The 48,033-nt window shown below is 61.9% G+C and carries 44 protein-coding genes and 1 pseudogene; 22 read left to right on the top strand and 23 right to left on the bottom strand.

The annotated features are described in order from the left end of the window. Positions 1 to 104: 104 nt before the first annotated feature. The 3 genes from HNO86_RS01880 to rpmE form a co-directional block, all read right to left on the bottom strand. Positions 105 to 1,373: a malic enzyme-like NAD(P)-binding protein gene (locus tag HNO86_RS01880; RefSeq protein WP_175375338.1), complete on the bottom strand. Its 1,269-nt coding sequence runs from the start codon at positions 1,371 to 1,373 to the stop codon at positions 105 to 107. A gap of 179 nt (positions 1,374 to 1,552) precedes the next feature. Next, positions 1,553 to 2,344: a thermonuclease family protein gene (locus tag HNO86_RS01875; protein ID WP_175375337.1), complete on the bottom strand. Its 792-nt coding sequence runs from the start codon at positions 2,342 to 2,344 to the stop codon at positions 1,553 to 1,555. 35 nt (positions 2,345 to 2,379) lie between these two features. Next, positions 2,380 to 2,598: a 50S ribosomal protein L31 gene (gene rpmE, locus HNO86_RS01870; RefSeq protein ID WP_007975586.1), complete on the bottom strand. Its 219-nt coding sequence runs from the start codon at positions 2,596 to 2,598 to the stop codon at positions 2,380 to 2,382. A 202-nt stretch (positions 2,599 to 2,800) separates the two neighbouring features. On the opposite strand from rpmE, the gene HNO86_RS01865 reads away from it, so the two are divergent. The 10 genes from HNO86_RS01865 to HNO86_RS01820 all read left to right on the top strand — a co-directional run bounded on the left by HNO86_RS01865 (position 2,801) and on the right by HNO86_RS01820 (position 15,722). Continuing rightward, positions 2,801 to 5,020, top strand: a complete 2,220-nt coding sequence (locus tag HNO86_RS01865) for a primosomal protein N' (RefSeq protein ID WP_175375336.1) — start codon at positions 2,801 to 2,803, stop codon at positions 5,018 to 5,020. A gap of 195 nt (positions 5,021 to 5,215) precedes the next feature. Next, entirely contained in the window at positions 5,216 to 6,952 is a 1,737-nt protein-coding gene (gene argS, locus HNO86_RS01860) for an arginine--tRNA ligase (RefSeq protein ID WP_175375335.1), read from the top strand. A gap of 1 nt (position 6,953) precedes the next feature. Further along, positions 6,954 to 7,664, top strand: coding sequence for an SPOR domain-containing protein (locus tag HNO86_RS01855; RefSeq protein ID WP_175375334.1), 711 nt, complete (start codon positions 6,954 to 6,956; stop codon positions 7,662 to 7,664). 218 nt (positions 7,665 to 7,882) lie between these two features. Beyond that, entirely contained in the window at positions 7,883 to 8,422 is a 540-nt protein-coding gene (gene hslV / locus HNO86_RS01850) for an ATP-dependent protease subunit HslV (RefSeq protein WP_175375333.1), read from the top strand. 52 nt (positions 8,423 to 8,474) lie between these two features. Beyond that, the gene (gene hslU / locus HNO86_RS01845; protein ID WP_175375332.1) at positions 8,475 to 9,812 is read left to right on the top strand and encodes an HslU--HslV peptidase ATPase subunit; all 1,338 of its coding nucleotides are present in this window, start codon (positions 8,475 to 8,477) and stop codon (positions 9,810 to 9,812) included. 125 nt (positions 9,813 to 9,937) lie between these two features. Then, positions 9,938 to 10,309 carry a gamma-butyrobetaine hydroxylase-like domain-containing protein gene (locus HNO86_RS01840; RefSeq protein ID WP_175375331.1) on the top strand — a complete coding sequence of 124 codons (372 nt, stop codon included), beginning with the start codon at positions 9,938 to 9,940 and terminating at the stop codon, positions 10,307 to 10,309. A gap of 257 nt (positions 10,310 to 10,566) precedes the next feature. Next, entirely contained in the window at positions 10,567 to 12,246 is a 1,680-nt protein-coding gene (phaC, locus tag HNO86_RS01835) for a class II poly(R)-hydroxyalkanoic acid synthase (RefSeq protein WP_175375330.1), read from the top strand. A 149-nt stretch (positions 12,247 to 12,395) separates the two neighbouring features. Further along, positions 12,396 to 13,250, top strand: a complete 855-nt coding sequence (phaZ, locus tag HNO86_RS01830) for a poly(3-hydroxyalkanoate) depolymerase (RefSeq protein ID WP_175375329.1) — start codon at positions 12,396 to 12,398, stop codon at positions 13,248 to 13,250. A 113-nt stretch (positions 13,251 to 13,363) separates the two neighbouring features. Beyond that, positions 13,364 to 15,046 carry a class II poly(R)-hydroxyalkanoic acid synthase gene (gene phaC / locus HNO86_RS01825; protein ID WP_175375328.1) on the top strand — a complete coding sequence of 561 codons (1,683 nt, stop codon included), beginning with the start codon at positions 13,364 to 13,366 and terminating at the stop codon, positions 15,044 to 15,046. A gap of 61 nt (positions 15,047 to 15,107) precedes the next feature. Next, the gene (locus HNO86_RS01820; RefSeq protein ID WP_175375327.1) at positions 15,108 to 15,722 is read left to right on the top strand and encodes a TetR/AcrR family transcriptional regulator; all 615 of its coding nucleotides are present in this window, start codon (positions 15,108 to 15,110) and stop codon (positions 15,720 to 15,722) included. A gap of 77 nt (positions 15,723 to 15,799) precedes the next feature. Here HNO86_RS01820 and HNO86_RS01815 read toward each other — a convergent pair whose 3' ends face one another. The 3 genes from HNO86_RS01815 to HNO86_RS01805 form a co-directional block, all read right to left on the bottom strand. Next, positions 15,800 to 16,741 carry a phasin family protein gene (locus HNO86_RS01815; RefSeq protein ID WP_175375326.1) on the bottom strand — a complete coding sequence of 314 codons (942 nt, stop codon included), beginning with the start codon at positions 16,739 to 16,741 and terminating at the stop codon, positions 15,800 to 15,802. A 10-nt stretch (positions 16,742 to 16,751) separates the two neighbouring features. Beyond that, positions 16,752 to 17,174: a phasin family protein gene (locus tag HNO86_RS01810; protein WP_175375325.1), complete on the bottom strand. Its 423-nt coding sequence runs from the start codon at positions 17,172 to 17,174 to the stop codon at positions 16,752 to 16,754. Positions 17,175 to 17,409: 235 nt separating this feature from the next. Further along, positions 17,410 to 17,685 carry a polyhydroxyalkanoic acid system family protein gene (locus HNO86_RS01805; RefSeq protein WP_175375324.1) on the bottom strand — a complete coding sequence of 92 codons (276 nt, stop codon included), beginning with the start codon at positions 17,683 to 17,685 and terminating at the stop codon, positions 17,410 to 17,412. Between the two features lie 154 nt (positions 17,686 to 17,839). Between HNO86_RS01805 and ubiE the strand changes: the two genes are divergently transcribed. The 11 genes and pseudogenes from ubiE to HNO86_RS30510 all read left to right on the top strand — a co-directional run bounded on the left by ubiE (position 17,840) and on the right by HNO86_RS30510 (position 26,141). Next, positions 17,840 to 18,610, top strand: coding sequence for a bifunctional demethylmenaquinone methyltransferase/2-methoxy-6-polyprenyl-1,4-benzoquinol methylase UbiE (gene ubiE / locus HNO86_RS01800; RefSeq protein ID WP_007975568.1), 771 nt, complete (start codon positions 17,840 to 17,842; stop codon positions 18,608 to 18,610). Beyond that, positions 18,610 to 19,233: an SCP2 domain-containing protein gene (locus HNO86_RS01795; RefSeq protein WP_175375323.1), complete on the top strand. Its 624-nt coding sequence runs from the start codon at positions 18,610 to 18,612 to the stop codon at positions 19,231 to 19,233. Before ubiE ends, HNO86_RS01795 begins: the two co-directional genes overlap by 1 nt. After that, on the top strand, positions 19,230 to 20,834 hold the full coding sequence (gene ubiB / locus HNO86_RS01790; RefSeq protein ID WP_175375322.1) for a ubiquinone biosynthesis regulatory protein kinase UbiB: 1,605 nt from the start codon (positions 19,230 to 19,232) through the stop codon (positions 20,832 to 20,834). The genes HNO86_RS01795 and ubiB overlap by 4 nt, the downstream gene beginning before the upstream one ends. 164 nt (positions 20,835 to 20,998) lie before the next feature. Further along, entirely contained in the window at positions 20,999 to 21,400 is a 402-nt protein-coding gene (hisI, locus tag HNO86_RS01785; protein ID WP_175375321.1) for a phosphoribosyl-AMP cyclohydrolase, read from the top strand. Beyond that, entirely contained in the window at positions 21,393 to 21,725 is a 333-nt protein-coding gene (locus HNO86_RS01780) for a phosphoribosyl-ATP diphosphatase (RefSeq protein ID WP_175375320.1), read from the top strand. Before hisI ends, HNO86_RS01780 begins: the two co-directional genes overlap by 8 nt. A 25-nt stretch (positions 21,726 to 21,750) precedes the next feature. Further along, a complete protein-coding gene (locus HNO86_RS01775) occupies positions 21,751 to 22,029 on the top strand; it encodes a twin-arginine translocase TatA/TatE family subunit (protein ID WP_175375319.1) in 279 nt (92 codons plus the stop codon). 10 nt (positions 22,030 to 22,039) lie between these two features. Further along, on the top strand, positions 22,040 to 22,486 hold the full coding sequence (tatB, locus tag HNO86_RS01770) for a Sec-independent protein translocase protein TatB (RefSeq protein WP_175375318.1): 447 nt from the start codon (positions 22,040 to 22,042) through the stop codon (positions 22,484 to 22,486). After that, positions 22,483 to 23,277, top strand: coding sequence for a twin-arginine translocase subunit TatC (tatC, locus tag HNO86_RS01765; RefSeq protein ID WP_175375317.1), 795 nt, complete (start codon positions 22,483 to 22,485; stop codon positions 23,275 to 23,277). The genes tatB and tatC overlap by 4 nt, the downstream gene beginning before the upstream one ends. Next, complete coding sequence (locus HNO86_RS01760) at positions 23,274 to 23,981, top strand: 16S rRNA (uracil(1498)-N(3))-methyltransferase (protein ID WP_175375316.1); 708 nt, start codon at positions 23,274 to 23,276, stop codon at positions 23,979 to 23,981. The genes tatC and HNO86_RS01760 overlap by 4 nt, the downstream gene beginning before the upstream one ends. A 243-nt stretch (positions 23,982 to 24,224) precedes the next feature. Further along, positions 24,225 to 25,283 (top strand): annotated as a pseudogene (locus tag HNO86_RS30515) (methyl-accepting chemotaxis protein); the annotation flags it as partial. Next, entirely contained in the window at positions 25,278 to 26,141 is an 864-nt protein-coding gene (locus HNO86_RS30510; protein WP_372242504.1) for a methyl-accepting chemotaxis protein, read from the top strand. The pseudogene HNO86_RS30515 and the gene HNO86_RS30510, both read left to right, overlap by 6 nt. 156 nt (positions 26,142 to 26,297) lie before the next feature. On the opposite strand, the gene HNO86_RS01750 is transcribed toward HNO86_RS30510, so the two are convergent. The 9 genes from HNO86_RS01750 to choX form a co-directional block, all read right to left on the bottom strand. Then, positions 26,298 to 27,032: an ATP-binding cassette domain-containing protein gene (locus tag HNO86_RS01750; RefSeq protein ID WP_175375314.1), complete on the bottom strand. Its 735-nt coding sequence runs from the start codon at positions 27,030 to 27,032 to the stop codon at positions 26,298 to 26,300. Further along, positions 27,025 to 27,984, bottom strand: coding sequence for an amino acid ABC transporter permease (locus HNO86_RS01745; protein ID WP_175375313.1), 960 nt, complete (start codon positions 27,982 to 27,984; stop codon positions 27,025 to 27,027). The genes HNO86_RS01750 and HNO86_RS01745 overlap by 8 nt, the downstream gene beginning before the upstream one ends. A 153-nt stretch (positions 27,985 to 28,137) precedes the next feature. Then, entirely contained in the window at positions 28,138 to 28,935 is a 798-nt protein-coding gene (locus HNO86_RS01740) for a transporter substrate-binding domain-containing protein (protein ID WP_175375312.1), read from the bottom strand. 252 nt (positions 28,936 to 29,187) lie between these two features. Next, positions 29,188 to 31,758, bottom strand: coding sequence for a glucans biosynthesis glucosyltransferase MdoH (gene mdoH, locus HNO86_RS01735; RefSeq protein ID WP_175375311.1), 2,571 nt, complete (start codon positions 31,756 to 31,758; stop codon positions 29,188 to 29,190). Then, positions 31,751 to 33,592, bottom strand: coding sequence for a glucan biosynthesis protein (locus tag HNO86_RS01730; RefSeq protein WP_175375310.1), 1,842 nt, complete (start codon positions 33,590 to 33,592; stop codon positions 31,751 to 31,753). The genes mdoH and HNO86_RS01730 overlap by 8 nt, the downstream gene beginning before the upstream one ends. 322 nt (positions 33,593 to 33,914) lie before the next feature. Beyond that, positions 33,915 to 34,352: a D-aminoacyl-tRNA deacylase gene (gene dtd, locus HNO86_RS01725; RefSeq protein ID WP_175375309.1), complete on the bottom strand. Its 438-nt coding sequence runs from the start codon at positions 34,350 to 34,352 to the stop codon at positions 33,915 to 33,917. Next, positions 34,349 to 35,320: a prolyl aminopeptidase gene (pip, locus tag HNO86_RS01720; protein WP_175375308.1), complete on the bottom strand. Its 972-nt coding sequence runs from the start codon at positions 35,318 to 35,320 to the stop codon at positions 34,349 to 34,351. The genes dtd and pip overlap by 4 nt, the downstream gene beginning before the upstream one ends. Positions 35,321 to 35,400: 80 nt before the next feature. Next, positions 35,401 to 36,339, bottom strand: coding sequence for an alpha/beta hydrolase (locus HNO86_RS01715; RefSeq protein WP_175375307.1), 939 nt, complete (start codon positions 36,337 to 36,339; stop codon positions 35,401 to 35,403). Positions 36,340 to 36,363: 24 nt separating this feature from the next. Continuing rightward, positions 36,364 to 37,311 (bottom strand): choline ABC transporter substrate-binding protein, encoded by a 948-nt coding sequence (gene choX, locus HNO86_RS01710; protein ID WP_175375306.1) that lies wholly within the window; start codon positions 37,309 to 37,311, stop codon positions 36,364 to 36,366. Positions 37,312 to 37,908: 597 nt separating this feature from the next. On the opposite strand from choX, the gene HNO86_RS01705 reads away from it, so the two are divergent. Next, complete coding sequence (locus HNO86_RS01705) at positions 37,909 to 38,139, top strand: DUF6124 family protein (protein ID WP_175375305.1); 231 nt, start codon at positions 37,909 to 37,911, stop codon at positions 38,137 to 38,139. A gap of 81 nt (positions 38,140 to 38,220) precedes the next feature. Here the strand turns inward: HNO86_RS01705 and hutG are convergent, their stop codons facing one another. The 8 genes from hutG to HNO86_RS01665 form a co-directional block, all read right to left on the bottom strand. Then, on the bottom strand, positions 38,221 to 39,024 hold the full coding sequence (gene hutG, locus HNO86_RS01700; protein ID WP_175375304.1) for an N-formylglutamate deformylase: 804 nt from the start codon (positions 39,022 to 39,024) through the stop codon (positions 38,221 to 38,223). Positions 39,025 to 39,034: 10 nt separating this feature from the next. Further along, positions 39,035 to 40,240 (bottom strand): imidazolonepropionase, encoded by a 1,206-nt coding sequence (gene hutI, locus HNO86_RS01695; RefSeq protein WP_175375303.1) that lies wholly within the window; start codon positions 40,238 to 40,240, stop codon positions 39,035 to 39,037. A gap of 101 nt (positions 40,241 to 40,341) precedes the next feature. Continuing rightward, positions 40,342 to 41,874, bottom strand: a complete 1,533-nt coding sequence (gene hutH / locus HNO86_RS01690) for a histidine ammonia-lyase (RefSeq protein ID WP_175375302.1) — start codon at positions 41,872 to 41,874, stop codon at positions 40,342 to 40,344. Positions 41,875 to 41,977: 103 nt separating this feature from the next. Beyond that, positions 41,978 to 43,501: a histidine ammonia-lyase gene (gene hutH, locus HNO86_RS01685; RefSeq protein WP_175375301.1), complete on the bottom strand. Its 1,524-nt coding sequence runs from the start codon at positions 43,499 to 43,501 to the stop codon at positions 41,978 to 41,980. A gap of 171 nt (positions 43,502 to 43,672) precedes the next feature. After that, positions 43,673 to 44,503: a glycine betaine/L-proline ABC transporter ATP-binding protein gene (locus HNO86_RS01680; RefSeq protein ID WP_175375300.1), complete on the bottom strand. Its 831-nt coding sequence runs from the start codon at positions 44,501 to 44,503 to the stop codon at positions 43,673 to 43,675. Beyond that, the gene (locus HNO86_RS01675; RefSeq protein WP_110965926.1) at positions 44,500 to 45,351 is read right to left on the bottom strand and encodes a proline/glycine betaine ABC transporter permease; all 852 of its coding nucleotides are present in this window, start codon (positions 45,349 to 45,351) and stop codon (positions 44,500 to 44,502) included. The genes HNO86_RS01680 and HNO86_RS01675 overlap by 4 nt, the downstream gene beginning before the upstream one ends. Before the next feature lie 71 nt (positions 45,352 to 45,422). Continuing rightward, the gene (locus HNO86_RS01670) at positions 45,423 to 46,391 is read right to left on the bottom strand and encodes an ABC transporter substrate-binding protein (RefSeq protein WP_175375299.1); all 969 of its coding nucleotides are present in this window, start codon (positions 46,389 to 46,391) and stop codon (positions 45,423 to 45,425) included. Between the two features lie 69 nt (positions 46,392 to 46,460). Continuing rightward, positions 46,461 to 47,933, bottom strand: coding sequence for a cytosine permease (locus tag HNO86_RS01665; RefSeq protein WP_175375298.1), 1,473 nt, complete (start codon positions 47,931 to 47,933; stop codon positions 46,461 to 46,463). Between the last annotated feature and the right edge of the window lie 100 nt (positions 47,934 to 48,033).

Raw genomic sequence — 48,033 nt, 5'->3', positions numbered from 1 at the left:
TTGCGGCTTGCGGCTTGCGGCTTGCGGCTTGCGGCTTGCGGCTTGCGGCTTGCGGCCCATAAAAAAACCCAGCACATGGCTGGGTTTTTTATGGGCGGCTGCTCTTAACCGTTGAACACGTCATCCACGCTTTTCAGCGGGTAGTGCTTCGGATAAGGCAGGGTCGCTACACCGGTCTCGATCGCGGCCTTGGCCACGGCGTCGGAGATCACGGTGATCAGGCGGGCGTCCATTGGTTTCGGAATGATGTACTCACGACCGAATTCCAGCTTGATGCCGCCGTAGGCGTCGCACACTTCCTGAGGTACCGGCAGCTTGGCCAGTTCGCGCAGGGCGTTAGCAGCAGCCACTTTCATTTCTTCGTTGATGCGCTTGGCGCGAACGTCCAGGGCACCACGGAAGATGAACGGGAAGCCCAGTACGTTGTTGACCTGGTTCGGGTAGTCCGAACGGCCGGTGGCCATGATCACGTCGCTACGGGTAGCGTGCGCCAGCTCCGGGGAGATTTCCGGATCAGGGTTCGAGCACGCGAACACGATCGGGTTGGCCGCCATGGAGTTCAGGCCTTCAGGGCTCAGCAGGTTCGGGCCGGACAGACCCACGAACACGTCAGCGCCTTGCAGGGCATCGGCCAGGGTGCGCTTGTCGGTCGCGTGAGCGAAGACAGCCTTGTACTGGTTCAGATCGTCACGGCCGGAGTGGATCACGCCGGTACGGTCGATCATGTAGATGTTTTCGATGTTGGCGCCCATGCTCACCAGCAACTTCATGCAGGAGATGGCGGCAGCACCGGCACCCAGGCAGACGATCTTGGCTTCAGGCAGGGTTTTGCCAGCGATTTCCAGAGCGTTGATCATGCCGGCGGCGGTTACGATCGCGGTGCCGTGCTGGTCATCGTGGAATACCGGAATGTCGCACTGCTCGATCAGAGCGCGTTCGATCTCAAAGCACTCTGGCGCCTTGATGTCTTCCAGGTTGATGCCACCGAAGGTGATGGAGATGCGCTTGACGGTGTCGATGAAGGCTTGCGGGCTTTCGGAGTCGACTTCGATGTCGAAAACGTCGATGCCGGCGAAGCGCTTGAACAGCACGCCCTTGCCTTCCATCACTGGCTTGGAAGCCAATGGGCCGAGGTTACCCAGGCCGAGAATCGCGGTGCCATCGGAAATGACTGCAACCAGGTTGCCCTTGCCGGTGTACTTGTAAGCCAGCTCAGGGTCGCGACCGATTTCGCGCACTGGTTCGGCTACGCCGGGGCTGTAGGCCAGCGACAGGTCGCGGGCGGTAGCGGTAGGCTTGGTGAGCTCGACGCTCAGCTTTCCTGGACGAGGATTGGCGTGATACTCGAGAGCGGCAGTTTTCAAATCAGACATATGGGCATTCCGCTTTTACTGTTGGACAGACTGGTCAGCGAGGATACGCGCCTCGCAAAATCCCCACAAGACTGACCGGTCACCCCTGTCAACCGCCCTGTCCTACTACTTTTGGCCAAGAGCCGCGAAACACAAGGGATAGACTGTTCACAATCGACGGAAAAAATGTCTACAATTTTTTATCGCTGCGTCACTTCAAACATCGCCGGATCAGTCAGCGGCAACATCCACCGTGCCTGACCTTCCTTGAGTCCGCCACGGCGCGAACGATCCAGAACCCAGCCCCGCGCCTCGATTTGCCTGCCTTCGAGTTTTTGCAGCGCGTTCGCATCGAAGCGGTTGAGCACATTGGGTGCAACGCGCAACACAACCGAGCCCTGCAATTCGAGCCAAATCCCGCCACGATTGCGCTGAACCTTGCTCACACGCCCGCTGAGCACGGCAAAACCGGCGCGGTCGATCTGATCCGCTTTCAGTACAGGTGACTGGCGCCACACGCCAAGCCCGGCCTGACGCGCACTGCGCTCGGCGGCTTGCTGACAGGCGACCAAATCGACGTTCGGCGGGACGGCCACGAGAAAACCGAGGCCTTCGGCGAGCATTTGCGCTTCGAGATTGGCGCCATCGGCACCGTAGGCATGGGCCAGGGTCCGGCCGTAGTGGTCTTTGCTTTCCTTGCCGGGCAACAGACCGACCCGTCCGTCGCTTGCCGCCACCAGGGCTTCGAGACGTTTGCGCGCAGCCATGGCGAACGGCTCGTCGGAGCGGCCTTTCTTGCCCAGTTCAGGCGTGTTCAGGCCGATCATGCGTACGCTGCGACCGTCCTGAAGGCGCAGGGTGTCGCCATCGACGACGCGCTGCACCTCGACCGATGTCAGGCCGCTCGGTGCCGGGCAGAAGGCCTGGGCAGCGGAGAGCCAAATCGCGGACACAAAAAAGGCGCCCGCAAGGGACGCCTTCTTCATCAGCATGGAAAAACCGTAGCGGCTTCCCAAGTTGATTGGCCTTAGGCCTTTTTCGCGCCGAAAGCACCGAAACGGTCGGCGAACTTCTGAACGCGGCCACCGGTGTCCAGAGTCTTCTGCTTACCGGTGTAGAACGGGTGGCATTCGTTGCAAACGTCGATCGCCAGGGCTTTGCCGAAGGTCGAACGAGTTTCGAACTTGTTGCCGCAGCTGCAGGTAACAGCAACTGCTGGGTATTCTGGATGGATATCAGCTTTCATGGTGTTTTCCTCAGTCTAGCGTGCCGCCACCCAACACTATTGTTGAATACCGCACGTAATCAGGTCGCGGATTCTACCAGACAATGCCGATCACGCAAGCTGTCGCTTCTACCGACCGTCTGCTAGGCTCCCGGCCCAAAGTGCTCCCACAAAGTCACGTCCAGCTCCTCTCTTAATTGTCTGCTGATCGAGAATCCCCCGCGTGCCCGACGCCATTCTGCGCCTTGCCCTGCCCTCGCCACTGCGCCGCCTGTTCGACTATCGCGCACCGGCCGGGGTCTTGCGTGCCCGGTTGCATCCCGGCATGCGCCTGCGGGTGCCGTTCGGTCGGCGCGAGATGATCGGGATTCTGGTGGAGGTGGCCGAGACCAGCGAAGTCCCGGCGCAAAAGCTCAAGCGCGCCATCGCGCTGCTCGATGCCACGCCACCGCTGCCGCCCGCGCTGTTCAAGCTGTGCCTGTGGACTGCCCAGTATTATCAGCACAGCCTCGGCGACACCCTGAGCTGGGCGTTGCCGGTGTTGCTGCGTCAGGGCGAGCCGGCCGAAGCGCGACAGGAGCGCTTCTGGTCCGTTGCCCCCGGCGCCAGCCTCGATGATCCGCGCATCGCCCGCGCCCCGCGTCAGCGCCAGGCCCTGGCCACATTGGCCCAACATCCCCATGGCGTCGCCCATCAACTGCTGAGCAAGCTGATGCTGAGCAAGGACAGCCTCGATCTGCTGCTGGCCAAGGATCTGGTGCAGGTCGAAGTCCGTCGCCACGCGCCCGGCGCCCGCCACGACCACTGGCTGGCTCAGCCGGAGCTGCCGCTCAACGCCGAACAGAGCGCCGCCTGCGAAGCGATTCGCGCCGGGTTCGACAGTTATCACGCATTCCTGCTGGCCGGCGTCACCGGCAGCGGCAAGACCGAAGTCTATTTGCAGCTGATCCGCCAGACCCTCGAGGCCGGCAAGCAGGCGCTGGTGCTGATCCCCGAGATCAATCTCGGCCCGCAGACCCTGGCGCGCTTCGAGCAACGTTTCAATGCGCGCATTGCGCTGCTTCACTCGGCGGTCAACGATCGTGAACGACTCGACGCCTGGCTCGCGGCCCGGGACGGCGAGGCCGACATCATTATCGGCACCCGTTCGGCGCTGTTCACGCCGATGAACAATCCCGGGCTGATCATTATCGACGAAGAGCACGACGGCTCTTATAAACAGCAGGAAGGCTTGCGCTATCACGCCCGAGATCTGGCGCTGGTGCGTGCCCGGCAGGAAAACATTCCGATCGTCCTGGGCTCGGCCACGCCTTCACTGGAAAGCCTGCACAACGCCTACACCGGCCGTTACGGCCTGCTCAGGCTGAACGAACGTGCCGGCGGCGCCAAACAGCCGCGCTTCCTGCGCCTGGATGTGAAAAGCCGTCCGCTGGACAGCGGCATTTGCGGGCCGATGCAACAAGCCATCGGCCAGACCCTGGCGGCGGGCCAGCAAGTGCTGGTGTTCCTCAACCGCCGAGGCTTCGCCCCCACCCTGCTGTGCCACGACTGCGGCTGGATGTCCGAATGCCAACGCTGCGATGCGCGCATGACGGTGCACCAGCGTTATGGCGAGCTGCGCTGCCACCACTGCGGCTATGTCGAACGCGTGCCGCGCCAGTGCCCGAAGTGCAACAAGGTCGATTTGCGTCCGGTGGGCGCTGGCACCGAACGGGCCGAGGAACGCCTGGCGATCCTCTTTCCCGATTACCCGGTGTTGCGGGTCGATCGCGACAGCACATCGCGCAAGGACGCGATGAACCAGCTGTTCGCCACCATCCAGAAAGGTCAGCCGTGCATTCTGGTGGGCACGCAGATGCTCGCCAAAGGGCACCATTTTCCGCGGGTCACCCTGGTGTCGATTCTCGATGCCGACGGCGGCCTGTTTTCCGGCGACTTCCGCGCCAGCGAGCGCATGGCGCAACTTATCGTCCAGGTCGCCGGGCGTGCCGGCCGGGCGGAGGAGCCGGGCCGGGTGATCATCCAGACTCACCTGGCCGACCATCCCCTGCTGGTGCAATTGACCGAGCAGGGTTACTTCGCCTTTGCCGAGCAGGCCTTGAGCGAGCGCCGCGCAGCGGGGCTACCGCCGTTTGCGCATTTGGCCTTGTTGCGGGCCGAAGCGCACAAGCCGGGTCAGGCCGAAGGCTTTCTCGATGAGGCGTGCAGCGAGGCCGAGCGATTGCTGGTTGAGCAGAATCTGAGCGGCATCGAGCTTTTGGGGCCGGTGCCGGCGCCGATGGAGCGTCGGGCCGGGCGGTTCCGCGCGCAGTTGCTGTTGCAGGCCACGGCCCGGGCGCCGTTGCACCGGTTGCTGGCCAATTGGTTGCTGGTGCTGGAGCAGATGCCGAGCGGGCGGGCGGTGCGCTGGTCGCTGGATGTCGATCCCGTAGATTTGTATTGAAGATCAAAAGATCGCAGCCTTCGGCAGCTCCTACAGGTATCCGCGCTCCCTGCAGGACTGCCGCAAGCTGCTTTTTTCACCACACATCCACAACCTGCCTGCTAAGGTTGGCAAGCCTGCCTTCGCAACGGATAATGCCCAGTTTTTCCACCAGCGCACGATGCGCCGCCGCGCCTGCGGTCGAAAGAGAAGACCATGAAAGACACCATTCGCCAGCTGATCCAACAAGCCATCACCCAACTCGTCAACGAAGGTGTGTTGCCTGAAGGGCTGTCGCCGGCGATCCAGGTGGAAAACTCGCGCGACAAGAAGAACGGCGACTTCGCCAGCAACATCGCCATGATGCTGGCCAAACCGGCCGGCATGAAGCCGCGCGACCTGGCGGAAAAGATCATCGCCGCCCTGCCGGCAGACGAAAACGTCTCCAAGGCCGAGATCGCCGGCCCAGGCTTCCTCAATTTCTTCCAGAACACCCAGGCCCTGGCTTCGCGCCTGGACGCCGCCTTGGCCGACGCCAATGTCGGCGTGCGCAAGGCCGGCCCGGCGCAACGCACCGTGGTCGACCTGTCCGCGCCGAACCTGGCCAAGGAGATGCACGTCGGTCACCTGCGCTCGACCATCATCGGCGACGGCGTGGCCCGCGTACTCGAATTCCTCGGCGACGAAGTGATCCGCCAGAACCACGTCGGCGACTGGGGCACCCAGTTCGGCATGCTGATGGCCTATCTGCAGGAAAACCCGATCACCAGCGACGAGCTGTCGGACCTGGAGAACTTCTACCGCGCCGCCAAGCAGCGCTTCGACGAATCCGAAGAGTTCGCCGACCGCGCCCGTGGCCTGGTGGTCAAGCTGCAGGCCGGCGACGCCGATTGCCTGGCGCTGTGGACCAAGTTCAAGGACATCTCGCTGTCCCACTGCCAGAAAATCTACGAACTGCTGAACGTCAAACTGACCATGGCCGACGTGATGGGCGAAAGTGCCTACAACGACGACCTGATCAACGTGGTCAACGACCTCAAGGCCGCCGGCATGCTGGTGGAAAGTAACGGCGCGCAGTGCGTGTTCCTTGACGAGTTCAAGAACGCCGACGGCGACCCGCTGCCGGTGATCATCGTCAAGGCCGACGGCGGCTATCTCTACGCCACCACCGACCTCGCCGCCGTGCGCTACCGCAGCGGCAAGCTCAAGGCCGATCGCGCCCTGTACTTCGTCGACCAGCGCCAGGCCCTGCACTTCCAGCAAGTGTTCGCCGTGGCCCGCAAGGCCGGCTTCGTGACGCATCCGATGGAAATGGAACACATGGGCTTCGGCACCATGAACGGCGCCGATGGCCGTCCGTTCAAGACCCGTGACGGCGGCACCGTGAAGCTGATCGACCTGCTGACCGAAGCCCAGGAACGCGCTTACACCCTGGTCAAAGAGAAAAACCCGGAGCTGGCCGAAGCCGACCTGCGCAACATCGCCAAGGTGGTAGGCATCGGCGCGGTGAAATACGCCGACCTGTCCAAGCACCGTACCAGCGACTACAGCTTCAACTTCGACCTGATGCTGAACTTCGAAGGCAACACCGCGCCGTACCTGCTGTACGCCTACACCCGTGTGGCCGGCGTGTTCCGCAAGCTGGGCAAGGATTTCAGCGAAGTCGACGGCCAGATCGTTCTCGAAGCGCCGCACGAACTGGAACTGGCGGCGAAACTGGCGCAATTCGGCGAAGTGCTGAACAACGTGTCCGAGAAAGGCACGCCGCATATTCTCTGCACTTACCTGTATGACGTCGCCGGCCTGTTCTCCAGCTTCTACGAGAACTGCCCGATCCTCGCTGCCCAGACCCCGGAACAAATGCAGAGCCGCCTGCGCCTCGCCGCGCTGACCGGCCGTACTCTCAAGCAAGGCCTGGAGCTGCTGGGCCTGGAAACTCTGGAGCGTATGTAAGTTGGCTGCCAAGAAAAAACCCGCACCCAAACGTGGCGCCAGCCGTTACCAAGCTCCAGCGAAGCAACCGATTCCGGGCTGGTTGTGGATGGCCATCGGCCTGACGGTCGGTGCCTTCATCGTTTTCCTGATGAAACTGGAGCCAGGCAAGGGCAGCGACACGGTCAAGCGCGAGAAGGTCGAGCAGCAACAGAAAGCCACCAAGATCGCCGAGGCCAACAAGACCCCGCCGAGCCCGGCGCAACCGGTGAAGCCGAAGTACGACTTCTACACGCTGCTGCCGGAATCGGAGGTGATCGTGCCGCCGGATGCGGTGCCGGAAAAAACCTTGCCGACGCCACAGGTACCGGCCGTTCCGACCACGCCTGTGACCCCGGCCGAAGCGGCGAAGATCGACACCGCCCGCGCCCAGGCTGCCCTGGCTGGCATCACCCCGCCGCCAGCACCGCCTGTCGCCAAGGCCGCTCCCGTGACCAAGTTCTTCCTGCAGGCCGGCTCGTTCCGCAAGGAAACCGACGCCGACAAGGTCCGCGCGCAGATCATCCTGCTCGGTCAGGCGGTGGCGGTGGAGTCCGGCACGGTCAAGGACGAGACCTGGTATCGGGTCTTGGTCGGGCCGTTCAGCAATCGTGAGCAGCTGACCACGGCGCAGAAGCAACTGGCGGGTGCAGGCTTTAGCAACTTGCTGTTACAACAACGCCAGAGCCGCTGATCCCCGATCCAACAGGCAACACAAAGCCCCTGCAGGAGCTGCCGAAGGCTGCGATCTTTTGATCTTCAAAGCAAAATCAAAAGATCGCAGCCTTCGGCAGCTCCTACAGACATTCACACCGCTCGTCCCCTCTCCCGCCCCGCAGTTGAAATCTTTTCCACCACCCCCATATGGGTTGGCATAAGGCACTTTCGCCCAGCTGCGTGGAGACTCTTCCCTTGACCACCATCGTTTCAGTTCGCCGCCAAGGCAAAGTCGTCATGGGCGGCGACGGCCAGGTTTCTCTCGGCAATACCGTGATGAAAGGCAACGCCAAGAAAGTCCGTCGCCTGTACCACGGTGAAGTCCTTGCCGGTTTTGCCGGCGCCACCGCTGACGCCTTTACCCTTTTCGAACGCTTCGAAGGCCAGCTGGAAAAACACCAGGGCCATCTGGTTCGCGCCGCCGTCGAGCTCGCCAAAGAATGGCGTACCGACCGCTCCCTGAGCCGCCTGGAAGCCATGCTCGCCGTCGCCAACAAGGACGCTTCCCTGATCATCACCGGCAACGGTGACGTGGTCGAGCCGGAAAACGGCCTGATCGCCATGGGTTCCGGTGGCGCCTACGCCCAGGCAGCCGCCAGCGCGCTGCTGAAGAAAACCGATCTTTGCGCCCGGGAAATCGTCGAGACCGCTCTCGGCATCGCCGGCGACATCTGCGTATTCACCAACCACACTCAGACCATTGAGGAGCAGGACTGCGCCAAAGGCGACGAGTAAGTCTGTTTCGGCCGTACGCCACGACTCACTTGATTAAGGTCCGTCAAATATTATGTCCATGACTCCCCGTGAAATCGTCCACGAACTCAATCGCCATATCATCGGCCAGGACGATGCCAAGCGCGCCGTCGCCATTGCCCTGCGCAACCGCTGGCGCCGGATGCAGCTGCCCGAAGAGCTGCGCGTAGAAGTCACTCCGAAGAACATCCTGATGATCGGCCCGACCGGTGTCGGTAAAACCGAGATCGCCCGTCGCCTGGCCAAGCTGGCCAACGCGCCGTTCATCAAGGTCGAAGCTACCAAGTTCACCGAAGTCGGTTACGTCGGTCGCGACGTCGAGTCGATCATCCGTGACCTGGCCGACGCGGCGATCAAGCTGCTGCGCGAACAGGAAATCACCAAGGTTCGCCACCGCGCCGAAGACGCCGCCGAAGAGCGCATCCTCGACGCGCTGCTGCCACCGGCGCGCATGGGCTTCAGCAACGACGACGCCCCGACCTCCGATTCCAACACCCGCCAGCTGTTCCGCAAGCGCCTGCGCGAGGGTCAGCTGGATGACAAGGAAATCGAAATCGAAGTCGCCGAGATGGCCGGCGTCGATATTTCCGCGCCGCCGGGCATGGAAGAGATGACCAACCAGCTGCAGAACCTGTTCGCCAACATGGGCAAGGGCAAGCGCAAGAGCCGCAAGCTCAAGGTCAAGGAAGCGCTGAAGCTGGTTCGCGACGAAGAAGCCAGCCGCCTGGTCAACGACGAAGAGTTGAAGGCCAAGGCCCTGGAAGCGGTCGAGCAGCACGGCATCGTGTTCATCGACGAAATCGACAAGGTGGCCAAGCGCGGCAATGTCGGCGGCGCCGACGTGTCCCGTGAAGGCGTACAGCGCGACCTGCTGCCGCTGATCGAAGGCTGCACCGTCAACACCAAACTGGGCATGGTCAAGACCGACCACATCCTGTTCATTGCCTCCGGTGCGTTCCACCTGAGCAAGCCGAGCGACCTGGTGCCCGAGCTGCAAGGCCGTCTGCCGATTCGTGTCGAACTCAAGGCCCTGTCGCCGCAGGACTTCGAGCGCATTCTCAGCGAGCCGCACGCGTCGCTCACCGAGCAATACTGCGCGCTGCTGAAAACCGAAGGCCTGTCCATCGAGTTCCAGCCCGACGGCATCAAGCGCATCGCCGAGATCGCCTGGCAGGTCAACGAGAAGACCGAGAACATCGGTGCCCGTCGCCTGCACACCCTGCTCGAGCGCCTGCTCGAAGAGGTGTCCTTCAGCGCCGGCGACCTGGCCAGCGCCCATGACGACAAGGCAATCCAGATCGACGCCGACTACGTCAACAATCACCTGGGTGAATTGGCGCAGAACGAAGACCTGTCGCGCTATATTCTGTAGAGCTTCAAGCTTCAAGCTTCAAGCTTCAAGCTTCAAGCTTCAAGCTTCAAGCTACAAGCTACAAGCTACAAGCGGCGAGCTGAGTTAAGCTTGCCGCTTGTAGCTTGCAGCTAAGAGCTTTCCTCATGATCCCCACCGACATCAAACTGCACAAAGCCTCGAAAACCCTGACGCTCAAATACGCGTCCGGCGAGGAATACACCCTGCCCGCCGAGTTCTTGCGGGTGCACTCTCCCTCCGCCGAGGTCCAGGGCCACGGCAAACCCATCCTGCAATTCGGCAAGATCAACGTCGGCCTGAGCAAGCTGGAACCGGCCGGTCAGTACGCACTGAAACTGACCTTCGACGACGGCCACGACAGCGGCCTGTTCACCTGGGAATACCTCTATGAGCTGGGGCGACGTTATGACGCACTCTGGGAGGATTACCTGGCCGAGCTCAAAGCTGCCGGAAAATCCCGCGACCCGAACGAGTCTGTCGTCAAGCTGATGCTCTAGCCCAAGCCTCTTGTTCATTAGAAGGCATTTTCTAATTTCATCTGTTTGAATGCTCCGCTCCAAAGCAAGCAATGGGCCTGCTTGCGAAAAAAATTAAACTCGGGTAACCAATGGAACTGGCAAGTTCCCTGCAGTGCTCTCTGCGATCAAAGCAGCGGTGCAGTATCAACGGTCACCCGAGTAGTAGTACCTGGCATTCGCTGTGTGGACTACACAGCAGGACCCGGTACTCGTCTCGGGACAATGGAGCGTCGTAGATGAGTAAAGAGAATAACGATGACTTGAAGTATCAGGCCTCGGAAAACACCCTGGGTCTGAATCCTGTCGTTGGGCTGCGTGGAAAGGATCTACTGGCTTCTGCTCGAATGGTGCTCAGACAGGCCATCAAACAACCGATTCACAGCGCAAAACATGTGGCGCATTTCGGTCTGGAACTCAAAAACGTACTGCTCGGCAAATCCGGGCTGCAACCGGCAAGCGATGACCGTCGCTTCGTCGATCCGGCCTGGAGCCAGAACCCGCTCTACAAACGTTACATGCAAACCTATCTGGCGTGGCGCAAGGAGCTTCACGACTGGATCGACGACAGTAACCTGCCGCCCAACGACGTCAGCCGTGGGCACTTCGTGATCAACCTGATGACCGAAGCCATGGCCCCGACCAACAGCGCGGCCAACCCCGCGGCGGTCAAGCGCTTCTTCGAAACCGGCGGCAAGAGCCTGCTCGATGGCCTTTCCCATCTGGCCAAGGATCTGGTGCACAACAACGGCATGCCCAGCCAGGTCAACATGGGGGCGTTCGAGGTCGGCAAGACCCTGGGCGTCAGCGAAGGCGCGGTGGTGTTTCGCAACGACGTGCTGGAGCTGATCCAGTACAAGCCGAGCACCGAGCAGGTCCACGAGCGTCCGCTGCTGGTGGTGCCACCGCAGATCAACAAGTTCTACGTGTTCGACCTCAGCCCGGAAAAAAGCCTGGCGCGCTTCTGCCTGCGCAGCAACGTGCAGACGTTTATCGTCAGCTGGCGCAACCCGACCAAGGAGCAGCGCGAGTGGGGCCTGTCGACCTACATCGAGGCGCTCAAGGAAGCGGTCGATGTGGTCACCGCGATCACCGGCAGCAAAGACGTGAACATGCTCGGCGCCTGCTCTGGCGGCATCACCTGCACCGCGCTGCTGGGCCACTACGCCGCGATCGGCGAGAACAAGGTCAACGCCCTCACCCTGCTGGTGAGCGTGCTCGACACCACCCTGGACACCGACGTCTCCCTGTTCGTCAACGAGCAGACCCTGGAGGCCGCCAAGCGCCACTCCTATCAGGCGGGCGTGCTGGAAGGCCGCGACATGGCGAAAGTCTTCGCCTGGATGCGCCCCAACGATCTGATCTGGAACTACTGGGTCAACAACTACCTGCTGGGCAACGAGCCGCCGGTGTTCGACATCCTGTTCTGGAATAACGACACCACGCGCCTGCCCGCGGCGTTCCACGGCGACCTGATCGAGCTGTTCAAAAACAACCCGCTGATCCGTCCGAACGCACTGGAAGTGTGCGGCACGCCGATCGACCTCAAGCAAGTGAAGGCCGATATCTTCTCCCTGGCCGGCACCACGGACCACATCACCCCGTGGAAGTCCTGCTACAAGTCGGCGCACCTGTTTGGCGGCAACGTCGAGTTCGTGCTGTCCAGCAGCGGGCATATCCAGAGCATCCTGAACCCGCCGGGCAACCCGAAGTCGCGCTACATGACCAACAACGAAGCATCGGACACCGCCGAAGAATGGCAGGAGAATTCCACCAAGCACACGGACTCCTGGTGGCTGCACTGGCACGCCTGGCTGGCCGAGCGCTCCGGTGAAATGAAGAAGTCCCCCTTGAAGTTGGGCAACAAGGCTTATCCGGCAGGCGAAGCTGCGCCGGGTACTTATGTGCATGAGCGGTAACTGACACGCCTCGCCCCAATGTGGGAGCGGGCTTGCTCGCGAAAGCGATTCATCATTCGAAATGGGTGGTGACTGACCCGACGCATTCGCGAGAAAGCTGCTTCCACAGGGGATCGAGGAAGAACTCAAGAGATCCACAGGGCCAGAGAATGCCGCAACCGTTCATATTCCGTACCGTCGAACTGGATGGCCAGACCCTCCGCACGGCGGTTCGACCCGGCAAGCCTCATTTGACGCCCTTGCTGATTTTCAACGGCATCGGCGCCAACCTTGAGCTGGTGTTCCCGTTCGTCGCGGCGCTGGACCCGGACCTGGAAGTCATCGCTTTCGACGTGCCCGGGGTCGGCGGCTCGTCCACGCCCAATCGTCCGTACCGGTTTGCGGGCCTGGCGAAACTCACCGCGCGCATGCTCGACTACCTCGATTACGGACAGGTCAATGCGATCGGGGTTTCCTGGGGCGGCGCGCTGGCCCAGCAATTCGCCTACGACTACCCGGAACGCTGCAAGAAACTCGTGTTGGCCGCGACGGCGGCCGGTGCAGTGATGGTGCCGGGCAAGCCGAAGGTGCTGTGGATGATGGCCAGCCCACGCCGCTACATCCAGCCTTCCCACGTGATCCGCATCGCCCCGATGATCTACGGCGGCGCGTTCCGTCGCGACCCGACCCTGGCCGCGAACCACGCCGCCAAGGTGCGCTCGGCAGGCAAGTTGGGCTACTACTGGCAACTGTTCGCCGGCCTTGGCTGGACCAGCATCCACTGGCTGCACAAGATCAAGCAACCGACCCTGGTGCTGGCCGGCGACGACGATCCGCTGATCCCGCTGGTCAACATGCGCCTGCTGGCCTGGCGTATTCCCAACGCCCAACTGCACATCATCGACGACGGCCACCTGTTCCTGATCACCCGGGCCGAAGCCGTGGCGCCGATCATCATGAAGTTTCTCCAGGAGGAGCGGCAGCGTGCGGTGATGCACCCGCGTCCGGCGCCTTTGGGCGGCTGACCGACTAGTCATCGACCGGCAGGACGCCGGGACGCGCAACAACCCGATACAGCGTCTATGGTGATCTGGTTCGGTGTATTTGATTTGGCCTGAAGACGAAGGAGTGTTGACTGATGCGTGACAAACCAGCGAGGGACCTGGCGCCCTCTCCCGCCGCGTTCATCAACGCACAGAGTGCGATCACCGGCCTGCGCGGCCGTGATCTGTTTTCAACGCTGCGCAGCGTCGCCGCCCATGGCTTGCGCCAACCGGTGCACAGCGCTCGCCACGTCTTGAAACTGGGTGGCCAACTGGGGCGTGTGCTGCTGGGTGAAACCCTGCATCCGACCAACCCCCATGACAGCCGCTTCGCCGATCCGGCCTGGAGCCTCAACCCTTTCTATCGTCGCAGCCTGCAGGCCTATCTGGCCTGGCAGAAGCAAGTCCGCAGCTGGATCGACGAGAGCAACATGAGCCCGGACGATCGCGCCCGGGCCCAGTTCGTCTTCTCCCTGCTCAACGACGCCATGTCGCCCTCCAACAGTCTCCTCAATCCGCTGGCGCTCAAGGAAATCTTCAATTCCGGCGGCAACAGCCTGGTGCGCGGAATCGGCCATCTGGTGGACGACCTGCTGCACAACGACGGCCTGCCCCGACAGACCACCAAGCAGGCGTTCGAAGTCGGCAAGACGGTGGCCACCACCCAGGGCGCCGTGGTGTTTCGCAACGAGCTGCTGGAGCTGATCCAGTACAAGCCGATGAGCGAAAAGCAGTATTCCAAGCCGCTGCTGGTGGTGCCGCCGCAGATCAACAAGTTCTACATTTTCGACCTGAGCCCCCACAACAGCTTCGTCCAGTACGCGCTCAAGAACGGCCTGCAAACCTTCATGATCAGCTGGCGCAACCCGGATGTGCGCCATCGCGAATGGGGCCTGTCGAGCTACGTTGAAGCGGTGGAAGAAGCCATGAATGTCTGCCGGGCGATCACCGGCGCCCGGGAGGTCAACCTGATGGGCGCCTGCGCCGGCGGGTTGACCATTGCCGCGCTGCAAGGGCACCTGCAGGCCAAGCGGCAGATGCGCCGGGTATCGAGCGCCACCTATCTGGTGAGCCTGCTCGACAGCCAGCTGGACACGCCGGCGACCCTGTTCGCCGACGAACAGACCCTGGAAGCCGCCAAGCGCCGCTCCTATCAAAAAGGCGTGCTCGACGGCCGGGACATGGCCAAAGTCTTCGCCTGGATGCGCCCCAACGATCTGATCTGGAGCTACTTCGTCAACAATTACCTGCTGGGCAAGGAGCCGCCGGCGTTCGACATCCTCTACTGGAACAACGACACCACGCGCCTGCCGGCAGCCCTGCATGGCGACCTGCTGGACTTCTTCAAGCACAACCCGCTGGGCCATCCGGGCGGTCTGGAAGTGTGCGGCACGCCGATCGATCTGCAGAAAGTCACGGTCGACAGCTTCAGCGTTGCCGGGATCAACGACCACATCACGCCGTGGGATGCGGTGTATCGCTCGACCCTGCTGCTGGGGGGCGAGCGCCGTTTCGTGCTGTCCAACAGCGGCCACGTGCAAAGCATCCTCAACCCGCCGGGCAACCCGAAAGCCAACTACGTCGAGGGCAGCAAACTGAGCAGCGACCCGCGGGCCTGGTACTACGATGCGAAACCGGTCGAGGGCAGCTGGTGGACGCAATGGCTGAGCTGGATTCAGGAGCGCTCGGGGACACAGAAGGAAACTGTCATGGCCCTGGGCAACCAGAACTATCCACCGATGGAAGCCGCACCCGGCACCTACGTGCGCGTGCGCTGACGTTCAAGCGACCCACGGCCGATGTCGGCCGTGGCATGGACCCGAACATTAAGAAGACTGGATGAAAACCCGCGACCGCATCCTCGAATGTGCCCTGCAGTTGTTCAACGAGAAGGGCGAACCGAATGTCTCCACCATGGAAGTTGCCAACGAAATGGGCATCAGCCCGGGCAACCTCTACTACCACTTCCACGGCAAGGAACCGTTGATTCTCGCGTTGTTCGAGCGTTTCCAGGCCGAGCTGACACCACTGCTCGACCCACCGGCCGACATCGAACTGGGCCCCGATGACTATTGGCTGTTCCTGCACCTGATCGTCGAGCGCCTGTCCCACTACCGCTTCCTGTTCCAGGACCTGTCGAACCTGGCCGGGCGCCTGCCGAAACTGGCCAAGGGCATTCGCAACCTGCTCAACGCCCTCAAGCGCACCCTGGCTTCGCTGCTGGCGCAGTTGAAGGCCCAGGGGCAATTGGTCAGCGACACCCAGGCGCTGGGCCAACTGGTGGAACAGATCACCATGACCCTGCTGTTCTCGCTGGACTATCAGCGGATTCTCGACCGCGAGGGTGAGGTGAGGCTGGTGGTTTACCAGATCATGATGCTGGTGGCGCCGCATCTGTTGCCGCCGGTCAAGGTGGCGACCGAACAGCTGGCACTGCAATACCTCGACGGCTGATGCGTACCCGCTCCTGCAATGCACAAACAAAAACGCCCGACCTTGGCAGGCCGGGCGTTTTTTTGAGCCCTGAGGAATCAGGACTGACTGGTTGGCGTCGATGGAGCTGGCGCGGCAGTCGGGGTGACGGCAGGGGTCGGCGCGGTTGCGGAGTTCGATGCGCTGACCGGTGCAGCCGGTGCGGCCGAGGCCGCCGGGGTTGCCGGTTTGGCGGCGGCCACGGCTGGTTTGGCGGCGGCAGCTTTCGGAGCGGCCGGCTTTTTCACTGCTGGCTTTTTCGCAGCCGCAGGTTTGGCTGCTGGCTTGGCGGCAGCAGGTTTCGCTGCTGCTGGCTTGGCGGCGGGCTTGGCCGCTGCGGTTTTCGCCGCAGCAGGTTTGGCGGCCGGTTTGGCAGCTGGCTTGGCGGCCGCTTTGGCAGCGACCGGCTTGGCCGCTGGTTTGGCCGCGGCAGGTTTTGCAGCAGCGGTTTTGGCAGCAGGCTTGGCCGCGGCTTTCGCTGCGGGTTTAGCAGCAGGTTTAGCCAGTGGCTTGGCAGCAGTTTTGGCGGCCGGCTTGGCAGCGGCAGCAGGTTTGGCCGCAGCGGTTTTCGCCGCAACAGGCGCAACCTTGGCACCGGTCAGTTTTTCGATTTGCGCGGTCAGTTTCTCGACCTTGGTGTGCAGTGCCTTAACCTCATTGCGGCTCGGCACGCCCAGGCGCGAAATGGCGCTGTTCAGGCGCTTGTCGAAAGCCCCTTCCAGCTCATCCCACTTGCCCAGCGCCTTGTCTTTCACACCGCTGATGCGCGACTTGGCCGAAGAAGCGGAGTCCTTGGCGCTGTCCTTGGCTGTGTCGACTTTCTTGCCGATTGCCTTCTCGGCTTTCTCGCCGTCTTTAACCAATGCATCGAAGATTTTGCTGCCGTCAGTGTCGATCTTCGAGTACACGCCTAAACCAGCCAGCCAGATTTTTCGGGAGTAGTCTTCTACTTTCCCGATCCACGAGCTGCCTTCTTTTTCGGTGTTCTTTTTAACAGCCATCCCGTTCTCCTTAAGATTTACGCGCGACGCGTTCGAGCAATGCCGTCAACTCATCGAGCTTGACAGAGAGTGTCTCAACGTCATGTTTAGACGGAATGCCGATACGATTCAAGGCGCTTGCAACACGCGAGTCGAACGCTTTCTCGACCTTGTCGAGTTGAACTTCGACACGGCCCTTGAAAGAGCTCACTTCGTTCTTCGCTTCAGCGATCTCGGAGTTCGCGGCTTCGAGCTTTTCAGCCACTGCCTTTTTGCCTTTGGTTTCAACAGCTTGACCTGCCTTCACCAGCTCCTGAAAGTAGTCGGCGCCTTCCTGGCCAACCTTGGCGTAAGCCCCAAGACCTGCCAGCCAGATCTTGCGGGCATAGGATTTGACGTCGCTCAGAGCCGATGTCGAAGCGTCGATTTTTTTCTTCAAAATTACTTTGGCCATGATCCACCTCACGCGCAGAAGGTTTGAGGAACTGCCCGCGAAAGTGTCGGGCTCTGGCACAAAGTAGGGAGAAAAATTAGAAAGGGCACCCTAACAACCGCAACATTTGCGTGCCCCGAGATGGATGCAGGAGCGAGGCTTGCCCGCGAAGAGGCCGGAACATTCACAGCATCCTTGCAGTCAGGAAGACCACTTTCGCGAGCAAGCTTCGCTCCTACAGGAGAAGGGGGTCGGATCAGGCCAACGCCTTGTCCAGCGCCTTTTCGATTTCCGCTTTGATCATGCCGCTCATGGCCGACATCATCAGGCCCAGTTCCACATCGACGCGGATCGAATCGTCGGCCACATGCACCGCACCTTTCACGCCGGAGCGTTTGAGGTTCAGGGTATCCCCGGACCATTGCGGCTCCAGGCCATATTGGTCGCGGAGTTTCGCCGCCAGCTTGTCGGCTTTCTCGCGCGCCGCTTCCTTGCCCAGGCTGTGGGCGCGCTCAACACTGATGTGGGCCATTGGATGACTCCTGTTTTATGAATGCTTGTCGGTAAATCTTGACCGCCACTGCGGCAAATCGTCCCCAGGGTTGCCCATCTTACCTTTAGCCATTCCAAGACAAAGCATCCCTTGGGGATTAGAATGTCGCGCATTCTCTCTTGGTGACAGCGATATGACTGATCAGCGCAAAGGCAGCGATGCCGAACCCACCACTCACTTCGGCTTCAAAAACGTTCCGGAAAGCCAGAAAGCGGAAAAAGTCGCTGAAGTTTTCCACTCGGTAGCTGCCAAGTACGACTTGATGAACGACCTCCTGTCGGGCGGCATGCACCGCCTGTGGAAGCGTTTCGCGATCGAACTGTCGGGCGTACGCGCCGGCAACCGCGTGCTCGACATCGCCGGTGGCACGGGCGACCTGACCCGCAAATTCTCGCATCTGGTCGGCCCTACCGGCCAAGTGGTGCTGGCCGACATCAACGAATCCATGCTCAAGGTCGGCCGTGACCGCCTGCTGGACCTGGGTGTGGCCGGCAACGTCGAATTCGTCCAGGCCGACGCGGAAAAACTGCCGTTCCCGGACAACCATTTCGACTGCGTGACCATCGCTTTCGGTCTGCGCAATGTGACGCACAAGGAAGACGCCCTGCGCTCCATGCTGCGCGTGCTCAAGCCTGGCGGCCGCCTGCTGGTGCTGGAGTTCTCCAAACCGACCAACGCGCTGATGTCCAAGGCTTACGACGCCTACTCGTTCGCCTTCATGCCGCTGATGGGCAAGCTGATCACCAACGACTCGGAAAGCTATCGCTACCTGGCCGAATCGATCCGCATGCACCCGAACCAGGAAACCCTGAAGTCAATGATGGTCGAGGCCGGTTTCGACCGCGTGACCTATCACAACATGACCGCAGGCATCGTTGCCCTGCATCGCGGCATCAAGCCCTGATGCTGCTCGCCGGACTGCTCGCCAGCGTTGAACTCGGACTGAACCGGGTGCTGCGTCTCGACAGCACGGCGCTGCCGCGGCTTGCGCACTTGAGCGGCAAGGTGATTGCCGTCGATTGCCGAAGCCCGGCATTGCAACTGTTCATCCTGCCGAGCGACGAAGGCCTGATGCTCGCTTCCCAGTGGGAAACCGGCGCCGACTGCACCTTGCGTGCACCGGCTTCGAGCCTGTTGAAACTGGCGATGAGCAAGGACAAGACCGCGGTGCTGCATGCCCCTGAAGTCGAACTCGACGGCGACAGCGGCGTGCTGCTGGAACTGGCGGGGATCCTTCAGGACCTGGAGCTGGACTGGGAGTACGAACTCTCGCGCTGGCTCGGCCCGGTTGCCACGCAACTGGTGGGCGGTCACCTGCGCAGTCGCGCGCGCTGGTATCAACAAGGATTTGCCAGCCTCAACCAGAACCTCGCCGAATACCTGGCCGAAGAATCGCGCAGCCTCGTCGGCCAGCGCGAAGCCGAAGCCCGATTCAGCGAACTGGACCGGATCAAACTCGATCTGGAACGACTCGAGGCGCGTTTCGAGCGCCTTTCCCGATCCCTCGACCCAAGCGATAACGCATGAAGCTGCTTGCCGTCCGCCGTCTGTTGCGCATCCAGCGCGTCGTGATCCGCTACCGCCTCGATGACCTGCTGTTCGACCTGCCTCTGCCCTGGTTCCTGCTGGTGCTGCGCTACGCCTTGCCGTGGCGCTGGTTCCCGCGCAAGACCCTGGACCTGAGCCGTGGCGCGCGCCTGCGCCTGGCGTTGCAGGACCTGGGGCCGATCTTCATCAAGTTCGGGCAGATCCTGTCCACCCGCCGCGACCTGCTGCCCGAAGACATCGCCGACGAGCTGATGCTGCTGCAGGATCGCGTGCCACCGTTCGACTCCAAGCTGTCGGTCAAGCTGATCGAAGACCAGCTGGGCAAGAAGATCAGCGAAGTGTTCAGCCGTTTCGACGTCGAACCCCTGGCCTCCGCCTCGGTGGCGCAGGTCCACTCCGCGCAACTGAAAACCGGTGAAGAAGTGGTGGTCAAGGTGATCCGCCCGGGTCTGAAGCCGGTGATCGCCCAGGACCTGGCGTGGCTGTTCATCCTCGCCCGCGCCGCCGAAAAAGTATCGGCCGATGCGCGCCTGCTGCACCCGGTGGACGTGGTCAGCGACTACGAAAAAACCATCTACGACGAACTCGATCTGCTGCGCGAAGCGGCCAACGCCAGCCAGCTGAAGCGCAACTTCGAAGGCTCGCCGATGCTTTACGTGCCGCAGGTCTACTGGGACTGGTGCCGGCCGAAAGTGCTGGTGATGGAGCGTATCTACGGGATTCAGGTCACCGACCTGGCCACCCTGGCCGACCAGCGCACCGACATGAAAATGCTCGCCGAACGCGGCGTGGAGATCTTTTTCACCCAGGTGTTCCGCGACAGTTTCTTCCACGCCGACATGCACCCCGGCAACATCTTCGTCAGCACCGTGAGCCCGTGGAGCCCGCAGTACATCGCGATCGACTGCGGCATCGTCGGCAGCCTGACCCCGGAAGACCAGGACTACCTGGCGCGCAACCTGTTCGCCTTCTTCAAGCGTGACTACCGTCGCGTGGCGCAGTTGCACATCGACTCGGGGTGGGTGCCGGCGGAAACCAAGCTCAACGAATTCGAAGCGGCGATCCGTACCGTGTGCGAGCCGATCTTCGAAAAGCCGTTGAAGGACATTTCCTTCGGCCAGGTGCTGATGCGCCTGTTCCAGACCGCGCGCCGCTTCAACATGGAAGTGCAGCCGCAGCTGGTTCTTCTGCAGAAAACCCTGTTGAACATCGAAGGCCTGGGTCGTCAGCTGTATCCGGACCTCGATCTGTGGAACACCGCACAGCCTTTCCTCGAGCGCTGGATGCGCGAGCGCGTCAGCCCCAAGGCGCTGTTCGGCAACGTGCAGAGCCAGATCGAACAGATCCCGCACCTGGCCAACATGACCCGCGACCTGCTCGAGCGCCTGTCCCAGCCCCACGCCAGCGACCCGCCGCCTCCCTGGCATCGGCGCCGCGACGACTGGCTCCTGCGCCTGCTGGGCACGGCCCATCTGGCGGGCGGCGCCATCCTCGCCGCTGGCGGGCCACTGAATCAGTTGGCTTATTGGCCCGCGGGAATCATGATGGCCGTCGGTTTGTATCTGGTCGTGCGTCGATAGGAGTAAGCTGCTAGCTGCAAGCCGCAAGCTTGAAGTGGCCTGCGTAATACTTGCGTTTGGGTTATGGCCTTATATCTACAGCGTTAGAATCAGGCCAAAACCAACGAATCTGCTTTTACTTGCAGCTTGAAGCTCATAGCTTGCAGCTGCTTCGGGAACCGAAGATGACCAACTGGCTGGACGAGATCAAGTGGGACGCCGATGGCCTGGTGCCAGCGATTGCCCAGGATCACAAGACCGGGCGCGTCCTGATGATGGCCTGGATGAACCGTGAAGCGCTGGAACTGACCGCTGCCGAGAACCGCGCCATCTACTGGTCGCGCTCGCGTGGCAAACTGTGGCGCAAGGGCGAAGAGTCCGGCCACGTGCAAACCCTGCATGAGATGCGCCTGGACTGCGACGCCGACGTGATCATCCTGATGGTCGAGCAGATCGGCGACATCGCCTGCCATACCGGCCGTCAAAGCTGCTTCTATCGCGTCTTCGAGAACGGCGACTGGAAAACCGTCGACCCGGTCCTGAAAGACCCGCACGCCATCTACTCTGCAGGACACAAACATGAGTGACACGCTGAACCGTCTGGCCCAGGTACTGGAAGAGCGCAAAGGCGCCGCCGCCGACAGCTCGTATGTCGCCAGCCTGTATCACAAGGGATTGAACAAGATTCTGGAAAAAGTCGGCGAAGAGTCGGTCGAGACCATCATTGCCGCCAAGGATGCCGCCGCCAGCGGCGACTGCAGCGATGTGATCTACGAAACCGCCGATTTGTGGTTCCACAGCATGGTCATGCTCGCCCAATTGGGGCAGCATCCACAGGCTGTACTCGATGAACTGGACCGTCGCTTCGGTCTCTCCGGACACGTAGAGAAAGCCTCGCGTCCGTCCGCCTGAACAATTATTAGAGAGGAGCAGCACCATGGGTATTTTTGACTGGAAACACTGGATCGTCATCCTGGTTGTGGTCGTACTGGTGTTCGGTACCAAGAAACTGAAAAACCTCGGCACCGACGTCGGCGAATCGATCAAGGGCTTCCGCAAGGCCATGAACGATGACGAAAAACCGGCCGATCCGACCGTGACCCCGGCCCAACCGGTTCCACCTGTTCAGCCACAGGCCACACAGTCCGTGAACCAGCCGCACACCATCGACGTGCAGGCGCAGAAGGTTGAAGAGCCGATTCGCAAAGACGTGTGAGCACTGACTAATGTTTGGTATCAGCTTCTCTGAACTGCTGCTTGTCGGCCTCGTCGCCCTGCTGGTGCTGGGCCCCGAGCGCCTGCCCCACGCTGCGCGCACCGCGGGCCTGTGGGTCGGGCGCCTGAAGCGCAGCTTCAATGCGATCAAACAGGAAGTTGAACGTGAAATCGGTGCCGACGAAATTCGTCGGCAACTGCACAACGAACACATTCTGTCGCTGGAGCAGGAGGCGCGGAAAATCTTCACGCCGACCCCGCAGGAGCCGACGCCGGTTCAGCCAGAGGCCACGCCGACAGTCACGGCGCCTGCCGCTGAAGCTGCACCTGCACCTGCAGTAGCCGCGCCGGTTGTAGCCGAGCCAGCCGCAACCACACCGGTCGAACCCGTGGTACCTGCGGCCGCGCCCGTCGCGCCTGCCCCTCAAGACCCCACACTGCCGCCGCGAGCCCCATGAGCGATCTTCCTGAAAACGACCAGCACATGCCGCTGGTTTCGCACCTCACCGAGCTGCGTACCCGTCTGCTGCGCTGCGTAGCGGCGGTGTTCATCATCTTCGCCGGGTTGTTCGCCTTCACCCAGCAGATCTACACCTTCGTCTCCACGCCGCTGCGCCAGTACCTGCCGGCGGGCGCGACGATGATTGCCACCGACGTGTCGTCGCCGTTCCTGACGCCGCTGAAGCTGACGATGATGGTCTCGCTGTTCCTGGCCATTCCGGTGATCCTGCACCAGATCTGGGGCTTCATCGCACCGGGCCTGTACAAGCATGAAAAACGCATCGCCGTGCCGCTGCTGATCTCCAGCATCCTGCTGTTCTATGCGGGCATGGCCTTCGCCTACTTCCTGGTGTTCCCGCTGATCTTCAAGTTCTTCGCCTCCGCCACCCCGGCCGGCGTGGAAATGATGACCGACATCACCAGCTACCTCGATTTCGTCATGACGCTGTTCTTCGCCTTCGGCGTGGCGTTCGAGATCCCGGTGGCCGTGGTGCTGCTGGTGTGGATCGGCGTGGTCGACGTCAAATACCTGAAGAAGATCCGTCCGTACGTGATCATCGGCTGCTTCGTGGTCGGCATGATCCTGACGCCGCCGGACATCTTCTCGCAGACCCTGCTGGCAGTGCCGATGTGGCTGCTGTTCGAGATCGGCGTGTTGTTTGGCGGGCTGATCAGCAAACGCGGCGAACATCCGGACGATCAGCCGGCTGACGACCACAACGACCAGCCGCCAGCGACCCAAGCGTGAACCTGCTGCTCCTCGAAGAGGCCGACTTCATTGCGCCCGACCGGGTGATCCTGCGTGATCGCCGCCTGACCCACATGCAGGAAGTCCATCGCTGCGAAGTCGGCGACAGCATGCGCGTCGGACGGATTGGCGGGCTGATGGGCGCAGCCGAAGTGCTGCGCCTGGAAGCCAACGAAGCGCAATTGCGCGTCACCCTCGACCAGCCGCCGCCGGCCAAGCTGCCATTGACCCTGGTATTGGCCCTGCCACGCCCCAAAATGCTGCGCAGGGTGTTTCAGACCGTTGCGGCCATGGGAGTGCCGCGCGTAGTGCTGGTCAACAGCTACCGCGTCGAGAAGAGCTTCTGGCAGACACCGTTTTTGGAGCCGGAAGCGATTCGCGAGCAGTTGATCCTCGGCCTCGAACAGGCCCGGGACAGCGTGCTGCCCGAAGTGACCATCGAGAAACGCTTCAAGCCGTTCGTTGAGGACCGCCTGCCGGCCATCAGCGACGGCACCCTGGGCCTGGTCGGCCATCCCGGCAACTATCCGCCCTGCCCCCGCGCCCTCAGCGAACCGGTGACCCTGGCCATCGGCCCCGAAGGCGGCTGGATTCCCTACGAAATCGACCTGCTGGGCAAATCCGGCCTGCAACCGGTGCAACTGGGCGAGCGCATCCTGCGCGTCGAAACCGCCGTCACCGCCCTGCTCGCACGCCTCTTCTAAAAACAACGCACAACCTGTAGCGGCTGGCGCAGCCTGCGTCCGGCTGCGCAGCAGTCGTCAATCCAGCGCACCCGGTTTTCCTGATGCACCGCGGAGCCCGGTTTTACGACTGCTGCGCAGCCGGACGCAGGCTTCGCCAGCTGCTACATAAAGCACTCCGTTCGTCTGGATACGACTACAGAACGTAGCCGCCCGGCCGATAAATCTCCCATAAAACCAACGTTTGCCCGGGAGAAATGCAGCATGTACCAATGGATGGCCGATAAGCTGGGTAACGTAGGGGTCAATCGCAAGCTGGGCATCGGTTTCGGCCTGGTCTTGCTGCTGACGTTACTGATCACCTTCACCGGCTGGACCGGTCTGAGCGAGGTCAGCAAGCGTGGCGACAAACTGGGGCTGATCTCCGACATCAACGGGATGACCAAGGATCTGCGCATTGCCCGTCTGGACTACGACATGCGCCGTGGCGAACAAGGCCCGGGCGCCGTCAATGACATGCTCGGCAAGCTCGACAGCAACCTGCAAACCGCTCGCAAACTGATCGAACAACCTTCCGACATCGCGTTGATCGAGCAACAGATCGCGGCGGTCGTTCAGTACAAACAAGCCTTCGCCGCCCTGACCCAGGCCGGCGCGAACCGTGAAGACGCCCGCAGCAAACTCGGCGCCACCGCAGACAATGCCGTGGCCAAAGTCGCCGAAGTCGAAAAATCCATGCTGCAAGGCGACAGCGTCGTGCAGTTCAACAGCGTGATCGAGCTGAGCAAACTGATCCAGCAGGCGCGCTTCCAGGTTCGCGGCTACACCTACAGCGGCAAGATCGAGGCCGAGCAGCCTGCACTGGACGCCATCGACAACGCACTCAAATACCTTGAAAGCCTGCCGTCGAAACTGCCGGATGAGCACATCGCCAACCTGCAACAGGCCTCCGACTCGCTCAAGGCCTACCGCGCGGCAGTCAGCCAGTACCGCGATTCCCAGGTCGCCAGCGCCGACGCTCTCAAGCACATGGCCGCCCAAGGCCAGATCCTGCTCGACACCAGCACGCAGCTGACCCTTTCGCAAACCAACAAGCGCGATATCGACGTCGCGCACGCCAAGAACAAGCTGCTGATGGCCACCGTCCTGGCGTTGGTATTCGGTGTCTTTGCCGCCTGGGCCATCACCCGGCAGATCGTGATCCCGTTGACCCAGACTCTCAAAGTGGCCGAGCGCATCGCCGCCGGCGACCTCACGCAAAACCTGGTATCCAGGCGCCAGGACGAGCTGGGCCAGCTGCAACGCTCCATTCAGGGCATGACCCTGGGTCTGCGCGAACTGATCGGCGGCATCAGCGATGGCGTGACACAAATCGCCAGCGCCGCCGAGGAACTGTCCGCCGTCACCGAGCAGACCAGCGCCGGGGTCAACAGCCAGAAGGTCGAGACCGATCAGGTGGCCACGGCCATGAACGAGATGACCGCCACTGTGCAGGAAGTCGCGCGCAATGCCGAGGAAGCCTCCGAGGCCGCTGTCGCCGCCGATCAGCAGGCTCGCGAGGGTGACAAGGTGGTCGGCGAAGCCATCGCCCAGATCGAGCGCCTGGCCCTTGAGGTGGGACTTTCCACCGAGGCCATGGGCGAACTCAAGCGCGAGAGCGACAAGATCGGCAGCGTGCTCGACGTGATCAAGTCCGTGGCCCAGCAGACCAACCTCCTGGCGCTCAACGCCGCCATCGAAGCCGCCCGTGCCGGTGAAGCCGGACGCGGCTTTGCCGTGGTCGCCGACGAAGTCCGCAGCCTGGCGCAGCGCACCCACAAGTCCACCGAAGAGATCGAAGAGCTGATCGTCAGCCTGCAAAACGGCACCCAGCAAGTGGCGACCATCATGGACAACAGCCGCAACCTGACCGACAGCAGCGTCGAACTGACCCGCCGCGCCGGCGGCTCGCTGGAGAGCATCACCCGCACCGTGTCCGCCATCCAGGCCATGAACCAGCAGATCGCCGCCGCGGCCGAGCAGCAAAGCGCCGTGGCCGAGGAGATCAACCGTAGCGTGCTGAATGTGCGGGATGTATCGGATCAGACATCGGCGGCCAGTGAGGAAACCGCAGCGTCCAGCGTTGAGCTGGCGCGGTTGGGGACGCATTTGCAGATGCTGGTGGGTAAGTTCAGGGTTTGAGGTGATTCAACTGCCTCGGTTCACTCTAAACCGAGGTGATGCATTCGCGAGCAAGCCCGCTCCCTCAGGGATCTTGGTGGGACACAGGATTTGTGTTCACCACCAGACAGTGTGGGAGCGGGCTTGCTCGCGAAGACGGCCGAACAGACGCCGAAATTACAGCACCTGCCGCAAAAACGCCTGAGCCCGCGGATCCTTCGGCGCATCGAAGAACTCTGCCGGCGAGGCATCTTCCAGCAATTTGCCGTGATCGAAGAACAGCACCCGGTCCGCGACTTCCCGGGCGAAGCCCATTTCGTGGGTGACGCAGACCATGGTCATGCCTTCCACCGCCAGGTTTTTCATGACGTCGAGCACTTCGCCGACCATCTCCGGGTCGAGCGCCGAGGTGGGTTCGTCGAACAGCATGACTTTCGGCTCCATCGCCAGCGCCCGGGCGATTGCCACGCGCTGTTGCTGGCCGCCGGACAGACGCGATGGAAACTCGTTGGCCTTCTGCGCGATGCCGACCTTTTCCAGCAGCGCCATGGCCTTTGCCTCGCGCTCCTTCTTGCCGCGCTTGCGCACGACTTTCTGCGCCAGGCACAGGTTGTCCAGCACGGTCATGTGCGGGAACAGGTTGAAATGCTGGAACACCATGCCGACTTCGCGGCGGTAGGCGTTGATGTCGGTCTTCGGGTTGGCCAGTTGCAGGCCGTCGATACTCACCGAGCCCGAGTCGAATTCTTCCAGGCCGTTGAGGCAGCGCAGGAAGGTCGATTTGCCGGAGCCGGACGGACCGATCACCACCAGCACTTCGCCCTTGGCCACCTGGGTGGAGACGTTATCCACCGCGCGCACCACCTGGCCGCGGGTGTCGAAGACTTTTACCAGATCGCGGACTTCAATCACTTTGCGCGAGCCTCCGCTCAAGCCGGCCGGCGATTTTCGACAGCGGCAGGTTGATCAACAAATACAGACCGGCCACACAGAACAGGATCTCGAACGGCGAAAACGAAGTGGTGATGACCTCGCGCCCGCTTTTGAGCAGTTCGGTAATGGCGATGACCGACACCAGCGAAGTGTCTTTGACCAGGCTGATGAACTGCCCGGCCAGCGGCGGCAGCACGCGCTTGAACGCTTGCGGCAACACCACGTGACGCATCGACTGGCCGGCGCTCAGGCCCAGGGAGCGCGCGGCTTCGTTCTGGCCACGGGCGATGGACTGCACGCCGGAACGGATGATCTCCGCGACATAGGCGCCGGTGAACAGCGACAGCGCGGCAATCCCGGCGAGCTCCCGGGACAGGTTCATCACGGTGCCGATGAAGAAGTAGAAAATGAAAATCTGCACCAGCAACGGCGTGCCGCGCACCAGTTCGACGTAGATGGTCGAGAGGTCGCGCAGGGTCGGGTTGCTCGACAGCCGGCACAGGCCGGTGACGAGACCGATCAGCAACCCCAGCACGCCCGACACCACCGACAACCACAAGGTGGTCCACAGGCCCCACAGCAGCGGTCCGGCGGCCCAATGGCGGGTGACCCCAACCACATCGCCTTCAGCCACATCATCGCCCTGGGCGACTTGCAGGCTGTTTTCGTCGACAGTCAGGTGTTGTTCGTCACCGGCGTCGTTGCGCAGGGTGACTTCAGCCTTGTCGCCCTTGCGCACAAGCTCGCTGACGGTGGAGATGTCGGCGGCGCGCTGGGACTCTTCGGCGTGGTAGGCGAAGTACTGCGGCACGCGGTTCCAGCGCCACTCGTAGGACATCAGCGAGGTGGCGTAATACATGGCGACGGCCAGGCCGACCAGCACCAGCACGGTCAGCGCGTGCCAGGGCCATTGGGCTTTTTTCTGTTTCATTGCGGGTTCCAGGATTTGTGTTGCCTGTCAGGCCGTCATCGCGGGCAAGCCCGCTCCCACAAGGTCATCGTCGTACACAAAAATGTGTTCACCCCGATCACTGTGGGAGCGGGCTTGCCCGCGATTGAAGGCGACTCGGTCTATCGGACCGAGTTACTCCATGTCCTTGAGCCACTCAGTGCTCTTGAACCACTTGTCATGGATGCGATCGTAGGTGCCGTCTTCGTGGATCTGGTGCAGGAAGTTGTTGATGAAGTTGATGCTGTCGTAGTCACCCTTCTTCAGGCCGAAGGCCAGCGGTTCGTAGGTGAACGGCTTGTCGAGGAATACCAGCTTGCCGTTGCCGACCTTGCTCAGGGCCACGACGTTGTAAGGCGCGTCGTAGATGAAGGCATCGGCCTTGCCGTTGACCACGTCGAGCACGGCTTCCTGCTCGTTGTCGTAGCCGTGGTACTTGGCCTTGGCAATCAGCTTCCTGGCGACCATTTCGCCGGTGGTGCCCAGCTTGGAAGTGATGCGGTAGTCGGCGGTGTTCAGGTCTTTGTAGGACTTGATGGTGCCTTCCAGCTCCTTGCGGATCAGCAGGGTCTGGCCGACCACGATGAAGGGTTCGCTGAAGTTCAGGCGCAGGTTGCGTTCCTGGGTCAGGGTCATGCCGCTGCCAATCATGTCGAACTTGTCGGTCAGCAGGGCCGGGATGATGCCGTCGTAGCCGGTGGACACCAGCTCCAGCTTGACGCCCATGGCTTTGGTCATGGCCTTGAGGATGTCGACTTCGAAACCGATGATCTCGCCGCGCTTGTTGGTCATCTCGAACGGCATGTAGGTCGGGTCCATGCCGACTTTCAAGGTACCGCGCTTGACCGCGTCATCGATGGCGCCGGCCTGTGCCGCGCTGACGGCAACCAGTGCCGTGACGCCGACCAGCAACTTCGACAGAAACTTCTTCATCTTCAACTCCCCAACCATTGCATTCGCGCCGCGAAAATCGACAGTTTTCCAGTGAAAACCGATAGATACGGACGCTGAACGGTCCGGGCGCACCTTTTTCGGGGGCGGATGCTAACGCACTGGGTCGAATGCACAAGGGTTTGCGTCGGATAAAAACAAAAGATCGCAGCCTTCGGCAGCGCCCTGTAGGCGCTGCCGAAAGCTGCGATCTTTTCGAATCACCCCCGTTCCAGAGCGGAACGGGGGCTCAGGTCACGCCAGCTGAGGCTGCGCGACCATGGGCTGAAGCGGCAATTGCGGTGCATGGGGGTCGGCCTTGACCGACTTGCGCCATGCGCCCAGCCACTCGGCGTGGCCTTCGCTCCAGACCTGCTCATGCAGGCGGGCCAGGGCCACCGGGTCACTCAACAGCTGCACACGTTCGTTGTTGGTCAGGCCTTCCGGCCCGACTTTCATCGCGTGCCGTACCCGCTCGACCCGCAGCCATTCGATCGGCTCGGCCTGACGGTGACGGGAGGTCGCCAGCGAGCACGCCAAAGCGTTCTGCTGCGGGTCGACCACCGAACGGATGAAACCGTCGTTCAGCGCGTGATAACGGTTTTCGTGGGTGTACTGGTCGGTGGCCAGCAGCGCCTGTGGCGGATTGTATTCCTCAGGGATGAGGAACAGGCTCTCGTCACGGGATTTGAGGCCCAGGCCAACGCGGCTGGAGATCACCGACACCGGGATCGACAGCATCAGCGAACCGACGATCGGCACCAGCCACCACAGGAAGCTGGGGTTCAGCCAGATCACAAGCAAGGCCCACAGAAAGCCCAGCACGGTTTGCGGACCGTGGCGCTTGATCGCTTCACTCCATGGCGTGGAGTCGTCGTCACGCTGCGGCGAGTTCCAGGTCGCGGCCCAGCCCAGGAACGCGGCGAGCACGAAACGGGTGTGGAAAATCATCCGCACCGGCGCCAGCAGCATGGAGAACAGCATCTCCAGCAGCATCGACATCGTGACCTTGAACTTGCCACCGAACTCTTTCGCGCCCTTGGCCCAGATCAGGATGACGCTCAGCAGTTTCGGCAGGAACAACAGCACGACGGTGGTCGAGAACAGCGCGATCGCCTTGTCCGGGTGCCATTGCGGCCACAGCGGATACAGCTGGCGCGGTTCGAGGAAGTACTGCGGCTCCATCAGGGTGTTGACCGCCAGCAGCGCGGTCGACAGCACCAGGAAGAAGAACCACAGCGGCGCCGACAGGTAGGACATCACGCCGGTCAGGAACACCGCGCGGTGCACCGGGTGCATGCCTTTTACCAGGAACAGGCGGAAGTTCATCAGGTTGCCGTGGCACCAGCGACGGTCACGCTTGAGTTCGTCCAGCAGGTTCGGCGGCAATTCTTCATAGCTGCCCGGCAAGTCGTAGGCAATCCACACGCCCCAGCCGGCACGACGCATCAGCGCAGCTTCAACGAAGTCGTGGGAGAGGATCGCACCGGCGAACGCGCCTTTACCCGGCAACGGCGCGAGGGCGCAGTGCTCGATGAACGGCTTCATGCGGATGATCGCGTTGTGGCCCCAGTAGTGGGATTCGCCCAGCTGCCAGAAGTGCAGGCCGGCGGTGAACAGCGGACCGTACACACGGGTGGCGAACTGCTGCATGCGCGCATACAGAGTGTCCATGCCCGAGGCACGTGGCGCGGTCTGGATGATCCCGGCGTCCGGCGTGGCTTCCATCAGGCGCACCAGACTGGTCAGGCACTCGCCGCTCATGACCGAGTCGGCGTCGAGTACGACCATGTACTTGTAGTCACCTCCCCAACGACGGCAGAAGTCGTCGAGGTTGCCGCTCTTGCGTTTCACACGGCGACGGCGACGGCGATAGAAGATCTTCCCAAAGCCCTTGGCTTCACGACAGACGTCCAGCCAGGCCTGCTGCTCGGCGACGCAGATATCGGCATCGTTACTGTCGCTGAGGACGAAGAAGTCGAAGCGATCCAGGTCACCGGTGGCGGCGACCGATTCGAAGGTCGCGCGCAGACCGGCGAACACCCGAGGCACGTCTTCGTTGCAGATCGGCATCACCAGCGCGGTGCGCGCGTTCTTCGGAATCGGCTCGTTGCCGGCACTTTTACCGGAAATTCGATATTTATCGTGACCGGTCAGCAACTCGAGAAAGCCCATCAGCGCGGTCCAGAAACCGGCCGATACCCAGCAGAACAGAATCCCGAACATGATCAGGATGCTGGTCTGCAACGCATACGGCAGCACTTGCGTGGCGGTTTGCAGCAGCGGTTGGTGCAGGACTTCTTCAAGGTCGACGAACGACCAGCCCTGGTACGGCATGATGCCTTTCATGTACCAGCCGGCGACGATGGTCTGGCCGAGCATCAGCAGCAGCAGAATGTAGCGACGGATCGAACCGACGGTGCGCCAGCGCGCGGCCGGCAACACGTTCGCGTCTTTTGGCGGCTTCGGCGGATTGGTGCGACCGGTCAGGCGACGCCAGCCGCGCACCAGGATGTTGGTACGCCACGGCTCCGGCACGACCTTGGTCCGGCGAATCGGCGGGGTCGCCTTGAGGCAGACCCGACCGCTGGCGTCGAGCACCAGCATTTCGGCTTCGCGCAATTCTTCGGCGGTGCTCAGGGTCAGGCGCTCGCCCACCGAAGCCTGGGCGGCTTCGGTCGACGCGTCGAACGTCTTGGACGACAGACGTTCGTGCAGTTCGCTGAAGGACTTGCAGCCCGCGAGTTCCGCGCGCTGCTGGTCGGTCATCGGCAGATGGGCCAGATACTCGGAGAGCGATTCTGGCTGAACTTGAGAATTACTCATCGGCTGGCAACTGGTAGCTCCAGGTCTCGGTCAGGACTTCTTCAGTCGGTGCCGATTCCGGTGTGGCTGGGGCCGCCGCCGCAGCAGCTGCTGGCTGCTTGGCGTCGGTGTTGTTGTTCGCCTTCTCCTTGGCATCCGCGACCGGCTTGGCATCAGCCTTTTTGGCTTCGGCGGCAGCGGCTTCGGCGGCGGCCTTGGCATCCTTCTCGGCTTTCTCGGCCTGCTTGGCGGCAACCTTGTCGGCCTTGGCCACGGAAGAGTTGGACGCTGGAATCGAGGTCTTGGCCAGATCGGCCGGCACGATGTTCTGCACCAGTGCCGCGCGCAGTTCGGTGGACTTGCCCGGATCCTTGACCTTCAGACGCAGAGTCAGGCGCCAGCCCTTGGTTTCAGGGTTGTAGCGCACGCTGTTCTCGACCAGCTCGGCGTTGTCGCCGACGCTGACCTGGCTGCGCACGTCGGTATCGGCTGGCAATGCCGCCAGGGACGGGCCTTCGAAATCGACCAGGTACGCAACGCTGCCATCGGGCTGACGAATCAGGTTGGACTGTTTGACGTCACCGGTGGACTTCAGGGTCTGGCTGACCCAGGCGCTGTCCGGTGCGTGCAACGCGGCTTCGTCCATGGTCCAGTGCATGCGGTAGGCGAAGTCCAGCGGTTTGCCTGGCTCCGGCATGGTTTCCGGGCTCCAGAAAGCCACGATATTGTCGTTGGTTTCATCAGCGGTCGGAATCTCGACCAGATCGACGGTGCCCTTGCCCCAGTCGCCTTTCGGCTCGATCCAGGCGCTTGGACGCTTGTCGTAGCGGTCGTCGAGGTCTTCGTAGTGGCTGAAGTCACGACCACGCTGCAGCAGGCCGAAACCACGCGGGTTCTCGACCGAGAAGTTGCTCACGGCCAGGTGTTTGGGGTTGTTCAGCGGACGCCAGATCCACTCGCCGTTGCCGGCATGGATCGCCAGGCCGCTGGAATCGTGCAGCTCGCGACGGTAGTTGAGGACTTTGGACGGCTGGTTGGCGCCGAACAGGAACATGCTGGTCAGCGGTGCGATGCCCAGTTTGCCCACCTTGTCACGCAGGTACATCTGCGCCTTGACGTCGACAATGGTGTCGCTGCCCGGACGCAGGGTCAGGCGGTAGGCACCGGTGGCACGCGGGGAATCCAGCAAGGCGAAGATCACCAGGTGCTTGTCGCCTGGTTTGGGCTGCTCGATCCAGAACTCGCGGAAACGCGGGAATTCCTCACCGGACGGCAAGGCGGTATCCAGCGCCAGGCCGCGAGCGGACAGACCGTAGACGTGACCCTTGCCGACAACGCGGAAGTAACTCGCGCCCAGCATGGTCATGATTTCGTCCTGTTTATCGGCCTTGTTGACCGGGTACAGAACACGGAAACCGGCGTAGCCCAGTTGTTCGGTGGCCTTCGGATCGAACTTGAGATCGCCGAAATCGAAACGACTCGGGTCGTATTTGATCTCTTCGACGGTGTTCGCGGTGATTTCGTTGATTTTCACCGGCGTATCGAAGTGCATGCCCTGGTGATAGAAGGACAGCTTGAACGGCGTCTTCTGGTCCGCCCACTCGGCTTTTTCCGTCAGAAAACGAATTTTCTGATAGTCGGCGAACTTCATCTCTCGGAATTCGTTCGGCAAGTTACTGCGCGGCGCTTCGAATTTCTGACCGGCCAGCTCTTTCGCCTTGGCCGATACATCATCCAGATTGAATGCCCAAAGCTGGCCGGCGCTGAGCAGGCAAAGCAGTGCAGAGCCTGCTACCAGAGCGCTTCGCAACCGTTTGGCAGACAATTTTGGTGCGTTACAGGGACTAACAATCACGAGCAACCCTCGCCGAAAACAGATCAAAAAACCAACGGCCAGTTAAAGGGTCTGCGTGGTCGCCGATACGAAAACACCGGCACTGCAAACCACTCTTGCCAAGTTGGCGAGCATTGTTCCGACTCCGCTGGGGCGAAATGATTCCCCAAATCGGATCCGGACAAGTCTCTACCTAAGTCAAAATGGACCAACGAACGCTGATCCCCGTAGCGCGCGATTATCTAGTAGGCCGCGTTACAACGCATCAGGGGTAACAAAGTATTTATCGCGAAAAATGCCTGTTTTCAGCCGAAAAACCCGTAAAAAGATGTTTCACGGGCTTTTAAGTCTGTAACAGAAAGGTTACCGGGCCGTCGTTGACCAGGTGCACCTGCATATCCGCGCCGAATCTACCTGATGCCACAGTGCCATGCACCTGTTTCGCTTTGCTTAATAGATAGTCGAACAACTCCTCTCCCAAGGCCGGGGGAGCCGCGGTCGAGAAACTCGGGCGCAGCCCGCTTTTGGTGTCGGCAGCCAGGGTGAACTGCGAGACCAGCAGCAACCCGCCGCCCACATCCGCCAGGGACAGATTCATCTTGCCCTCGGCGTCGCTGAACACCCGATAGTTAAGCAGCTTATTGAGAAGTTTGTCGGCGCTGGCCCGCGTATCCTGTGGCTCGACGGCCACCAGCACCAACAAACCCTGGTCGACCGCGCCAACCACCTCCCCCGCTACCTCGACCCGCGCGCCACGCACGCGTTGCAGCAGACCCTTCATGCTTCCTCGGGGGCGAGGTCGAGCAGGCGCCGGGCCATTTTATCGGCGGCGCGCACCAGGGCGTCGGTGATGCCAGGTTCCGCGGCGGCATGACCGGCGTCGCGGATGATTTGCAGCTCGCTGTTCGGCCAGGCCTGGTGCAGTTCCCAGGCGTTGTCCAGCGGGCAGATCACGTCATAGCGACCGTGGATGATCACGCCCGGCAGATGGGCGATCTTGTCCATGTCGCGGATCAGCTGATTCGGTTCGAGGAAACCGTTGTTGGTGAAGTAGTGGCATTCGATGCGGGCGATGGATAGTGCGCGCTGAGGTTCGGAGAAACGGTCGACCACCAGCGGGTTCGGACGCAGGGTCGCGGTGCGACCTTCCCAGGTGGACCAGGCCTTGGCCGCGTGCATCTGGGCGATCTGGTCGTTGCCGGTCAGACGGCGGTGGAAAGCGCCGAGCAGGTCGTGACGCTCGTCCAGCGGGATCGGTGCGATGTAGTCCTGCCAGTAGTCAGGGAACAGCCGGCTGGCGCCCGCCTGATAGAACCATTCGATTTCCTGCGCACGGCACAAGAAAATCCCGCGCACGATCAGACCGTGCACACGCTCGGGGTGGGTTTGCGCGTAAGCCAGCGCCAGGGTCGAACCCCAGGAGCCGCCGAACAGCACCCACTTGTCGATGCCCAGGTGCTGGCGGATTTTCTCGAGGTCGGCGACCAGATCCCAGGTGGTGTTGTTTTCCACGCTGGCATGCGGGGTGGAGCGACCGCAACCGCGCTGGTCGAAGGTGACGATGCGGTACAGGTTCGGATCGAAGTAGCAGCGGCTTGCCGCATCGCAGCCGGCGCCGGGACCGCCGTGAATGAACACCACCGGCAAACCTTGCGGTGAACCGCTTTCGTCGACATACAGCGTGTGGGTTTCGTCGACGGCCAGATCGTGCCGGGCGTAGGGTTTGATCTGCGGGTACAAAGTCTGCATTGCGCGCTCCGTAAGGGGTCGGGTCATCCCTGGGGGGACATCTATTATTCTGCCGTCCGGCATCATAAACCCGATTTACGTCAATGAGCATGTGCTTGCTGGGTCAGAGTTTTTTCCGCCAGAAAGTTAAACAGCACTTCGTACAGCGCATCCACCTCCTCAACCTGCCCTCGCCCCCGCAAACAGCCATGCACCAGGCCCTTGCCGTAATAGAGCGTTGCGGCCACGCCGGCGTTGTCGAGGCGTTCGGCGTATTGCACGCCGTCATCGCGCAGCGGGTCGAACTGCGCCACGGCGATCAAGGCTGACGGCAGGCCTCGGAAATTTCCTGCTTGCAGCGGCTTGGCATAAACACCCGGTCTGGCGGTGTCACCCAAGTACAGCGCCTGATAACAATCCAGGTCGTTGCTGGTGAGCAACGGTGCATCGGCGCATTCGCGGCGCGACGGCAACTGCGGATCGCCGCCGAGTCCCGGGTAAATCAGCACCTGCGCACAGGGCATGGGTTCGCCCGCATCCCGCAGCGCCAGGCACAACGCGGCGGCGAGATTGCCACCGGCGCTGTCGCCGGCCACCAGGGTGCGCTTGGGGTCCAGCCGGAACGGGCCGGTGCGCAAGGCTCGCCACACGGCCAGGCAATCGTCGAGCGCTGCGGGGAATGGATGCTCCGGGGCGAGTCGATAGTCGACGGCGATCACCAGCACGCCCAGCCTGGAGGCCATCTCGGCGCAAATGAAATCGTGGGAGTCCAGATCCCCCACCACCCAACCGCCGCCGTGCAGGTAAACGATGCACGGCGAACCGTCGCTCAAGGATGCCGGCGGCTGGTAAGAACGCAGGCGCACGCCGGCCAACTCGAAATCGACCACATACAGATCCGCCGGACGCGGTGGGGTGAAGGCCCGGCACATCGCGCTGTAGGCCTGACGCAAACCGGTAAGGCTGGTTTCGGTGCTGTTGAAGCTGACGGTCTTGTCGATGAAGGCCGTCATTTGTTCAGAGAGCAGGTAAGGAGCCATGAGTCAGGTGCCCGAATTCTGAAATCAGTTCTTCAAACTGGCCTGAACGGTGGCGACGCCGTCCTTGCCGTCGAAACTGCTGACACCCGCCAGCCAGCGCTGCAGATCCTCGGGGTGATCACGCAGCCATTTCCTGGCCACGTCCTGGGCGGTCTGGCGTTCCATGATCGGCACCATCAGCTGACTTTCCTGGGCGGCGGTGAAGGTCAGGTTTTCCAGCAGGCGGTAGACGTTGGGGCAGCGTTCGGCGTACTCGGGCGAGGTCACGGAGGACACGGTGGCCGCGCCTTCGTTCGGCCCGTACACGTCTTCGCTGCCGGTGAGGTAGGTGATGTTCATGTTGATGTTCATCGGGTGCGGAGTCCAGCCGACGAAGACCACGAACTCCTTGCGATTCACCGCTCGCTGCACCGCGGCGAGCATGCCGGCCTCGCCGGACTCGATCAGCTTGAAGTCCTTCAGACCGAAGTGATTGGTCTCGATCATGGTTTTGATCGTGGTGTTGGCGCCGCTGCCCGGCTCGATGCCGTAGATCTTGCCGCCGAGCTGGTCCTTGAACTTGGCGATGTCGGCGAAGGTTTTCAGGCCCGCCGCCGCCACGTAATCGGGGACCGCCAACGTCGCCTGTGCGTCGGCCAGGCTCGGTTTGTCCATGACCTTGACCTGATTGGCGGCCAGGAACGGTGCGATGTTCTTGTCCATCGCCGGCTTCCAGTAGCCAAGGAAGATATCCAGGCGCTTGTCGCGGATGCCGGCGAAGATGATCTGCTGCACGGCGCTGGTCTGCTTGCTCTCATAACCCAGGCTACTGAGCAGCACATCGGCCATGCCGCTGGTTGCGATCACATCGGTCCAGTTGACCACCCCCATGCGCACCGCCTTGCAGGAAGGGTCGTCACCGGCCAGCACACTAGTGCTCAGGAGCACAGTACCGCAGAGGATTGAGAGACCACGGGCGAACAATCTTTTCATCGTGCTTGTCATGGGAAAGCATCTCGGCGGCAGCGGATTATTGTCGGGCCGGTGTCTTTGTGCACCGTGCCTGGAACATTACGCAGCAGACGAGCGGTAAAAGCGAACTGTGGCGACCTTGATTTGCACGGTGGCGACTAAGGATCGCAGCCTTCAGCGTGATAAGCAGGACCTGTAGCAGCTGGCAAAGCCTGCGGCTACAGGGACCGAGTTTCAGGGGGAAATCGGATGTTTCACCCTCCCCCGTAGGAAGATTCTGAAATCCGCGCAAAAGGCTACAGCGCCTTGCGGCATTGCCTACGGCTCCGCCAGAATCCGCCGGCTTGTGCGCTTTGGGGGCCGTCGCTAACTTGATTCGCGTCACCGATTGTCGGTGATCGGGTTTAGTAGCCCGCAGCAAAACTAAGCGCATATGCGCTCCTGATAGGCAGGTATCCCCATACCTGCCCTTGACGGCAGCTGTGCGCAGGGCGCCCTCGGGCGCGCCGGTTTCGTTTTGCCCGGTCTACTAACCTGCGCACAGCTGCCACCCTCTTGATTAGTCGCGACTTGGTGCTGGCTGTCATTCATGTTCCCCAATCTTCAAGGACTTGAATCATGACCAACCCACGCAAACCCACCCCCTTCTTCCACGTCGACCCCGACATCGACAACCGTACCCTGCTCGAATACGCCTGCGTCTCCCTGGCCTCGGCCAGTGCCATGGCGAGTGACTTCGCCCGAAACCTCAAGGAGTCGGATGGGCATGTTCTGTTGGGGATTCAGCAGTCGATCATGCTGGGGGAAATGGCGGTGAATCGGGTTTTGGATAACCTTGATCCACCGTAAAAAAAGATCGCAGCCTGCGGCAGCTCCTACAGGGAAATGCATTCCAATGCAGGAGCTGCCGCAGGCTGCGATCTTTTGATCTTATGCGCCGTAGCGCTTCTGCCCCCAGGCGAGCAGGCCTTGCAGCAGTTCTTTCAACACCACCCGAGTCGGCTCGGCCAGGTCCGCGCGGTAGCGGAACGGTTCGAATTCTTCCATGTAGGTGCACTGGCCCAGTTCCAGTTGCACGGCGTGGATGTTTTCTGCCGGGTTGCCGTAGTGGCGGGTGATGTGGCCGCCCTTGAATCGGCCGTTGAGCACGTGGCTGTAGTCCGGGTGGCCGGCGCAGATGGCTTCCAGTTGCGAGGCCAATTGAGGGTCGCAGCTGGCGCCGTTGAAGGTGCCGAGGTTGAAGTCGGGCAGCTTGCCGTCGAACAGATGCGGGATGATCGAGCGGATCGAGTGGGCGTCGAACAACAGCGCGTAGCCGAACTCGGCCTTCAGGCGCGCCAGCTCCTGCTGCAGGGTGCTGTGGTACGGGGTCCAGATTTTTTCCAGATAGGTCGCGCGCTCATCCTTGGAAGGCTCCAGGCCTTCGCGGAACAGCGGCACGCCGTCGAACAGGGTCGCCGGGTACAGGCCGGTGGTGGCGCCAACGTACAGCGGTTTGTCGTCGGACGGCCGGTTCAGGTCGATGACGAAACGCGAATACTCGGCCGCCAGGGTGCTGGCGCCCAGTTCGCTGGCGAAGTCGTACAGCTGCGGGATGTGCCAGTCGGTGTCCGGCAGGCTTTTCGCGTCGGGGATCAATCCGGCTTCGACCGCCGGGGTCAGACGGGTACCGGCGTGGGGCATGCTGATCAGCAGCGGTACCCGGCCTTGTTTGAAGTTCAACACCTTATCCACAACGACTCTCCTACAGGCTCGTTTCGACGCCGTGACGCACGACGCGTTTTTCCAGATCACCGCCCAGCCAGTACGACAGGTCGGCCGGACGATCGATTTGCCAGGCGACGAAATCCGCCACCTTGCCCGCTTCGATCGAACCGTGAGTGTCGGCCATGCCCAGGGCGGTGGCCGCATGAATGGTCGCGCCAGCCAGGGCTTCTTCCGGGGTCATCCGGAAGCAGGTGCAGGCCATGTTCAGCATCAGGCGCACCGACAACGCCGGCGAAGTGCCCGGGTTGAGGTCGCTGGCGATGGCGATTTTCACGCCATGCTTGCGCAGGGCTTCCATCGGCGGCAATTGGGTTTCGCGCAGGAAGTAGAACGCGCCGGGCAACAACACCGCGACCGTGCCGGACTTGGCCATGGCGATGGCGTCGTCTTCGTCCATGAACTCCAGGTGATCGGCGGACAGCGCCTGATAGCGTGCGGCCAGGCTGGAGCCATGCAGCGACGACAATTGCTCGGCATGCAGCTTCACCGGCAAGCCCAGTTTGTGCGCGGTGACGAACACGCGCTCGACCTGCTCCGGGGAAAACGCCAGGTATTCACAGAACGCGTCCACGGCATCCACCAGCCCTTCGGCGGCCAGGGCCGGGAGCATTTCGGCGCAGATGTGATCGATGTAGTCGTCGGCGCGGTCCTTGTACTCCGGCGGCAGAGCGTGGGCGGCCAGGCAAGTGGTGCGCACACTGATCGGCAGCTCGGCGCCCAGGCGACGGGCCACGCGCAGCATTTTGCCTTCGTTGGCCAGGTCCAGGCCGTAGCCCGACTTGATCTCGACGCTGGTGACGCCGTCGCGCATCAGGCTTTTCAGACGGCGGGCGGCGCTGGCGAACAGTTGCTCTTCGCTGGCAGCGCGGGTGGCGCGCACGGTGCTGGCGATGCCGCCACCGCTGGCGGCGATTTCCGCGTAGCTGACGCCTTGCAGACGCTTTTCGAATTCATCGCTGCGATTGCCGCCGAACACCGTGTGGGTGTGGCAGTCGATCAGGCCGGGGGTGACCCAGGCACCGTTCAAGTCATTGACCGCCGCAAAGTCGCCGGACGGCAGTTCACTGCGCGGGCCGACCCACTCAATGTGCGCACCGGACGTCACGATGGCCGCGTCTTCGATGATCGAGTAAGCGCCTTGGGCCATGGTTGCGACGTGGCAGTGTTGCCAGAGGGTTTTCATCCCAAATCCTCGTTGTGTTCAAAATCGGTTCGCGGGCAAGCCTCGCTCCTACAGGATTGATGTCGCCCCCGTAGGAGCGAGGCTTGCCCGCGAAGGGGCCATCACAGGCTAGGCAGCAACTTGCCCGAAACCAGTTCGGTCAGGCAGCGCGAAGCCAGCAGTTCAGTCGCCGCGTTGATGTCCGGGGCAAAAAAGCGGTCCTTCTCGTAGAACGGCACTTCGTTGCGCAGGATCGCGCGGGCTTTTTCCAGTGTTGGCGAGGTCTTCAGACCGTTGCGCAGGTCCAGTCCTTGCACCGCCGCCAGCCATTCCACGGCGAGAATGCCGCGAGTGTTTGCAGCCATTTCCCACAGGCGCTTGCCGGCAGCCGGAGCCATGGAGACGTGGTCTTCCTGGTTGGCGGACGTCGGCAGGCTGTCCACCGAATGCGGATGGGCCAGGGCCTTGTTTTCGCTGGCCAGTGCCGCGGCCGTTACCTGGGCAATCATGAAACCGGAGTTCACCCCGCCATTGGCCACCAGGAACGGCGGCAGCTGCGACATGTGTTTGTCCATCATTAGCGAGATGCGGCGTTCGCTCAGGGAGCCGATTTCGGAGAGGGCCAGCGCCAGGTTGTCCGCGGCCATGGCCACAGGTTCGGCGTGGAAGTTGCCACCGGAGATCACATCGCCTTCGGCGGAGAACACCAGCGGGTTATCGGAAACGGCGTTGGCTTCGATCGCCAGCACTTCTGCGGCCTGACGGAACTGGGTCAGGCAGGCGCCCATGACTTGCGGCTGGCAGCGCAGGGAGTACGGGTCCTGGACCTTTTCGCAGTTCTCGTGGGAATCGGACACTTCGCTGCGCTCGCCCAGCAAATCGCGGTAGGCGGCAGCGGCGTCGATCTGGCCTTTCTGGCCACGGGCAGCGTGGATACGTGCATCGAACGGTGAACGCGAGCCGAGGACCGCTTCAACGGTCAGGCCACCGACGGCCAGCGCACCGGCGAACAGGTCTTCACCTTCGAACAGGCCACGCAGGGCGAATGCGGTGGACACCTGGGTGCCGTTGAGCAGCGCCAGGCCTTCTTTCGCGGCCAGGGTCAGCGGGGTCAGGCCGGCGACTTTCAGCGCTTCGGTCGCTTCCATCCACTCGCCCTTGTGACGCGCCTTGCCCTCGCCCAGCAGCACCAGCGACATGTGCGCCAGCGGCGCCAGATCGCCGGACGCACCGACCGAACCCTTGAGCGGAATGTGCGGATAGACCTGCGCATTGATCAGGGCGATCAGCGCGTCGATCACCACGCGGCGGATACCGGAGAAACCACGGCTCAGGCTGTTGACCTTGAGCACCATGATCAGGCGGCACAGCTCATCGCTGATCGGCTCACCGACGCCCGCCGCGTGGGACAGCACCAGCGAACGCTGCAGGTTTTCCAGGTCTTCGCTGGCGATGCGGGTCGAGGCCAGCAGGCCGAAACCGGTGTTGATGCCGTAAGCGGTGCGATTTTCGGCAAGGATCTGTTCAACGCAGGCGACGCTGGCCTCGATCTGCGCAGATGCACTGCTGTCGAGGGTCAGCGTCACCGGTTGCTGGTACACCTCACGCAGTTGGGCGAGGCTCAGTTGGCCGGGAATCAGGTTTAGCGCAGTCATTTTTGGCTCCTTGTGAGAGTTGTAAATCAACTACCAGACGCTCCGGAGATATCCGTTGTCCGTCGCTTCCCGCCTTTTGGGCGGGCCGCTGGTTCAATAGAAATCAGTGCAGATTCGGCAAGGCCTTTTGCAGCAGCGCCGAATCTTTCAATACGCCGGCTGCAGCGGCGATGTCCGGCGCCAGCCAGCGGTCCTGGTCGTAGGCCGGCACGCGTTCGCGCAGCAGACGCCACGCTGCATCGGTCCCTGCGCCGAAACGTTGATCCTTGAGGAATTCGAAGGCCTGGGCCGCCAGCAGGTACTCGATGGCGAGGATCTGCGTGCAGTTTTCCAGCGCGCGATGCAGCTTCAGCGCAGCGTTGGTGCCCATGCTCAGGTGGTCTTCCTGCAGGCCCGAGGTGACGTAGTTGTCGAGCACCGCCGGTTGCGCCAGCTGGCGGTTTTCCGCGCACAGGGACGCGGCGACGTACTGCACGATCATCATTCCGGAGTTTACCCCCGGGTTGGCCACCAGGAAGGCCGGCAGACCACTGACGTGCGGGTTGATCAGGCGGTCCAGGCGACGCTCGGCGATGGAGCCGATTTCCGCCATGGCAATGGCCAGCAGGTCCGCCGCCATGGCCACCGATTGTCCGTGGGGGTTGGCCTGGGACATGACGCGGAAGTTGTCCGGCGTGCCCAGCAGCAACGGGTTGTCGGTGCAGCCGTTGAGTTCGATTTCGACTTGCTTGATCGCGTGTTCCAGCTGATCGCGAGCGGCGCCGTGCACCTGCGGAATCGAGCGGATGCTCAGGGCGTCCTGGGTGCGGATACCCTTGCTCTGGGCGATCACTTCGCTGCCGTCGAGCAGCGCCCGCAGGTTGATGCCGACCTTTTGCATCCCCGGGTGCGGCTTGAGCGCGATGATCTCGGCATCGAACGCGGCGATCTGCCCGCGTTGGGCCTCGAAGCTCATGGCGCTGATCACGTCGGCCCATTGCAGCAGGCGCGTCGCGTCGGCAATGGCCAGGGCGCTCAGGCCGTTCATGCACGGCGTGCCGTTGACCAGGCACAGCCCGTCTTTCGCACCCAGTTGCACCGGTTGCAGGCCTTCTTCGGCCAGGGCTTGCTGAGCGCAGACGATCTGCCCGCGGTAGCTGACGTTGCCGACGCCCAGCAAGGCGATGGAAATGTGGGCCATGTGGGTCAGGTAACCGACCGAACCCTGGGACGGCACTTGCGGGGTGATGCCCTTGTTGAGCAGCGCCAGCAAGGCTTCGACCACTCGACGATGCACGCCGGATTTGCCTTGAGTGAAGTTGAGGATGGCCGCGCACATGATCGCGCGGGTCTGCTCGTCGGCCAGCGGTGCGCCGACGCCACAGGCGTGGCTGAGCAGGGTGTTGCGGGACAACTGGCTGAGCTGTTCGTCCTTGAGCGAAACGTTGCACAGCGCGCCCAGGCCAGTGTTGACGCCATAAGCGCGCTCACCGCTGCTGACGATGCGCTGGACGATGGCCTGCGCATTTTCGATCCGTGCCCAGGCCTGGGCCGACAATTCCAACGGCGCGCCGTGACGGGCGACGGCGACTACATCCTGCCAACGCAGCGGGGCGTCGGCGATAACGATTTTTTCAGCCTGGGACATCTTCAACCTCGTGTGTACAACCTGAATATTGATGCAGCTTCACCGACGCCTTCGCGGGCAAGCCCGCTCCCACAGTGTTCAGTTGTGTGAACACGATCTGTGCAACACAGCTATTCCCTGTGGGAGCGGGCTTGCCCGCGAAGAGGCCTGAACAAGCTCCGCAAATCTCTCTTAGACCACCGCCGCCCGACGCTGCACAAAGCGGTCGACATACTCATCGGCCGGCGAATGCAGGATCTCTTTCGGCGTGCCGACCTGGATCAGGCGGCCGTCCTTGAGGATCGCGATGCGGTTGCCGATGCGTACGGCCTCGTCGAGGTCGTGGGTGATGAAGACGATGGTCTTGTGCAGGGTCTTTTGCAGCTCCAGCAACTGGTCCTGCATCTCTGCGCGGATCAGCGGGTCGAGGGCGCTGAAGGCTTCGTCCATCAGGATGATGTCGGTGTCCGCCGCCAGTGCGCGGGCCAGGCCCACACGCTGACGCATGCCGCCGGAGAGCTGGTGCGGGTATTTGTTTTCGTAGCCCTTCAGGCCCACGGTGTTGATCCAGTGCAGCGCACGCTCGTTGCACATGGCTTTGCTTTCGCCACGGATTTTCAGGCCGTAGGCGACGTTGTCCAGCACGGTCTTGTGCGGCAACAGGCCGAAGCTCTGGAACACCATGCTGATCTTGCGACGGCGGAATTCGCGCAGGGCTTCCATGTCGTATTGCAGGATGTCCACGCCGTCCACCAGGATCGCGCCGCTGGTCGGATCGATCAGGCGGTTGAAGTGGCGCACCAGGGTGGATTTACCGGAACCGGACAGACCCATGATCACGAAGATCTCGCCGCTGCCGATGCTCAGCGACAGGTCATTCACGCCGACCACGCAGCCAGTCTCGGACAGCACCTGATCCTTGGTCTTGCCCTGGCCCACCAGGGCCAGCGCGTCCTTGGAACGGTTGCCGAAAATCTTGAAGACGTTTTTGACTTCAATCTTGCTTACGGTTGCGTTGTTCATTTGCTCACCTCATGCCGTGCGCGACCGTACGCCTGTGTAATGCGGTCGATCACCACTGCCAGAATCACGATCGCCAGACCCGCTTCCAGGCCACGACCGACGTTGAGGGTCTGAATCCCCACCAGTACGTCTTCACCCAGGCCACGGGCACCGATCATCGAGGCGATCACCACCATCGACAGGGCCATCATGGTGGTCTGGTTGATCCCGGCCATGATGCTCGGCAGGGCCAGCGGCAGTTGCACGCCGAACAGTTGCTGCCAGCGGTTGGCACCGAAGGCGTTGATCGCTTCCATCACTTCACCGTCGACCTGGCGAATGCCCAGATCGGTCAGGCGGATCAGCGGCGGTGCGGCGTAGATCACGGTGGCGAAAATCGCCGGGACCTTGCCCAGGCCGAACAGCATCAGTACCGGGATCAGGTACACGAAGCTCGGCATGGTCTGCATGATGTCCAGCAGCGGCATCAGGATCGAACGCAGGCGATTGCTGCGCGCCGAGAGGATGCCCAGCGGCACGCCGATCAGCACCGAGATGATGGTTGCCACCAGCATCAGCGCCAGGGTCTGCATCAGCTTGTCCCACAGGCCAACCGCACCCACCAGGAACAGCAGGCCGACGATGACGGCGGTGGTCGCCACTTTGCGGGTCGCGTGCCAGGCAACGCCGGCCACGATGGCCAGCATCAGCCACCAGGGCGCCGCGCGCAGCAGGCCCTCAAGATTGACGATGGCCCACAACAGGGTGTCGGAGATGTGACGGAACACATCGCCATAGTTGGTGACCAGCGAATCGACCCAACCGTTGACCCAGTCGGCGATGGAAAAGGTAAAGCTTTCGGGAAACATAAAGAGACTCTCAATCAAGGGGTTGCGATCAAGCAGCCGGCTGTCGCCCGCGACAGCCGGAGAAGCTCAACCTACAAGGCCGCGTCGATCTTCTTGGCTGCGTCTTCGCTCACCCATGCGTGCCAGACTTCAGGATGTTCCTTGAGGAAGATTTTCGCCAGTTTCGGCGACTCGATTCGTTCCTTGCTCATGCGTCCCAGGTTCTGGTTCAGCAGGTCGATCGGCAGGTTGACCTTCTCGAACACGGTCACCAGTTCAGGCGCTTCGTCGTGGAAGGTCTTGGACAGGCCGACCTTGATGGTCACGCTCTTGTTCACGCCCGGCTTTTCTTCCAGTTTCACGGCGTCGACCAGGCCCATCAGCGGCGTTGGCGACCAGTAGTAGAACAGGATCGGCTCGCCACGCTTGTAGCTCGACAGCACGGCGGCATCCAGCGCGGGACCTGTGCCCGGGCGGAAGTTGGTGTAGCTGCTTTCCAGGCCGTAGCTTTTCAGCATTTCGCTGTTGTCCAGCTCGCAGGTCCAGCCGGCCGGGCAGTTGTAGAAACGGCCCTTGGATGGCTCTTCCGGGTCCTTGAAGATGGCGGAGTATTTGCCCAGATCGGCGATGTTCTTCAGGTCCGGCGCCTTGGCTTCCAGCTTGCGCTTGGCGTCGCCTTCGATCACGTAGCGCGGCACGTACCAGCCTTCGACCGCGCCGACGACCGGAGCGCCGACACCGACGACCTTGCCGGCCTTCTCGGCCTTGTTCCAGACCTCGCTGCGGCCAACCCATTCCTCGGCGAACACCTGGATGTCATTGCTGCTCAGGGCGTTTTCCATGGCGATGGAGTTGCCCGGCAGGCTGTCGGTCTTGCAGTCGTAGCCTTTTTCCAACACGACTTGCAGCACGTCGGTCAGCAACATGGCGCTTTCCCAGTTCAGACCGGCGAATTTCACCGGCTTGCCCGACTCGCACCAGCCCGCTGCCTGAGTGGCGCCGGCGCTGGCCAGCAGGCCCATGGAAAGCAGTGTGGTCAGCAGGGTCTTGTTCGATTTCATTGTTTCGACGCTCCTAATCATGAATTGGCTTGCGGCAGTCAAGAGGCATCCAGCCCTGTCTACGTCCAATCAGGCCTGCGCCGCAGCGCGACCGTTCCCGCTTGTTTTTGGTTTTTCTACGCTGTCCTGCTCGACCGGCAGAATCAGTTGATCGGGTACTGCACCGTGCCATTTTTTGGCGCACACGTAATACAGGGCAGCGGGCAACACCAGACCGATGATCCAGGAAATATCCACGTCACCCAATGCAGCCACCAGGGGACCGGTATAGAACTTGGTGGAGATGAACGGCAACTGCACCAGCACACCGAACACGTAGACGCTGATGCCGAGCATGTTCCAGCGGCCGTAGCGACCGTTCGGATCAGCCAGCGCCGGTACGTCGTAGCGCTCGCGGGTAATACAGTAGTAGTCCACCAGGTTGATTGCGCTCCATGGCGTGAAGAACGCCAGCAGGAACAGGATGAACGACTTGAACGCACCGAGGAACGAGTGCTGGCCAACCAGGGCGATCAGGGTCGCCGCGCCGACGATGGCCAGTACGAACACCAGACGCTGCATGCGCGACACTTCCAGACGGCCACGGAAGCCGCTGATGATGGTCGCGATGCACATGAAGCTGCCGTAGGAGTTCAGGGTGGAAATGGTCACCTTGCCGAACGCGATACTGAAGTACAGCAGCGCAGCAGTGGCACCACTGCCGGCGAAACCGACGATGTAAGCCACTTCATGACCGGCGTATTGACCATTGGCGGAAGCCGCGGCGAACACGCCGAGGATCATCGCCACCTGTGCGCCAACCACGGAACCTGCGCCAGCGGCGAAAAAGGTTTTCACCGAGGACGTCTTGCTCGGCAGGTAGCGCGAATAGTCAGCCACGTAAGGGCCGAAAGCGATCTGCCAGGAGGCCGCGAGCGACACCGCCAGCAGGAAGCTGCTCCAGCTGAAATGGCGAATTTCCATCAGTGCGCCGACATCCGTCTGGCTCATCAGGCGACTGAACAGATAAACGAAGGCAATGACGCCGATGATGCTGGCGACACGGCCGATGAAGTGGATCACCCGGTAACCCAGCACCGTCACCAGCACGATGACGCTGGCGAAGATCAGGATGCCGACGGTGTCGCTGACACCGAACAACTGCCCCAGGGCCTGGCCGGAAAGCACCGTGCCCGTGGCGGTGAAGCCCAGGTACATCAGGCAAACCAGCACGATCGGGATCGCCGCGCCATAAACGCCGAACTGCACGCGGCTGGAGATCATCTGTGGCAGGCCAAGCTTCGGCCCTTGCGCCGCATGCAACGCCATGACGCCACCGCCCAGCAGTTGACCGATCAACAGACCGATCAACGACCAGAACACATCCCCGCCGAGCACCACGGCCAAGGCACCGGTCACGATCGCGGTGATTTGCAGGTTGGCACCCATCCACAGGGTGAACTGGCTGAACAGACGACCGTGTCTTTCCGCTTCCGGGATGTAGTCGATCGAACGTTTCTCGATCAACGGTTTGTTGCCTGCACGTTCGTCAGTGGCAGCCATGGCTCAACCTCTATGGATTGTTATTGTGGGTTGGGTGATCCCTGTAGGAGCCGTCGAGTGAAACGAGGCTGCGATCTTTTGATCTTTGAAAAGATCGCAG

The sequence above is a fragment of the Pseudomonas sp. C1C7 genome (genome assembly GCF_013359595.1).
Classification (GTDB): Bacteria; Pseudomonadota; Gammaproteobacteria; order Pseudomonadales; family Pseudomonadaceae; genus Aquipseudomonas.
This window is presented reverse-complemented; position numbering and strand designations above follow the sequence as displayed.

Bases quoted from the DNA above. Each gene is read 5' to 3' on its own strand.
- HNO86_RS01875 (WP_175375337.1), bottom strand. From the start codon at position 2,344: ATGCTGATGAAGAAGGCGTCCCTTGCGGGCGCCTTTTTTGTGTCCGCG.
- pip (WP_175375308.1), bottom strand. From the start codon at position 35,320: ATGCAGACTTTGTACCCGCAGATCAAACCCTACGCCCGGCACGATCTG.
- mdoH (WP_175375311.1), bottom strand. From the start codon at position 31,758: ATGAGTAATTCTCAAGTTCAGCCAGAATCGCTCTCCGAGTATCTGGCC.
- phaC (WP_175375328.1), top strand. From the start codon at position 13,364: ATGCGTGACAAACCAGCGAGGGACCTGGCGCCCTCTCCCGCCGCGTTC.
- hutI (WP_175375303.1), bottom strand. From the start codon at position 40,240: ATGAAAACCCTCTGGCAACACTGCCACGTCGCAACCATGGCCCAAGGC.
- choX (WP_175375306.1), bottom strand. From the start codon at position 37,311: ATGAAAAGATTGTTCGCCCGTGGTCTCTCAATCCTCTGCGGTACTGTG.
- HNO86_RS01815 (WP_175375326.1), bottom strand. From the start codon at position 16,741: ATGGCTGTTAAAAAGAACACCGAAAAAGAAGGCAGCTCGTGGATCGGG.
- HNO86_RS01810 (WP_175375325.1), bottom strand. From the start codon at position 17,174: ATGGCCAAAGTAATTTTGAAGAAAAAAATCGACGCTTCGACATCGGCT.
- HNO86_RS01740 (WP_175375312.1), bottom strand. From the start codon at position 28,935: ATGAAGAAGTTTCTGTCGAAGTTGCTGGTCGGCGTCACGGCACTGGTT.
- HNO86_RS01880 (WP_175375338.1), bottom strand. From the start codon at position 1,373: ATGTCTGATTTGAAAACTGCCGCTCTCGAGTATCACGCCAATCCTCGT.
- ubiB (WP_175375322.1), top strand. From the start codon at position 19,230: ATGAAGCTGCTTGCCGTCCGCCGTCTGTTGCGCATCCAGCGCGTCGTG.
- argS (WP_175375335.1), top strand. From the start codon at position 5,216: ATGAAAGACACCATTCGCCAGCTGATCCAACAAGCCATCACCCAACTC.
- phaC (WP_175375330.1), top strand. From the start codon at position 10,567: ATGAGTAAAGAGAATAACGATGACTTGAAGTATCAGGCCTCGGAAAAC.
- HNO86_RS01780 (WP_175375320.1), top strand. From the start codon at position 21,393: ATGAGTGACACGCTGAACCGTCTGGCCCAGGTACTGGAAGAGCGCAAA.
- HNO86_RS01665 (WP_175375298.1), bottom strand. From the start codon at position 47,933: ATGGCTGCCACTGACGAACGTGCAGGCAACAAACCGTTGATCGAGAAA.
- dtd (WP_175375309.1), bottom strand. From the start codon at position 34,352: ATGAAGGGTCTGCTGCAACGCGTGCGTGGCGCGCGGGTCGAGGTAGCG.
- hutH (WP_175375302.1), bottom strand. From the start codon at position 41,874: ATGACTGCGCTAAACCTGATTCCCGGCCAACTGAGCCTCGCCCAACTG.
- tatC (WP_175375317.1), top strand. From the start codon at position 22,483: ATGAGCGATCTTCCTGAAAACGACCAGCACATGCCGCTGGTTTCGCAC.
- HNO86_RS01675 (WP_110965926.1), bottom strand. From the start codon at position 45,351: ATGTTTCCCGAAAGCTTTACCTTTTCCATCGCCGACTGGGTCAACGGT.
- tatB (WP_175375318.1), top strand. From the start codon at position 22,040: ATGTTTGGTATCAGCTTCTCTGAACTGCTGCTTGTCGGCCTCGTCGCC.
- hutH (WP_175375301.1), bottom strand. From the start codon at position 43,501: ATGTCCCAGGCTGAAAAAATCGTTATCGCCGACGCCCCGCTGCGTTGG.
- HNO86_RS01670 (WP_175375299.1), bottom strand. From the start codon at position 46,391: ATGAAATCGAACAAGACCCTGCTGACCACACTGCTTTCCATGGGCCTG.
- HNO86_RS01745 (WP_175375313.1), bottom strand. From the start codon at position 27,984: ATGAAACAGAAAAAAGCCCAATGGCCCTGGCACGCGCTGACCGTGCTG.
- HNO86_RS01840 (WP_175375331.1), top strand. From the start codon at position 9,938: ATGATCCCCACCGACATCAAACTGCACAAAGCCTCGAAAACCCTGACG.
- HNO86_RS01775 (WP_175375319.1), top strand. From the start codon at position 21,751: ATGGGTATTTTTGACTGGAAACACTGGATCGTCATCCTGGTTGTGGTC.
- hslU (WP_175375332.1), top strand. From the start codon at position 8,475: ATGTCCATGACTCCCCGTGAAATCGTCCACGAACTCAATCGCCATATC.
- hisI (WP_175375321.1), top strand. From the start codon at position 20,999: ATGACCAACTGGCTGGACGAGATCAAGTGGGACGCCGATGGCCTGGTG.
- HNO86_RS01705 (WP_175375305.1), top strand. From the start codon at position 37,909: ATGACCAACCCACGCAAACCCACCCCCTTCTTCCACGTCGACCCCGAC.
- HNO86_RS01795 (WP_175375323.1), top strand. From the start codon at position 18,610: ATGCTGCTCGCCGGACTGCTCGCCAGCGTTGAACTCGGACTGAACCGG.
- HNO86_RS01820 (WP_175375327.1), top strand. From the start codon at position 15,108: ATGAAAACCCGCGACCGCATCCTCGAATGTGCCCTGCAGTTGTTCAAC.
- rpmE (WP_007975586.1), bottom strand. From the start codon at position 2,598: ATGAAAGCTGATATCCATCCAGAATACCCAGCAGTTGCTGTTACCTGC.
- ubiE (WP_007975568.1), top strand. From the start codon at position 17,840: ATGACTGATCAGCGCAAAGGCAGCGATGCCGAACCCACCACTCACTTC.
- phaZ (WP_175375329.1), top strand. From the start codon at position 12,396: ATGCCGCAACCGTTCATATTCCGTACCGTCGAACTGGATGGCCAGACC.
- HNO86_RS01715 (WP_175375307.1), bottom strand. From the start codon at position 36,339: ATGGCTCCTTACCTGCTCTCTGAACAAATGACGGCCTTCATCGACAAG.
- HNO86_RS01805 (WP_175375324.1), bottom strand. From the start codon at position 17,685: ATGGCCCACATCAGTGTTGAGCGCGCCCACAGCCTGGGCAAGGAAGCG.
- HNO86_RS01680 (WP_175375300.1), bottom strand. From the start codon at position 44,503: ATGAACAACGCAACCGTAAGCAAGATTGAAGTCAAAAACGTCTTCAAG.
- HNO86_RS30510 (WP_372242504.1), top strand. From the start codon at position 25,278: ATGACCCTGGGTCTGCGCGAACTGATCGGCGGCATCAGCGATGGCGTG.